Below are 56218 nucleotides of genomic sequence, written 5' to 3' on the forward strand. Positions count from 1 at the left end.
CACCTTCTTCCTATCCATTACGGTGCTGCTCAACTCCGTGCAGGTCTTCGACATCATCAACGTCATGACCCGTGGCGGCCCGCAGGGCAATGGCACGCAGACGCTGGTCTTCCAGATCTACAACGAGACCTTCGTCAACTTCCGCGCCGGCTACGGTGCGACTGCCGCCACGATCTTGTTCCTCATCCTGCTCATCATCACCCTGATCCAGGTCCGCATCATGGATAAGCGAGGTTAACCCAACATGGCTACTTCTACCCTTCACATGGTCACGGATGAATCCCCCACCGCCCGCCGCGCCAAACTCATCGGCGGCTACCTGGGCATCCTGGCGGTCTTGCTGCTCATTGGCCTGCCGCTGTTTTGGATCCTCATGACCTCGTTTAAGGCCAAGGGCGATATTTATACCAACCCGGTCAATTGGCTTCCGCCGGTATGGGAGACTGAGAATTACTCCGATGCCACCACCCGCGTGCCTTTCTGGACCTACCTGCGCAACTCGGTGCTTATTACCGCAGTGCTGTCCATCATCAAGATCGTGTTGGGAGTCATCTCCGCCTATGCGCTGGCCATTCTGCGCTTCCCGGGCCGCCACCTGGTATTCCTGCTGGTCATTTCCTCGCTCATGGTGCCCAGCGAAATCACCGTCATTTCCAACTACGCCCTGGTCAATTCCTTGGGCTGGCGCAATACCTTCGTGGGCATCATCGTGCCGCTGGCCGGCGTGGCCTTCGGTACCTTCTTGATGCGCAACCACTTTTTGTCCCTGCCCTATGAGCTGGTGGAAGCCGCCCGCATGGACGGCGCCGGCCCTATCCGCCTGCTCACCAAGGTGTTACTACCGGTCTCATGGCCCACGCTGACCGCATTTTCCGTCATCACCATGGTCAATGAATGGAATACCTACCTGTGGCCCTTCCTCATGGCGGATACGGAGGACGTTGCCCCGCTGCAGGTGGGTTTGACCATGCTGCAAAACAACGATGGCGTGACCAATTGGGGGCCGGTAATGGCCGCCACCATTCTCACCATCATTCCTATGGTCATCATCTTCCTAGCCTTGCAAAAGTACATGATTCAAGGCCTCACCACTGGCGCCGTGAAGGGTTAGAAGGCTTCTTCCCCACCCACGCTCGCCGTTTCCTCTTGCTTTACTTTCCACCCCTTAACCACCCTTTTAAGGAGAACTACATGCTACGCCGCAAATTCCTCGCCCTAGCTTCCACAGCCGCTTCTGCCACCGCACTCGCAGCTTGTGCCGGCACCTCGTCCACCAATCCACAAGGCGGCAACGACAAGGGCGGCGACGGTGAAGTCACCGAGCTGACCTGGTGGTCCAACCACCCGGGCACGTCCAAGGACATTGAGAAGGAGATCATCTCCCGCTTTGAAAAGGAGAACCCGGACATCAAGGTCAACCTCGTTGATGCCGGCAAGAACTACGAAGAAGCAGCACAGAAGTTCAACGCCGCGCTCACCGGCCAGGACCTGCCGGACATCGTGGTGCTGTCTGACGTCTGGTGGTACAACTTTGCCATCAATGGCCAGATCGCCAACGTGGATGACCTTGCTAAGGAAGCGGGCATCGACCTGTCTACCTACGTGCAGCCCCTTTATGAGGACTACAACTACGACGGCGGCCACTTTGCGCTTCCTTTCGCTCGTTCCACGCCGTTGTTCTACTACAACAAGGACGCGTGGAAGAAGGCCGGTCTGCCAGACCGCGGCCCCAAGTCCTGGGATGAGATGGATGAGTGGTCCAAGAAGCTGGCTGAGGCTGATTCCAAGATGAAGCCTTTTGGCTGGGGCGATGCCGTAGACTACCTGGGCTGGATCTTCCAGGGCCCGCTGTGGTCCAAGGGCGGCGCTTACTCCGATGAGTGGGATCTGAAGTTCACCGATGACAAGACCATCAAGGCCGTCGAATGGCTCAAGGACATCACCGATGAGAAAAACGGTTACTCCTACGTGGGCAATGACATGGCTATGGAGTTCGGCACCGGCCGCGCCGCCGCCACCGTCCTGTCCACCGGTGACCTGGCGGGTCTGACCGATACCGCCAAGTTCGAGCTCGGCACCGCCTTCTTGCCTAACCCGACTGGCGAAGGTGCCTGCCCCACCGGTGGTGCCGGCCTGGCTATCCCGGCTGGCATCAGCAAGAACCGCCAGCTGGCTGCTATCAAGCTCATTGACTTCATCACCAATGAGGAAAACACCTGCTACTGGTCCCAGAACGTGGGCTACATGCCGGTGCGCTCCACCGCGGTGGACAACGAGGACCAAAAGAAGTTCATGAAGGACAACCCGAACTTCGAAACCGCTATCAAACAGCTGCCAGAGACCCGACCGCAGGACAATGCCCGCGTCTTCCTGCCCGGCGCGGACCAGGAAATCGGCGGCGCCTTTGAAAAGATCGTCACCAACCGCGATGACGTCACCAAGGTGCTGACCGATCTACAAAAGACCCTGCAGTCTATCTATGACAACCAGGTCAAGACCGTCATCAATAAGTAGGCTCTCGCAGCCACCCCTTCCCCACTAGATTCTGAAAGGTAACCATGGCTACTGTCACCTTCGATGGCGCAAGCCGCATCTACTCTAAGGACGCGGAACGCCCCGCCGTTGACCGCCTCAACCTGGATATTGCCGATGGCGAATTCTTGGTCCTCGTTGGCCCATCCGGCTGCGGCAAGTCCACCAGCCTGCGCATGCTGGCAGGTCTCGAGCCCACCGACCGCGGCTCCATCCGCATCGGTGGTAAGGACGTCACCGGGGTCAGCCCATCGGACCGCGACGTGGCCATGGTCTTTCAGAACTATGCCCTCTACCCCAATATGTCCGTGGCGCAGAATATGTCCTTCGCGCTGGAAAACCGCAAGGTCCCGAAGAACGAGATTAAATCCCGCGTGCACGAGGCCGCGAAGATCCTGCAGATGGAAGACCTTCTTGACCGCAAGCCGGCTAACCTTTCCGGTGGCCAGCGCCAGCGCGTGGCCATGGGCCGCGCCATCGTCCGCGAACCGGCCGTATTCTGCATGGACGAGCCGCTGTCCAACCTGGATGCCAAGCTGCGCGTTTCCACCCGCGCGCAGATCTCCAACCTGCAGCGCCGCCTTGGTACCACCACCGTATATGTCACCCACGATCAAACTGAGGCAATGACCATGGGTGACCGCGTCGCCGTTCTCAACGCCGGCGTCCTACAGCAGGTGGATACCACCCGTACCATTTATGACCGCCCACAGAACGTTTTTGTCGCCGGATTCATTGGCTCCCCGGCGATGAATATCTACGACCTCACCCATAACTCCTCTGAGCTCACCATCGGCTCTACCCGCATCAATCTGGCCAACTACAACTTTGAGGGCGTGGAGACCGTCACGGTGGGCATCCGCCCGGAAGACTGGCAGCTAAGCGATACCGGCAATGGCGGGGCAAAGTTCACCGTCGCGCACGTCGAGGAGCTGGGCAACCAGACCTATGTCTATGGCGAGCTTGACGACGCCGCCGGCAACAGCTCCGCCGACGGCGTGCTCAAGTCCTCGACCCGGATGGGTGGCCAGACCGGCATTTTGGTCGATGCCCGCGGCCGCTATGCGGTGGGCGATACTTTCTACGTTTCCCCCGATCCGGACCGAGTGCATCTATTTAGCACCACTACTGGCGAACGCCTGAACTAGAAGCAGAAAATAGGCAGTTGACACCTTAGATTCTTATTTTTCCCTTTGCAGACAATAAGAAACTGATATATGCTCGCACGCATAAGAAACCCGCACAATGCCATTTACCACGGATATTGCTGGGAATATCGCACTCCGCGAACCTTAAAATCAACCGAAAGGTAACTCACTGCCTATGCCTTCTTTCAAGAAGCTTTCCGCCGCCACTCTGGCTGCAACCGCAATCCTTGGCACCGTCGCCGCACCGGCCGCAAGCGCCAAGAGCGACCCGGTTCGCTCCCTCATTGATCCAGGCACCTGCAAGACCATCACCAAGCTGGCCAACGATGGCAAGCCGGTTCCGGATCCTTCCATCCTCCACGATGAGGCCTCCGTAAAGCCGTACTTCAAAGATGGCGTTTTGGAGTACAAGGTGGTCGAAAACTTCCCGTACCGCAAGCAGCTGGATGCCGCGGTTGCCGAGTGGAACAAGGCCCTCAAGGGCAAGGCTTCCCTGAAGGAAGTCAAGCCTTCCGAGGCCGACGATGACACCATCGCCATCATCTTCAAGCCCGACCCAAATGGCTACGTCCAAGGCGCTGCCTACCCAGATCACAAGATGGTCTTCATCAAGATTCCTAATGCCCAGTACCCAGAGGCAGTCCAGGGCACCATCGCCCACGAGCTGGGCCACATGATGGGCGCGGGCCACTCCTGCGCCGGCGCGCTCATGGCCGGCGCCAATCAGAACCCCATCTCCTACCACGTGACCCCACTGGATGCGGCGGCTGTCATCCAAGGCCAGTTCGACTAAACTGCCTGCACCTCCCCTAGGTTCCTGCACCGGCGCCTAGGGGACTTTTATATGCCCAGCCCATCGGGGGTGTTGGCTGGGTCGCATTTGGAGGAAGGGGGCGTCGACAAGCGGGGCGGCTGCTAACGTTGCCGTTATTCAAAGGTTTGCATAAGAAAAGGAGCCCGCTTTATGGATACGTGGGAACCCACCCTGTCGACCGGCCCGCTGCTAGGCATTGCGGTGGCCGCCATCGCCGTGATTTTGGTGCTGGTCATCTATTTCAAGCTCCACGCTTTTCTCACCCTGCTGGTGGTCTCGGCGCTCACGGCGCTGGCTGCGGGCATTCCGCTGGAGGGCATTGTGCCCACCATGACCGAAAGCTTTAGCTCCACTCTGGGCTCGGTGGCGTTGCTGGTGGGACTGGGTGCCATGATTGGCCGGTTGGTGGAAGCCTCCGGTGGCGCTAAGTCGCTTGCCGACGCCATGGTCCGCCACTTCGGCGAATCCAAAGCACCCCTTGCGCTCGGCCTGGCTTCGCTGATCATGGGCTTTCCCATCTTCTTCGACGCCGGCCTGATTGTGATGCTGCCGGTTATCTTCGCCGTCGCTCGCCGCTTGGACGGTCCTGTCCTGGCCTTTGGTTTGCCGGCCGCCGGTGCGTTTTCTGTCATGCACGTCTACCTGCCGCCGCACCCAGGCCCTGTGGCGGCGAGCGAGTTCTACGGCGCTGACCTCGGCCTCGTCCTCCTCGTTGGTCTGCTGCTTGCGCTTCCTACCTGGTACATTTCCGGCTACCGCTTTGGCCTGCTCTCCGGCAAGAAATTCCCCCTGAAAGTCACTGATGCCATCGCCGGCCCGGTGCTTTCTGAGGAAGAACAGCCCCTCAAGCCCGCCTCTGCCCCAACGGTGATTTCCCTCCTGCTCATCCCAATGGTGCTTATCTTCTTCAACACCGGTCTCAATGCCTTGGCATCCTATGGCACCATCGATGCCGACGCCGCGTGGGTACGGTTCTTTGTCATGCTCGGCCAGACCCCGATCGCACTGCTCATCACCGTGCTCATTGCACTCGTGGTCCTGGGCCTGCGCCGCGGCGTGGACAAGACCGCGCTGGAAAAACTCATTGATTCCTCGCTTGGCCCGATCTGTTCCGTCGTGCTCATCACCGGTGCCGGCGGCATGTTCGGTGGCGTTCTGCGTACCTCCGGCATTGGCGACGCCCTGGCCGATTCCCTCTCCGGTCTCGGCATCCCCGTTATCCTTGCCTGCTACCTCATTGCCGTGGCACTGCGCCTAGCCCAAGGTTCGGCCACCGTGGCACTAACCACGGCCGCTGCCCTCATGGTTCCCGCCGTGGAAGCCGGCGGCTTCAACGAGCTACAGCTCGCGCTCATCGTGGTTGCCACCGCCGCCGGTTCCGTCTTCGGTTCTCACGTCAACGACTCCGGTTTCTGGCTCGTCGGCCGCCTAATGGGCATGGACACGGTCACCACCCTGAAGACCTGGACGGTCAACCAAATGCTGATTTCCGTCATCGGCTTTGCCCTGGTCTTGATGCTCTACGGAGTAGCGGCAGTCTTTTAGGCGCCTGCCTTTATCCAGGCAGCTGCTTCTTGGGCAATCTCTTCGACTGGCCGCGTCACATCAAAGACACGGCCAGTTTCGTCTTCTTCCAGTGGCTCCAAGGTATCGAACTGCGACTGTAATAGCGACGCCGGCATAAAATGCCCCGGCCGGTGCTGCATCCGCTCATGCAACACATCAAAGTCGCCATGCACATGAACGAACACCACGGTCGGGCAGTACTCGCGAATCAAATCCCGATACTTGCGCTTCAGCGCGCTGCAGCCCACCATCGCACCTTCTGGCCTATCCGCCAGCCACTGACCAATCTGCTTCAACCACGGCTCCCGGTCCACATCATTGAGCGGTATTCCAGCAGCCATCTTGTCGATATTTACCTGCGGATGCATATCATCGCCATCGCGGTAATCCAGACCTACCAACGGCGACAGCGCCTCCCCCACCGTGGTCTTTCCCGAGCCGGATACTCCCATCACTACGATGTGGCGGAAACTGTGCTGGTTCATGGTGGCTCCTTGGGTTGGGGTTTTCCTTTAGAGTTTAGGCCGAGCCTTCGAACTCAGGTTAGGCAACTGCATCTAGTGTTGAGGCCAACTTTCCCTCACGATACAAAGCGGCCACGTTATAGCCTCGATCTGGTGGACCAGGGGCCATAACGTGGCTGAAAGTTGGGTTCCCGCGCGGCGGACACACAGCGAAGTTGGCCTAGGCGAGGTTCTTGAGGGCGTCGGTGACAAGGCGCCAGAAGCCGGCGTGGTCAAGGGAGGTGGCGACTTGGGTGTGGCAGGAGGCGTCGGCAGGCTCTCGCAAATCGGTGACGGTCATGCCGGTGGTCAGTGCGCCGGCGAGCTCGACATGGACGGGGGCCTTGCGGGTCTGGACGATGTCCGGATCGATGAGGTAGGCGATGGTGCACGGGTCGTGGACCGGTGGGTTATCAAAGCCCTGGTTGGCCTGGTAGGCCTTGCGGAAGAAACCGAAAAGGCCCACGACGAACTCGGAGACAGGAGTATTTAGCGCCTTGATCTCGGCTTCAACCTCTGGGGTGGCAAGCGCCTGGTGGGTGAGATCGAGGCCCACCATGGTGGCGGGCCAGGGCTCTTCGAAAACGATGTGGGCGGCCTCGGGATCGATCTTGATATTGAACTCGGCAACCGGAGACCAATTGCCCTCGTGATAGCCACCGCCCATGAGGACTACTTCCTTGACGCGCTCAACGATACGCGGCTCCTTGCGCGCGGCCATCGCGATATTGGTAAGCGGGCCGGTGGGCACCAGGGTGATGGTGCCGGGCTCATGGGACATGACAGTGTCGATGATGAAGTCGATAGCGTGGGCGTCGGCAAGCGCGGTGCTTGGCTCCGGAAGTTGGACGCCCTCGACGTCCATGCCGGTGGAGCCGTGGATAGCCTCGGCGACCTCGACCGGGCGCACCAGTGGGCGATCGCAGCCGGCATAAACCGGAACCTCCGGGTGGCCGGCGATTTCCTTGACCACCAGGGCATTGTGGGAGACCTTATCCAAGGTCTGATTGCCGCCAACGGTGGTAATGCCCAACAGGTCAATGGTGGGATTGCCCAGAGCTAGAAGCAGGGCCACCGCGTCATCGTGGCCGGGGTCGCAGTCCAGAATGATTTTTCGCGTCATGCCACGAGCCTACTTTCGGGCGTTGACGGCCGCCACGGTGTCATCAATGGACTCGGGGCGAGGAATGAGGAAGGACAGGGCAAGGGCCGCAAGCAGAATAATGACGCCGGCGATCATGCCCGCGCGGTAGCCGTGCTCGAAGGAACCGGAAACTGCAAAGAGCACGGCGAAAGACAGGCCCGCGCCGAGGTTGAAGGCGCCGGCGTTCATGCCGGGCAGGTAGCCCTGGTTATCGGCCGGCGAAAGCACAATGCCCAGGCCGTTGAGCATGATATTGGCAATGCCGGCGTAGGTTACGCCCAAGAAAATGGAGACGAAGAGCAGGGTCCATGCGTTCGGGGCGCCGACCACGAAGATGGAAATAATCAGGCCGACGACGGTGCCAATGAGGCCGGTTTGCAGGACGTACTTATAGCCCAGCTTGGAGGCCATCCAACCGGCAATCGGGCCGAAGACCAGGCCGGCGAGGGCGTACGGGGTAAGGGTGACCCAGGAAATGGTGCTGGCGGAAATGCCGGCGCCGGCGTCTGGGTCCTGGCCGAGGTTCGGAATGAGGCCGTTCATTACGGCGAAGACGCCGGTCATGGTAAGCAGCGTGGTGGAAAGCAGTGCCCAGGTGCGGCGCTGCTTGAGGTAAGCCACCGGCACGAGCGGATCGGCGACCTTCTTTTCCACGGTCCAGAAAGTCCAGAAGCCGGCGGCACCGATGAGAAGAAGGACAATGACGAGGAACCAATTGGCCTCGGCAAGCTTGCCGGCCTCGTTGAATGCGGTGAGAACGCAACCCAGCGCCACGGCCAGGGGCAGCACACCCGCCCAATCCATGCGGGGGGTTTCGGTGGCCGTGGATTCCTTGGTAAATACCTGGACTGCTACTACCGCGATGGCGCATAGTACTGCCATGGTCCAAAAGACCGAGCGGTAGCCAAAGTTGCCCGCCAGCCAGCCGCCGGCCAAAGCGTCAACACCCGCGATACCACCGTTTACCGAGGTCACGATGCCCAGCAGTAGTGCGTATTGCTTCTCATTGAGTACCTGCTGGCGCAGCATGATGAGGCAGAGAGGGACGGTCGGCCCAGCCACGCCCTGGATGATGCGGCCGATAAGCAGCACTGCGACGTTTGGCGCAACGGCGGAAGCCACGCAGCCCAGCGCAGCAACCGCCATCATGCCGACGAGGACCTTCCTGCGGCCGATAAGATCGCCCCAGCGCGGTAGGAAGAGCGAGAACAATGCCGCGGCCGTAAAGAAGGCTGTCTGTGTTAGGCCAATCTGTGCGGTGGTGGCACTCAGCTCATCCTCCATCGTTGCCAAGGCAGGCGAGAGCATCGACGCATTGAGCTGGAAGGCAAACACTGCCGTAAGCAGTGCGAACATCAATGGAATATAGGAGCTGGGCTGGAGCTTTGGCGGCTCGGAGGTGGTGGAAGTCATGGCTTTAAATGTAGTTGATGAATCCTCCGCTCCATAGTGGGAAGCATGCCTCAACTTCCTTGGTGTTGCGCAGGACACCCCACTTAGCGCCACCAGCTATTTTCTCATTGTCTACTATCCATAGATTATGAAGATTCTCTCCTACATCGCCGCTGTCGCAACGGTGATACTTTCTTTAGCTTCCTGTTCCTCTCCGGAGTCACAGCCGGAAGAAACGACGACGCCTAGCACCTCAAGCACGGCCGATAGTTCTACTATCAGCTCTAGTTCCACAAGCTCTGCCCCGGAAACGACCTCTTCGGAGCCACAGCCGACATCGGAAACTGAGCCTTCGCTTGCCGACGCTCCCCTAACGAACACCGCCGAATCCACCGCAGAACCCACCCTTACCGAGTGCGTCTATGGCGGCGGTAGCTGGACCACCAATGGTTGGTACAGCGATGGAACTATCCGTTGGGCGCAAGAATGTCAGAACCTCCACGACGAGCAGATGTCAAAGTACCCCTACCGGTGCCCGCAAACGGATCACTACGTCTCCGATCCATCTCAGTGTTCCTCCCCGGCGGGCAGCGGGAACGGGGGTTCAGATTCGGATTTGCCCGCAGCGATGACACGAACCGGCGAGGTGGAAGAAGAGCACATGCGAGCACATAAATGGTGGGCGGATTGCGTGAACGCAAACTCCCCGGAGTACTGCCGAGAGAACGATCCATGGCAGCGAGGTGGTTACTGACGTTCTCTTACTATTGCCGCAGAATTAACCAGCGATTCACTGCGGCTACTTAGGCTGGAAAAGTTCCTTATAGACCTTTTAACGGAGCTTTGTATGTCTGATTCAAATAGTCGTCCTTCTTTTAATCGTCGTAATTTCCTGCAGATTGCTGGTGTTTCTGCAGCAGCAGTGGCCGCGGGAATTAATGCACCGACCAAGGCGAGTGCACAGTCGAGTCTGAGTTCATGGGGATCGTCGCAAGGTGGGGATCATCCGCAGGATTCTGATCTTTTTGGCCTAGGTGTAGCGGCGGGCACGCCGCGGCACGATTCGATGATCTTGTGGACGCGCCTGGCCCCTGAACCGCTGGCCGAGGATGGCCACGGTGGCATGACCGGCGGCGATGTTCGCGTGGGTTGGGAAGTTGCGAAGGATGAGGGTTTTGGGGACGTCGTCAAGCAAGGCGAAGCACTAGCCCAACGCGAGCTGGCGCACTCGGTGCACCCGCAGGTGACTGGGCTGGAGCCCGCCACTGAGTATTTTTACCGCTTCCGCGCGGATGGCAAGGTGAGCCCGGTAGGTCGGTTTAAGACTCTGCCCACGCCCGACGCAAAGGTGGATAATTTCACCTTCACCGTGGCTTCCTGCCAGGCGTGGTACCACGGCTATTTCACCCCGTGGAAACACATTGCGCAGGAACCGGACCTGGATATGACGATTTTCGTGGGCGACTACATCTACGAGTACGGCATTTTGGAAGGCGATAATCTCTGGCGCCAAGGCGCAAGCGTGCCCGACGTTTTCAAGGCAAAGGTGGAGACTCTGGAACAGTATCGCCTGCGCTACTCGCTCTTTAAGTCCGATGAGCACCTGCAGGCCGCTCACGCACGCGCCGCGATGGCGATTGTGTGGGATGACCACGAAGTAGAAAATAACTACGCCGGTAATTGGTCCGAGATTGGCACCAAAGCCGAGCACTTCCTTTACCAGCGCGCGGCTGCTTACCGGGCCTTCTACGAGAATCTGCCGGTTGCCCCGCCCGCGCTTCCCGATGGCCCCAATAACCGCATCTACGATTCTTTCGACGTGGGCACGCTATTGCGTTTCAATCTGGTCGATACCCGCCAATACCGCGAAGAATCTGCGAAAGATGCCAGCATCTTGGGCGCGGAGCAGGAGCAGTGGCTCAACGATAAGCTCGCCACTTCCCCAGCACAGTGGAACGTGGTGGTCAACAGCGTGGTCGTCGTACCGATTGCCGATAGCACCGATCAATGGGACGGCTTCCCCGCAGCGCGTCGCCGGCTTATCGAATCCCTTTCCAAGGTCAGTGACCCTATTGTCTTCACCGGCGATATTCATCAGCACTGTGCTGCTGAAATCCAATCCGAATCCGGCCAGCCCGTAGGCGTGGAATTGGTCGCGACCTCCATTGCTTCCGATGGCGATGGCTTCGCCGGCTCCAAGAGCACCGAGTGGCTGGAAAAGCCATATGTGAAGGCCATGGATAAGCGCCGTGGCTATATCAAGGTGCGCGCTTCCCGCGAGCACCTTGATTCCGAATTCGTCGTCGTGCCTTGGATCGAGCGCGATGATACTGCCCCGCGTGAGACTGCTTTCTCCTTCCGCACCAATGCCGGCGAGCACACGCTGCGCTCCCTCTAACCCCCGAAAGGACAATTCATCATGGGACTTTTTAGCTCGCTTTCCTCTTCTTCCTCTCGCCGCAGTTCTTCCCGCAAGAGTTCTTCTAACCAGGATTCCTCTGCCCCAGCTTCGGGTGCGGTTGCTGCTCCGCCAGCCGCAACCGGTGTTCAGGCAGAACCGCAGCTCATGGAAAATTACGTCACCTGGGAGCCTGCCTCCTGGGACGTCGTTTTGGATCACTACCGCGTCATCGGCACTGATCCCAATGGCGTAGACGTGCTGCTGGGCAAGACCATCTTCCCCTTCTTCCACCACTCCCGGCGCGATGCTGCCGGTGAAAAGTGGTCTTATTATGTCAAGGTAGTTGATGCTGCCGGTGCTGAGTCCTCTCCTTCTGGCAAAACGACGTCTACCTCCCTGCCTTCGGTCACTGCTGGCACAGCGCTAGCTACGATTGGTTCCTTTGATCGAAAGGGCACGGAGTTTCAGTATTCCCCAAAGGACTACAAGAAGATCGTCACCGCGCACCCAGACCAGACAATCACCGTTGGACCGGATGCTACGCCTGCCGACGTCCCCTATCTCCTCCCCGGCCCCGGGGATAAGTGGGCCGGCAGCAAGGCCTATACGCTGAAGTGGACGGTAAAATTGGATAAGCCCACCGAGAAGGCGGCACTGGCACTGTGGCTCATTGACACCACCAAGCTCGGCGGCATTCTCGACGTCACGATTAATGACTTTCATAAACAAATAGAGCTCCCGCAGGGCGCAACGCAAGGTTCGCGCCAAGGCGATGCCAGCGGCGAGCCAACCCCGCTGCGCCCCGCAGCAATCGAGTTTGCGCTCCCAGAGAACACCTTGCAGCAAGGAGAAAACCAGCTGGTCTTCACCCTGCGCGAAGGCGGCTGGCTAGCTTGGGATGCACTGGGGATTTTTGCTAGATAACACTTTAAAATCAGCGCTTTGCCCAGAAACGGGAAATTGTTCACCAAACCCTGCTGTACGGTAGTAACATCTGCCCCCTTCTATTACATCGTTAGCATCACACGACGCCGACGTTGAAAGGACTTAGCTCCCGATATGCCTACTGTTTCTGATCGCCTAAACCGTGCCCAGCAGAATCATAATGCGGTGATTTCCGTTATCCCGTTTGATGAGCACGCGGTGGATGAATCGCCCACGCTTAAGGGGCAGCCGGTGGCGTTCAAGGACATCGTGGATATTGCTGGGGTGTCGACTACCTGCGGCACCAAGGTGAATGTGGGCCGCACTCCGGTCAAGGATGCCCCGGTGGTACAGCGATTGACGGCAAAGGGTGCCCTGCCGGTAGCGAAAGCGAACCTGCAAGAATTTTCCTATGGCATTTTGGGCGATGCCTCGGCTTATGGTCGCGTGATTAACCCGCGTGATCCGGAGGTGTGCGGCGGCGGATCGAGCTCCGGTTCGGCGGCGCTGGTAGCTTGCGGAGCACTGCAGCTTACAGTGGGCTCCGATAGTGCCGGGTCGGTGCGCGTGCCAGCCGCATGCCAGGGCGTGCTGGGGTTCAAGCCCACCTTTGGGGTGATTCCGGTCGAAGGCGTCTTCCCCTTTGCCCCGAGTTTTGATTGCATTGGTTTCTTTGCCAGCTCAATTGACCTGATTGAGCAGGCTTTTATTGCCACTGCGAATGATGAGCCGGCCGCGGCGCAGGACGTTTCTACTGTTGATGTCACGGCGCTTAAAGCCAAGGGCGAGCGTTTCGCTGAACTACTAGCGGCGCTGGAACGATCGGCCTTTGAACTCAGCGAGGGCGTGAATGTGGAAGACACCATCGCCGCCACGGCCGAGCTCTATGAGCCGATGCGCCTGAAGGAAGTCTATGACGTCCACCGGCCGCTGCTGGACCAACGTGATAAGTACCAAGACGTGATTCTGCAGCGCGTACTGGGCGGGGAAGATATCAGCCAGGAAGTCTACGAGGCGGCCGCACGGGGCGTAGAGAAATTGCGCGAGGAAGCGCTTGCTTTGCTTGGCGACGCCTCCATTATCCTCACCCCCACCCTCGATTCCGGCCCCCTCAAGTGGTCCGATATCACCCCGGACAATACCGCGGAATCAGCCGCGAGCCTACGGCGGTGGACCGAGCCTTTCAATGTTCTCGGCTGGCCAGCCATTACCGTGCCGCTGCGCGGCGACGAGGAAGAAGGGGTGGGTGATGCGGTGCAGGTCGTCGGCAAGCCGGGCGAAGACCTGACCGTCCTACGCGTTGCCCGCGCACTGCAGGCCCTGCTCTAAGTCCCTGCTAGAAGGGTCTTTTCCTGCGTGCGCGGCCGCCAAAAGGCAGCCTCGACGGCGGTAAGTTCCTTGAAGTGCGCTGAGGTGAGCTCGTCCATCGCTTGGATATAGCCGGGGACCTCCTCGCGCGGCAGGCGCAACCCCATGGTCAGGTGCGGGGTCCAGCGCGGCCCTCGCCCGTCTGGGTTGGCGGCACTGATTTTTCTCGCAGCAATTTCTAGCTCATCAGTGGTCTCAAGGAGCCAGGCCACGGTCTGCTTGCGCTTGGTGCCAAAAATGACGTTTCCTACCCGACGAAAATCCGCTGGGATAACGGCCGGCAGCAACTGGGCCGCCAAATCCACCACTTCCGGCTGCATGTGCGGCGAAAAGGTGACTGTAATATGCGGGCGTTGCTGCTGGATTGGAAAGCCACGCTCAGCAAGACCGGCAAAGATGCCGCGCACCTGATCTTCCTGCTTTTGCGGCAGGTAGAGCAAGATATTGTCCGGCGATGCTTTACTCACGGGCGAGCGTTCTCCTTTCTGTTGCGAAGTGCCTCCAGCGTACCGGCCATCACAATGAGTGAGAACCCCCTTCCCCCTCATTAAAAAATCATTGCCATTTTACAATGAGGGTTTTATAATGACGCCATGGGTTGGGATGCAGTTAATCTCCGTGAGGCACTTGAGCAGCTGCGGCTCTTTGGCGATGACCGCACGATGCTGGAATGCAAGCGCTCCTTCCTTCGCGCACCGCATGATTTGGCTCGCACCATTTGTGCTTTTGCAAACATGCCAATGGGCGGTGACATCCTTTTGGGCGTCGATCAGAGCCTCAACTTTGCCGCCACCGGCGTCGCGCACCCTGCACAGGTAGAAAAGGCGGTGGCGGACCAAGCAAGAACGCTTATAGAACCTGCGCCCCAGCTCTCTTTTACCCACATCAGCATCGATGAAGCGGTAGTAATCGCAGTGACGGTAGCACCCCTTTCACCCATACTTAAACCGGCCCGCATCAAAGGAGAGGCCTACCTACGGCAAGCGGATGGCAATTATGTGATGGGCCCGAACGATTTGCGCATCCTCGAGGTGGCGGCGCTCCACGAATCTGAGCAAGAATTTTATGACCAGCAGCCTGTGCCTGGCAGCGGCCTGCGCGACATGGATGAAAGAATTACGGCAGAGGCGCTACGCACGGCCCGCTCACGCAGTAGGCGCCTATCCACCATTACAGACGACAAGCGCCTCCTCGAGGTACTTGGCGCAACCGTAAACGGGCAACTGACCGTAGCCGGAAATTATGCTCTCGGCTTCTTACCGCAGGGAAAAATACCTGCCCTCGGGGTAACCGCGGCGGTGCAGCTTCCGCGGGAGCACGCCGCGCGCACGCGAAATCTCACCCATTTCGACGGACCTCTACCCGCTCTCCTCGATGATGTGGTGGATTGGCTACGTGCCAATCTGCAGGCCGACCTGCGCTATGCGGAAAGCGGTCATGTGGAAGAGATCCCGGAAATTCCGCCGGCCGCCCTTCGGGAGGCTGTAGCAAACGCGTTAGTGCACCGCGATTTAGGACCACACACGCGAGGCGTGGGAAAAAGAATTGAGGTTCGCATCACCCGGCAGGCCGTGATCATTACTAGCCCTGGTGGGCTGCGAGGGGTCTCGGTCTCCCAATTGACCAGCACCACCCTATCCAAAGCTGCAGTAAATCAGCGCCTTTATGAGCTTGCCAAACTAGTTCGCACCAGCGAAGGACACCCGGTCATTGAAGGCGAGGGCGGAGGCATCCGAGAGATGATTCGTGCCTGTTTAGATGCAGGCCTAGCTGCGCCGCGCCTTATAGATACTGGCACCGAGTTTCGTGTCATCTTCCCCCGGACCAGGCCGGATAGCCCGCATCGAGTTTCTGCCCGTCCCGCGATGAGAGCAGTGGAAGCCAGCGTAGAGGACGAGCTTCGTCAGCTGGGTAAAAACGTCCCGCAAGTTTTTCACAGTATGCAGCTCGGCGCGGAGGCGGACTATGCTCCCGCCTTAAGCCTTCACGAGATCGCGGAACGCACCCAACTCAGTACCGGGCAAGCGCGCTACGCGCTCAAGGCCTTGGAGAGGAAGGGCTGGATTGTCATGCGGGGCCAGCGTGGCTCGCAACGCACGACTTACCAGATCCGTAGAGAATAGACGCACCGGCTCTTGTGCCAACGCAAACGATTACCGTTTAATGAGAGTCATGAGCACTACAGAGTCATCGCCCCTCATCCTCGCCATCACGGCGTGTCCGACGGGCATCGCGCACACCTATATGGCGGCCGAGAACCTCGAGGCCGCAGCCCAAGAGCTGGGCTACCGCATCAAAATTGAAACTCATGGTTCCATCGGCGTCGAGGGAGCCTTTAGCAAGCAAGACATCGAGGAAGCCGACGCCATTGTCATTGGTGCCGATACGGTCATTTCCAAGGACCGCTTCCACGGCAAGCGTCTCGAAGCCACCGGTGTGGACGAGGCCATCAAGCACCCAAAGGAACTGCTCAGCAGGTCCTTGAGCGCCTCGCGCTGGGAGAGCTCTTCCGAAAAGACGGAAGAAGAGGCGCCTGGTAAAAATAGCGTTGGCCAAACCTTGTACAAGGCGCTGATGAACGGTGTCTCGCACATGATCCCGTTCGTGGTGACCGGTGGTCTGCTCATTGCGGTCGCCCTCTCCATCGGCGGCACGCCCACGCCTGAGGGCATGGCGATTCCGGAAGATAGCTTCTGGAACACGGTCAATGAGCTCGGCGCCCTGGCGTTCTCGCTGATGGTCCCAGTCCTCTCCGGCTACATTGCGGTGGGCATCGCGGATCGCCCAGGCCTTGCCCCTGGCCTTATTACGGGCCTCATCGCCACCACCGGCTCGCTTTACGGTTCTGAGGCGGGCGCCGGATTCTTGGGCGGCATTGTCACCGGTATTTTGTCCGGTTATGTGGCTCTTGCCATCAAGAAGATTCCGGTGCACAAATTCATCGCACCGATTTGGCCTATCATCGTCATCCCGATTTTCACCACGCTCATCGTGGGCCTCATCTTCATTTTGCTCATTGGCGCACCGGTCTCGGCCGCGTTCGAGGCAATGACCAACTATCTCGCTGGAATGCAGGGCTCCTCCGTCATCGTGCTGGGCCTTATCCTGGGCGCCATGATCGCCTTCGATATGGGTGGTCCCTTCAATAAAACGGCCTTCCTCTTTGGCGGCGGCATGATCGCGGCCGGCAATGCGGCGCCGATGGGCATGGCGGCATGTGCGATTGCCGTACCTCCCCTCGCCGTGGGCGTAGCGACGCTGCTGCGCCGCCGCTGGTTTACCAAGGCCGAAAATGATGCGGGCATCGCCGCGTTGTTCATGGGATTCTTCGGCATTACCGAGGGCGCCATTCCGCTCGCGGCCGCACGCCCGCTACAGGTCATCCCCGCCAATGTTGCCGGTGGTGCCGTAGCCGGTGCGCTCGCCGGTCTTTTCGGTGCCCAAGACCACGTCATGCACGGCGGCCCCATCGTCGCGGTGCTCGGCGCGGTAGACAACGTCGTTGGCTTCTTTATCGCCATGCTTGCCGGCATCGTGGTTTGCGCTGGCCTTATTCTCCTGCTGGTGGGATTGACGCAGCGTAAGGATAAGCCACTTGTTGCAGTCGATACGATTAGCCTCGATAAAGATCTGGGTTCTTCTAGCGAAGAGGTCATTCGCTCCATGGTGAAGCTCACCTCCGCGCGCATGTCTGATGCCGAGGCGGTCGCTAGCGCCGCATTGAAGCGCGAATCTACCCGTTCCACTGGTGTGGGCCACGGCGTGGCCATTCCGCACGCTCGGTCTGCCGGAGTGAAGGTACCAACGCTCGCCTTCGCCCGCCTGCCGCACGGCGTCACGTGGGCAGAGGGCGAAGACCCGACCACCTTGGCCTTCCTTATTGCTGTTCCGGATAACGCTGGAAAGCAGCACCTCAAGCTGCTGTCCAAGCTGGCCCGCAACATCATGAAAGAGGACTTCCGCGCCCAGCTCCACGGTGCGAAGACGCGCAAGGAAGCCGCCGACATCATTTCCTCGGTACTCTCCCCTGTACCATCGACGGACAAGGCAACCGCGACCACCCCAGCCTAAATTGTCTTGTAACTGAAAGCGCTCAGCAATTGTCCCCGCTGGGCGCTTTTCTTGTGCCCACACAACGTAGGGATGCGGCGGAAGGGCGGTTTCGCGGGAGGAACAGCAGTAGTGAGGCGATCTCAAGCGAGACCAGGCATCGTCATGGCGCTCTCTTACGTTCCTTAGACGGGCAGAGAATCACACGGTTCCCTATAGGGTTTGCCAAGAATCGCGCCGGTTTTGCCAGCAACAACCTTAAAACAAGGGCCATATACCTTAAAACAATCTCATTTCTCTAGGAACCTGAGATATTTGTTGAAATCTACCCCCGTGGGGGTGGGGAGCCGAGCGCCATCACTAAGGGAATTTAGGGGTTTCCTAGCTCAAATCGAGAAGTAACTAAGAGGTAATTAGCTTTACGCGACATCAACTTCAAGAATCCTAATATTTGCTGGTCAGCTGGCTTTTACCCGGGCAAAATTGGTTAACTTTTAAGTGAAAGGGAACGGAGGTTAGCCGTTAACACTCCTAGATCCCCACCTTATAGATTCCTGCTAGGTCCCAGTAGAAAGGTACCGCCCATGTTTACCCCCAAAGTTCACTTCTCCGCTAAGAAGTTCGTCGCTCCGGCACTGGCAGCAGCCGTCGCCCTCGGTGTTGGCGTAGCTCCTGCAGAGGCGTCCAGCTCCTTCGGCAACTTCGGCCGCGTGAACCTTCCAGCACCATCCGTCAACCTGCCTGCCGCTCCGGCTGCCGCTGCAAAGCCGGTTGCTCCGGCCTCCAACCGCGTACAGAACATCGTCAATCACACCAACGCTTACCGCCAGGCACACGGCCTGCGCCCGGTTCGCGCCAACGCCGCACTCAATGCACTGGCTCAGGATTGGGCAAACCAGCTGGTTCGCGCCAATAAGCTCAGCCACCGCCCACAGCACTGGAACTACTACCCTTCGAATATCCCGGCCGGCGGCGAGAACGTACTGCAGGCATGGAGCGACTACTCCGATGCACAGCTGGTTAAGCTCTGGTACGAATCCCCGGGCCACCGCAAGATCATGCTCGACCCGCGCGCCAAGACCATCGGAGTCGGCGTTGCCATTAACTCTGAAGGCAAGCTCTACGCTGTCCAAAACTACGGCCGCTAAAGATTTCACAAGCTAGAACCTTCGAACCTTTGGGCTCTAGCAGGCCATGCCGCCTCCTCCCGGACCTCGCACCCGGGGCGGGGCGGTTTTCTCGTGCCTGGGTGGGGGTGCACACGCGGGTAAATGAAACGTAACCGCCTTCACAAATGACAGTGGCGAGGGTTACACTAAAGGGCATTCGAATTGTTCAACAATCTTAAGGACGGTGTTGAATGTCCTCGCTCCATATCGATCTCAATGCGGATTTGGGAGAAACCACTGCAGGCAATCCGGTCGCAGATGACGCAGCGATGCTGGAGATGGTGTCCTCCGCAAACGTGGCCACCGGCTTCCATGCGGGCGACCCGCACTCGATTGCCGGCACGCTCAAGGCGGCCGCAGAAGCAGGCGTGACCGTAGGCGCGCACGTGGGTTATAACGACGCCGCAGGTTTCGGCCGCCGCTTTATCGATTACAACCCGGACGAGCTTGCAGACGAGGTGACCTACCAAATTGGCGCGCTTGATGCTTTGGCTCGCGCCAATGGAACCACGGTCTCCTATGTAAAACCGCACGGTGCGATGTATAACGCGATTGTGAAGGATAAGGCGCAGGCAGAAGCCGTCATCAAGGGTATTAAGGCCTTTGGAGACTTGCCGGTGATGTTGCTGCCTGGGGGTGTAGCGGTGGACGTCGCCAAGCACAGCGGGCTTACCGTCATCCGTGAGGCCTTTGCGGACCGCAACTACAACCCCGATGGCACGCTGGTCTCGCGCAAGGAAGCCAATGCGATGCTCGGCAGCGCCGATGAAGTGGTACAGCGAGTACTGGAGGTAGCACAGACCGGGTCGATTACGGCCGTGGATGGCACGAAGCTTGAGGTGGATGCGCAATCCGTATGCACCCACGGTGATTCGCCTGGCGCGGTGAAGCTACTGCGCGGCGTGGTGGAGCGCCTGCGTGCAGAAGGCATCGAGATTCGGAGCTTTATCTAATGCACATTAATTTTGTGGGCACGCGCGCGTTGCTCATTGACCTGGATGGATTGAACCAGGTCATGGATTGGCACGCGGCGCTTTCTGCCAAGCCTTTGAAGAATCAGGTGGATTGCATCGCGGCCGCCACCACCTTGCTGCTGACCTTTGAAGCACCCGATTCGGCGCGCGATGCGGCGGAATTTTTGCAGGATTTCTCCCCTGCCGCCGCGACGGCTGCGGAGGCCCGCACGGTAGAAATCGATGTGCTCTATGACGGCGAGGATGTGGACGAGGCCGCGGACCTGCTGGGGCTTTCGCGCGAAGCGCTCATAAACTGGCATACCTCTACCGAGTGGACCGCGGCGTTCGGCGGCTTTGCCCCGGGCTTTACCTACTGTGCGCCGTCGGACCCCTCCCTGGCGCGTGCGGTGCCACGCCGCTCCAGTCCCCGTACCGCGGTGCCGGCCGGCGCTGTAGGTATCGCGGGCGAGTTTTCTGCGGTGTACCCGCGCGTTTCCCCGGGCGGCTGGCAGCTTTTGGGTACCACCAATACGCCGATGTGGGATTCCAATGCCAACCCGCCGGCGCTGGTACAGCCGGGAGACCGCGTGCGCTATCGCAGCGTGGATAAGCTGCCGGAGCTTGTTGATCACTCTGCCCGCTCGAAGCGCGCCCCTGCCCGCTTGCCGCGCATGGAGGTTATCGATGCCGGCCTGCTCACCCTCTACCAAGATTTGGGCCGCCCCGGTGTGGGCGATCTCGGCGTGACCCCCTCCGGTGCTGCCGACCGCGCCGCCGCCGCGACCGCCAATGTGGCCGTGGGCAACCCGCGCGGGGCAACGGTGCTGGAGAATATCGGCGGCATTAAGCTCCACGCGCTCACCGATACCGTCATTTGCGTCACCGGCGCGACCGCGCGTGTGCGCCTCGGCGAGATGCCGGTTCACCTTGCTCGCCCTGTGCTGGTCACGGCCGGGCAAACCGTCACGGTGGACCCTGCAACGGTAGGCATGCGCAATTACGTGGCCATCCGCGGCGGCATCATCGCTGAATCCGAACTCGGCTCCGCGGCCACCGACGTCCTTTCTGGCCTTGGCCCGGACCCGGTCACCACCGGCGATGTCATCGGCGTGCTGCCGCGCTCTACCGGCATGACCGACGCCCAGCTAGCCAACCCACTGCGCGTTTCTGAAAGCTCCGACGGCAAAACCCGCGCTACCCTGCGCTGCGTACTCGGACCGCGCGATGACTGGTTTGGCGATAATGTCTCCGCCTTCCTGGATACCGAGTGGACCGTCACCTCGGATTCCAACCGCGTGGGCCTGCGCCTCGATGGCGAAGAGCCGATTGAGCGAGTTAAAGACGGCGAGCTCCCCTCCGAGGGCATGGTCGCCGGCTCGATCCAAATCCCACCCAATGGCAAGCCCGTGGTCTTCCTCCGTGATCATGCCGTGACCGGCGGTTACCCGGTCATCGCCACCGTATTGGAAGAAGATATTGATATTGCTGCGCAGCTGCCACCCGGCGCGCGCGTGAACTTTGAACTCGTAGCACCCCAAGCCTTGAACACTGGAGAACAGAATGCAGATTAAAACCGTCCTCATTGCTAACCGCGGCGAGATCGCCGTGCGTATCGCCCGCGTCGCTCGTGACCTAGGCATTAAGTCCATCGCCATTTATTCCGAAGCGGATGCCGGTGCCTTGCATACCCAGGTAGCGGATGAAGCCTATGCGCTGCCGGGCAATACCGCGGCCGATACCTACATGAACGTGCCCGCGCTGCTCGATATCGCGGTGCGCGCCGGCGCCGATGCCATCCACCCGGGCTACGGCTTCTTGTCCGAAAACGCTGACTTTGCCCGCACGGTTACCGAGGCCGGCATGATCTGGATTGGCCCTTCCCCGGAGTCCATCGAGTTGCTCGGTGACAAGATCGCTGCGCGCCGCGTGGCCGAGGAGGTCGGCGCGCCGTTGGCACCGGGTACCTCCGATCCCATCGATGACTGGCAGGAGGCCCGCGCCTTCGCCGAAGAGCACGGCCTGCCCATTGCCATTAAGGCCGCATATGGCGGCGGCGGACGCGGCTTGAAGGTCGTGGACAATATGGAAGAGATCGAGGGCGCGTTCAACTCCGCCGGCCGCGAGGCCATGGAGGCTTTCGGCCGCGCCGAGTGCTACGTGGAGAAATTCCTCACCCACCCGCGCCACGTGGAGGCCCAGGTGCTGGCCGATACGCACGGCAATGTGCGCGTGCTCGGCACCCGCGATTGCTCCACCCAGCGCCGCTTCCAAAAGCTCATTGAGGAGGCTCCGGCGCCCGCGCTTTCCGACGCCCAACGCAACGGCATCATCGAAGGCGCGCGCTCCATTTGTTCCAAGGTGGGCTACACCGGCGCCGGCACCGTAGAATACATTGTCTCCGAGGACGGCACTATTTCCTTCCTCGAGGTCAATACCCGCGTCCAGGTCGAGCACCCAGTTACCGAGGTAGTCACTGGCACCGATATCATCGCCGAGCAATTCCGCATCGCGGCCGGCGAGCCGCTGTCCTTCGATGAGGATCCGCAGTCCCACGGCCATGCTTTTGAGTTCCGTATCAATGCCGAGGACATTCTCAATGGCTTCGCCCCGTGCCCTGGTACTATCGTCTCCTTCGAGCCGCCCACCGGCCCGGGCATCCGCGTAGATTCCGCGGTGCGCTCTGGCTCTATCATCCCGCCGTACTATGACTCCCTGATTGCCAAGCTCGTGGTGTGGGGCCCAACCCGCGAGATCGCCCTAGCCCGCGCCCGCTTTGCTCTGCGCGAGTTCACCGTCACCGGCGTGCGCACCGTGCTGCCGTTCCACCGCGACATGATGGATGAGCCTGCACTCATCGGCACTGCCGCACCGGCCGAGGACACCGCTGCCGCTGGTGCCTCCGAAATCGGCGTGTTTACGGACTGGGTGGATCACAACTACCGTCCGTCTGCCGCCAACCAGGTGGAAAAGGTAGAAGCCATCTATACCCAGCGCCGCAATGTGGCCGTAGAAATCGACGGCAAGCTGGTCAACGTCGGCGTCCCCGTCGACTTCCTCGCCGCGCCGGGCGCCGCCTCGGCCGGTGGTTCTGCCTCCACCGCGCCGTCTTCGGCCGGCGCACAGTCTACCGATGACAATGCGGTTACCTCCCCGTTCGAGGCCAACCTCGTGGCCTGGAACGTTGCGGACGGCGATACCGTGGCCGAGGGCGATGCCATCGCCACCGTCGAGGCCATGAAGATGGAATCGGCCATCAAGGCTCCGCGCGGCGGTACCATCAAGCTCCTGGCCGCAGAAGGTGACCGTCTGGATTCCTCCAAGGTCATCGCGACCATCGATTAGCGCTCTCGCCATCGTTATGCACCTCATTTCAATGTGAGGTGCATAACTTTTTAGTACAGTTGTGGTCATGCTTTCCCAGTCTGTCGCCTCCGAGTTGCGCGAGGCCATTTCCGCCGGCGAGTTTCAGCCGGGCGAGCAGCTCAGCGAGGTCAAAGCGGCCGAACGCTTTAACTGCTCGCGCAATACCCTCCGCGAGTCCTTCACCAGGCTTGCCGCGGAGCGCATTGTCGAGCGCATCCCCAATCGCGGCGTCTTCCTCGCCACGCCCGACGCAGACTATATCCGCGACCTCTTTGCCGCCCGCGCAGCCATCGAACCGGCGGCGGTGCGCTGGGGCGCTTTTGCCGATGCCCCCTCGCTCGTCACCCTCACCTCCTCCGCCTTCGACTACGCGGCACGCGGCAAGCACCAAGAAGTCTCCGCCATCAACCAACGCTTCCACCGTACGCTGGTGGCCGCGCTGGGCTCGCCTACGCTCAATGAGCAGATGGATAACCTGCTCGCCCGCATGCGGCTCACCTTCTTGCTAGCCATTCCGCGCTACCCGCAGCTGCATGCGGACCACATTCAAGGAAATATCACCTTGGCCACGCTCATCGCGGACGGAAAACGCCTCGAGGCCGCCACGCTTTCGCATGACAGCCTCATGAATACCTGCGAGAAGATCCTCGCCGTGCTAGACGATTAAGGAATGAGAAAATCTTGATCCCGGGCGTTGGTCACGAGCATCTGGCCAGGTGCGTGCGTAATAGCTAAGCGCGGCTTAGATTCCATCACGATGGCCTGCGGGGTCACACCACAGGCCCAAAAGACCGGCAGGCAGCCCTCCGGCACTTCGCCCGGATCACCAAAGTCCGGACGGTTTAAATCCTCAATGCCAATGGCCGCCGGGTCACCCACGTGAACCGGGGCGCCGTGCACCGATGGGTAACGGGAAGTAATCCGCACCGCATCGGAGACCTGCGCGGCCGGAATCGGGCGCATGGAGACCACCATGGGTCCAGAAAAGACACCGGCCGGGGTGGTGGGAATCGTAGTTTTAAACATCGGCACGTTGCGCTGCTGAGCAATGTGCGCGACCTCAATGCCGTTATCCTGCAGCGCAGTCTCAAAGGTAAAAGAGCAACCGATGAGGAAGCTGACCATGTCTGGGGTGTAGTACGAGGTGGCGTCGGCAAGCGTGGCAGTATGCTCACCGTTTTCAAAGACGCGGTAGGCCGGAATATCGGTGCGGATGTCCCCGCCCGGCAGAAGCTCGGAGGTGTACTGACCGGCTTCCAGCACGCCCACAATCGGGCACGGCTTGGGATTTCGCTGGGCAAAGAGCAAGAAATCAAACGCGTATTCCTGCGGCACGGCCAGCAGGTTTGCCTGCATGAAACCGCGGGCATGCCCGGCGGTGGTGGCCATGTCATGGCTGCGCGCATACTCGCGCACCTGCTCTGGGGTCTGCATTATGCCCACAGCTCGGTGATGCCGGAGAAAGCCTTGAAGCCGATGATGATGGTGAGTACCCACGCCAGGGTGCCGATAATCAGCAACCACTTGGGATACTTATAGCCCTGCAGGAGGTCGCGGCGGCGCCAGGCCACCCACATCACGAGGGCGAAACCGATAGGCAGAATCAGGCCATTGATGGCACCGGCGAAGATGAGCAACTTCTGCGGCGCGGAGTTGATGGCCACAAAGACTACCGTGCACACCGCAATGAAGACGATGGTGAGAATATTGCGGGTGCGCGTCGAGGTGTCCTGGGAGGTCACGAAGGATACCGAGGTATAGGCGGCGCCGATAACCGAGGACAAACCGGCCGCGAAGAGGACCACGCCGAAGGCACGCAGGCCAAACTCGCCGGCGGCATTGTAGAAGGCATCCGCCGCGGTGTTGTCGTCCGAGAGCGCCACGCCGGTGGCCACCACACCGAGAACCGCCAAGAAGAGGAGCATGCGCATGATGCCGGTGACCACGATGCCGCTTACCGAGGTATAGGTAATGTTCTTGACGTTTTCCACGCCAGTGTGGCCGGAATCGATGAGGCGGTGCGCGCCGGCAAAGGTGATATAGCCGCCCACGGTGCCGCCAATGATGGTGGTGATGACGAAGAAGTCGATCTCGCCCGGAGCGACGGTATTCTTTAGCGCCTCCCCCACCGGTGGCTGGCTGACCACAGCGACGTAGAGCATAAGCAAGATCATGACCGCGCCCAAGACCGCGACGAGGCGATCAAGCGCCATGCCCGCCTTCTTGGAGAGGAAGATGAAGATCGCGATGGCCGCGGCAATGACGCCGCCGATGCGCGAATCGATACCCAGCATCGCGTTAATGCCCAGGCCAGAACCGGCGATATTGCCGATATTAAAGACCGCGCCACCGATAAACACGAATACGGCAAGCACCCAGCCCAGGCCAGGGAGCACGGTATTGCCCAAGGTATTGGCGCGCATGCCGGTCACGCACAAAACGCGCCACACATTGAGCTGGATAGCGATGTCAACGAGGATGGACAGCATGATCGCAAATGCGAAGGACGCGCCCATCTGCACGGTAAAGACCGAGGTCTGGGTCAAAAATCCCGGACCGATGGCGGAGGTGGCCATAAGGAACATGGCACCAGCCATGGCGCCGAGGCCTTTGGGCGGGGTCTTGTCCCCCGCCTGCGCCGGAGCGGCGTGTGATGTCTCAGCACTCACTAGATTTCACCTTTCGTGATGCAGGTCGCATTAATTTGTGATGCGCATCATCTTAAAGGTAGCTATGCCTTTTGTTCAACAACTCTTATGTGTTACGGGGTGGCGCGGGGGTGATCTAGGCTACTTTCCTGCCGCGTTTTCCCAGGTGGCTAGCGATTATCCGCAATGCCTCGTCCGACGCTTTCACCTCGCTGGAACCATAGCGCAGCACCACGTATCCGCGGTTTTCTAGCGCTCGCTGCCTCTTTATCTGCTGCTTTACCACGTGGGAGGGCGCCTCGCCATAGGTACCGTCATACTTGGCATCGCCATCGACCTCGAGTACCAGCCAGCCATCGAGACAAAGATCCGCCCGATACTTCCCGAGAAGCGGCTTCTGCGGCTCAATTTTCGCCTGCGGGAAACGCTCAATAATGAGGGCTCGCAGATAGGACTCATAAGGCGATTCTGATCCGCCATACGCGTGCTCGATAACCTTACGCATGGCCGCTTGTCCCCTCGTGCGCTGCATTTTTGCCAGTTCTTGGCGCAGGTCGTATGTGGTGACGTCGTGTTGCCTGAGGGCAGAATCGGTAGCTACCAGGCCATCTGGGAATCCGTGTAGCCGGGCGATTTCGAGGCAGGTGCGGGCGGGATTCGTGGCGCGCACACCCGCTATCGACACCGTGGATTCCTGGAGGGACTTTACCCGGCGGTACCGATAGCCTTTCGCGGTGAGCCTTCGTGGGGGCACGCTTCCCGAAGGCACCGCTAACTCCACCTCCTCCCCTTCCCTGGAAATTACCCACATTCCCCACAGCCGCGCGGCCGATTTACCGATGAGGACGGCGCGGTGGGTGCTCCACCCGGCAGCGACTACTTTGGCGAATTGTTGTTTATGGCGCACCCATTGCCTCCAGGTGGCCGTAGGAACGGCGACCCAGGGCGCTATCTGGGTGAGCTCACCGCGCTGGAGGGCTAAATGGTGCGGACTTTCGGCTCCGGCGTAACGAAGGTTGATGAAGTGATCTGTAATCATGGTTTCATCTTCGCGGCTGGCGGGGCGGGGCACGCATCATGCGGCTCAGGAAGGTGAATTTCCGAGGGCCTTGAGTGAGAGGCGGAACGTTAGGTCCAAGGTGATCGCGCCGAGTTGAAGGCGTTGAGGCTGATTTGAGGGCGGGTTGTGCTCAGATCGGCTCGATCACCTTCGACCTAAGGGGAAGTAGTTCACAGCGGCGGTGTGGGGGATAATTCAGCAGCGCGGTTAACCGTGCTTTACTAGAGATAATGGAACCCATCGAGCTCTCAGAACTAACCGGTACGCAATCGCGCACCTACGGCACCCGCAAGATCACCTCGGACATGGTCTCAGCACCAATCCATGTTGCGGTCGCGCTCTGGGACGAGCGTTGGGATTCCGCCCCCAACGGCACCATCGAAGGCTGGGTCATCGCAGTCAATACCAAGCAGACGCGTTTTGTGCGCCGCGGCCAAACGAAGAAGGGCGATATCGTCGATATCGCCGTGCGCGAGGTCAAACGCGCGCTCAAGGGACTCGACGGACGAGTGTGGATTGTCACTGGTCGCAGGCAGAATGCGTTGCGAGCGGCACTCACGGCTGACGGTTTCACGGTGACGGGAAGCTTTGCGGGAGAAAATAGGGCTTCGAAAAGCGCGAGCTCCGTGCGCAGAAAACAAGCCGGCTTGACCGCACGCAAGGCGCGCAAGATGGGTGAGGCGCCGAAAAAGAAGCAAGCGGCACAAGTAGAGACACCGAAAGCGCACTGGTGGCCGAACTTCTCGCGCGCCTCCTCGTGGGCCGAGGGCGACGTGGTGCGCATAGCCACCGATGCTTCCTCGGATACCGTATTCAAGGGGTCGATGTGCTTCGTTGCGGGCAACGGCGACTACCGGTTACGGACTCGAGAAACCAAGGCGAGCACGGATGAGCTCGAGCTCGAAGCACTAACGCTCGCGCTGAAATACCTGCTCAAGGTGGGTGCGCGCAAGGCGGTTATTGAGTCCGATTCCGTAGCCGCTTTGGAGGCGGTCGAGCAGATTGTGCATAAGCGCGGCTCTAAAGCATCGCGGCCGGGGCGCACGTGGCGAGGGGTGTCTTCGGGTGCGCGGTCCCGATTCCAGCAAGCTTGGGGCGATATCCAAGGCCAATGCGAGGTCGACATACGCCGTGTGCTCGGGCATGCGGGGGATCCGCTGAATCGGGCGGCCGACCAGATTGCGTACATGGGGTTGCGCGCGATTGCGCATCCGATGAAGCAGTCTCGCGAGACGCTGCGCGAGGGGATTCAGAAAGCTCTCTCGGCGTTGTGATCCAAACGATTGGGGCTTAGGGCTGATCTGATCAGGCCGAATTGAGGGAGTTAAGGCCGATCTGAGGCGGCCCAGCCTTCAGATCAGCCTGATCAGTATGGACCTAACGACAAGAGGCGCGTTGGGAAGGGGCCGGAGCTTAAGCCAGGCGGCGGGCACCGTCTCCCGGGCGGGCCACCAAGAAGGTGGGCTCTGGGAAGCCGCGGGATGCTGCGGCGTCGTTAATGGCTTGGGCGGTGGACTCTACGTCGGAGCGCGGGATGAGCGCGATGACGGCGCCGCCAAAGCCGCCACCAGTCATGCGAGCGCCGATTTCGCCGGCCGCGGTGAAAGCGGAGTCAAGCTCGGGGGTCGTGACTTCGTACAGGTCGCGCAGGGAAATGTGGCTTTCGCGCATGAGGCGGCGGAATTCGTCTAAATGGGATTTGGTTAAAGCGGATTTAGCGGCCAGGGTGCGGTCGGTTTCGTCCACCACGTGGCGCACGCGGCGGCGGTAGAGTTCAGCCTCCTGGGGGTTGACGGTCGCGGCGAAGGCGACGGCATCCGGGATTTCGCGGATGGAGCGGCCGGCGGCAGCCTGGACGGCGTCGATGATGCCGCGGCGGGAGGCATATTGGCCGTCGGAAAGCGTGTGCGGCGCATTGGTGTCCGCGATAAGCAGCACCATGTCCTGGGCCTCGATATTAAACGGCACGCGCTCGACGGCGCCGGTGGAAAAGTCCAGGAATAGCGCCTTGCCGCGCTGGCCGAGGAGGCTGGCGTTTTGATCCAAGCCACCGGTAGAGGCGCCAACCACCTCGTTTTCGGCGCGGATACAAGCCTGGGCCAGCTGCGCGCGGGCGGCATCATCGGGAGCTTTGCCGTGGCAAAGCTCGTAGGCGGCCACGGCCACGGAGCACTCGAGGGCGGCGGAGCTGGACAGGCCAGAGCCGACGGGGACATCAGAGACGATGGCAATATCGAGGCCGGTGCAGTTCAGGACGCCCGCGGCAGTGGCGGCCCAGACGGTGCCGGCGACGTAGCCGGACCAGTCGGAAGGGTGGCCGGGGCGGACTTCGGAGAGTGGGAGGCTAGCTTGGGCAACGCTGCCGTCGTATTCGGAGGCTATCCGGAGAAGGCCATCGGTGCGGGGTGCGACGGCGACGGCGGTGTTTTGTTCCAGCGCAAAGGGGATGGAGGCGCCGCCGGCGTAATCGATGTGCTCGCCGATGAGATTGACGCGGCCGGGCGCGGCCCACACACCGGCGGGCTCGGGCGCGTCCGGGAAGGCAGCGGTGAAGAGGTCGCGGGCTGCGGCTGCTAGCTCCGCATCGCTGCGGGTGTCAATCCAGTTAAGCATCCCAGATCTCCTTAAAGCGGGCGGCGATGCGCTCCGGGGTGGTGTCATTGATCCACACGGCCTGCGAGGACTCGGAACCGGCGAGGTACTTCATGCGGCCGGGCGAGCGCATGAGCGAAAAGAGCTGCAGGTGCATGCGGATGCCGGGGCGCAGGTCCGGGTCCACCGGCGCTTGGGTCCAGCCGGCGATATACGGGGTCTTGTCCACGCCATCGAAGAAGCGGTCCACGGCGGAGTACAGCTTCTTGAGCAGGGGCGCGAGGTCGGCGCGTTGGGCGCCGGAAAGCGCGGCGAAATCGGGGACCTCCTCATTGGGCAGGACCATGGCTTCGAGCGGCCATTTGGCGGCGGCGGGGACGAAGACGGTGAAGTGCTCGGTTTCGGCGATGATGCGGGTGCCGGCCGCGCGCTCACGATCGAGGAGATCCTGGAAGAGATCGCCGTCATAGGCACGGGCGGATTCCACGATGGAGCGCAGGCGCGGCGAGAGGAACGGATAAGAGTAGATCTGGCCGTGCGGGTGTTGGAGGGTCACGCCGATTTCCTCGCCGCGGTTTTCAAAGGGGAATACCTGCTGCACGCCGTCGATCTGGGATAGCGCGGCGGTGCGGTGCGCCCAGGCCTCAATGACGGTGCGGATGCGCGATTCCGGCAGGTCCTTGAAGGATAGGGCCGGGTCCTCGGTAAAGCACACCACCTCGCAGCGGGCGCGGGCCGGAAGGCGCGGCACCATGCCGAGCAGGTTATCGTCCTCCGGATGCTCGATCTCCGCGGTGGTGGCAAAGGACGGGAAGCGATTTTCAAAGACCACCACGTCATAGCTGGGGCTAGGGATCTCCGTGGGCAGCTGGCCTTCGCGCGTGGGCGCCAGCGGGTTCTCGTTGGCCGGTGGCAAGAAGGTGCGGTTCATGCGGTGGGCGGCAAAGGCCACCCAATCCCCCGTTAGGGGATCCCGGCGCATTTCGGAAGCGGGGGAGACGATGGGGATGTCGCGGGCGTCGACAAGCACGCGGTCGGGGTGGGGTTGATCGTCGAAGTAGAGGATCTCGCGGCCGTCGGCAAGCGTGGCAGAGGTAATCTCAACCATTAGTTTTCTCCTGGGATGGTGATGGGCTTCAGGCGCGCCCACAGCACAAAGGCGGCGGCCACGGCCAACAAAGCAAGGCTTGCCCATAGGTTATCGCTGGCGTTCTTAGCCTGCCCGGTATCCGGGTTGATGCCTGGGTCAAGGAAGAAATAGCAGCCGAGCAAAATCAGGCCGTAGAGGCCGAGGAGTGCGGCGATGACGTTGCGCAGGTCGAATGCACCCGCGCGCTTTTTCTCAGACATGTTGGGCTCCTTAGGCGAAGATGACGTTGAGGGCTACGGCCATCACCAGGCAAATGATGCCCAGCGGGACGGTCTGCTGATACCACGGCAAGGACTTTTCGGTGTAGTCCTCAAAGTGGTCCTTGGGAGTCACGGAAGAGACGAAACCAACCAGCTCGCTATCCGGCTTGGGCTGGGTGAACAGGGTGACCACGATGGATACCAGGATATCCACCACGAAGGCCACACCGGCCGCCACAAAGGCCGTGCCTTGGCCCGGCAGGTTGATGAGGTCAGTGAAGGACGCGACGTACCAGAAAGCGATGGCGGAAGCGGTACCGGCTACGAGTCCGGACCAACCGGCGTGCGGGGTCATGCGCTTCCAGAACATGCCCAGAATGAAGGTGGCAAATAGCGGCGCATTGAAGAAGCCAAACAGGGTTTGCAGGTAGTCCATGATATTGCCAAAGTTTTGCGCGAGCAGCGCGGTAAAGATGGCAATAGCGGTGGCGATAATCGTGGCGATGCGGCCGAACTTCAGGTAGTAGTCATCCTCGCGGTCCTTGACCACGTAGGTCTGCCAGATGTCATAGGAGATGACGGTATTAAAGGCCGAGATATTCGCGGCCATGCCGGCCATGAAGGAAGCGAGCAGGCCGGCGATCGCCACGCCCAGCAGGCCATTGGGCAGAAGGTCGCGCATGAGCAGCAGGATGGCGTCATTCGGCTCCGCGCGCTCCTCCATCAAGTCGGCCACGGATACAGAGGCAACCATGCCCGGAATGACCACGAGGAAGGGCACGAACATCTTGGGGAAGGCACCGATGATCGGCGTCTTGCGGGCGGCTGAAATGGAATCGGAGGCCATGGCGCGCTGAACTTCCACGAAGTTGGTGGTCCAGTAACCAAAGGAAAGCACGAAGCCGAGGCCCAGCACGATGCCGATGACGGACCACACTGGGTTCTCAAAACCGGAGATGTCCGTGCCCGGCCACGTGTGGAAGTGCGAATCCTGGGCCACCGCGTCCTTCAGCCCATTCCAACCGCCAACGCGGTTCAAACCAATGATGGTCAGCGGGGCGAGGGCGGCGATGATGACGAAGAACTGGAGAACCTCGTTATAGATGGCGGCCGAAAGGCCACCCAGGGTGATATAGGACAGCACGATGAGGCCGGCCACGAGGAGCGAGACCCACATCTGCCAGCCCAGCAGGGCCTCCACGATCGTGGCCAGCAGGTACAGGTTCACGCCGGCAATAAGCAGCTGGGCCACGGCGAAGGAAATCGCATTAACCAGGTGCGCGGCATTGCCAAAGCGCTTGCGCATGAACTCCGGTACCGAGCGCACCTTGGAGCCGTAGTAGAACGGCATCATCACAATGCCCAAAAAGACCATTGCCGGGATGGCGCCGATCCAGAAGTAATGCATGGTTTGGAAGCCATACTCCACGCCATTGGCGGACATACCGATGATTTCCACCGCACCCAGGTTGGCCGAGACGAAAGCCAGGCCGGTCACCCAGGCGGGCAGTCCCCGGCCGGAGAGGAAGAAGTCGATGGAGCTAGACACTCGAGCTTTGGCGGCCCAGCCGATGCCCAGCACGAAGAGGAAGTAGATGGCTACCAAGAAGTAGTCCACCCAGGAGGCATCGAGCCTCAATACGGATTCAGCAGTCTCCATGGCTGACCTTTCTAGTTATTGTTCTCTGCTGCAAGGCGCAGCGTGAATCTCTGCGGTTTCTGAGCGCTCAGGCGCACGAGGTCTTCCCCGCTGCGCAGCGCATTCGGCGGCGCGCTCATCGGCTCCACGGCCAATGCCTTGCCGGGGCCGCCTGCCCGCGGGAAATCGGCCGGGGTAAACATCTGCACCCAGTTCAGGCCTTCGCCCATCTCCAGGCGCACACCCTTTCCACCGGCCGAATACACGGCCGTCAGTGGGCCTTCGCCGTGGAAGCAATCGTCCCAGTCCACCTCGGCGATGGGCTGATTAACAATGCGCACCTGCTCCGTCTTTCCCGTAGGCAGGTTGCGGGCGCCTAGCAGGTAGCGCTTGCCGACGTCCACACTGAGCACCGCTTCCTCCGCCCCAGCTCCCTGTGGGGAGAGGTAGAGGTGCAGCCCATAGGCGAAGGGAACCTCACCGGGCTCCGTGGTGCGTGCGGTCAGCTGGTGGTGCAATCCCTGCTCATCGAGGGTATAGGTGGCCTCTAGCTGAATCGCCCACGGCCAGCCCTGGCGCGGCTCAATATCAAAGGCAAGAGCCACCCGGTTGTCCGAGCGTTCCTTGATGCGCCACCAATCCACCGCGAATCCATGGATGGCGTTATTGCGCTCCGGCTCCGTGATCTCTAGCTGGTGGGCGGTCCCCTGCCATTCAAACCAGCCATCTTCGGTGCGATTCGGCCACGGCGCCAGCACCACTCCGGCCATCAGCGGCGGCTTGCCTTCGTAGCTTTCTACCAAGGGCGCGCCGCGATAGGTCAGCGCTTTGAGTGCACCGCCGAATAGACCAATCTCGGCCACATAATCGCCGTGGGCAAGTGCGACGCTGGGGTAGTCAGCGTCAGGACCAAGCGCTGCTCCACTGGTCATAACAAAGACCTTTCTGGCTATAACTTTCGTTGGAATTAGCCTAGGAGTACGGCAAAGCACAGGTCAATCGTTTGCATAACTACCCGCGAATACCTTCTATTTCTGCTGCTCACCGCGGTAGAGTTAACCGCTTGTTAACCTCTTTCGGGGCTGGAGACACCTATGGGCCGCGAGCCGCCACACCGGGGCAGGAGCGCTATCCCCGCATCCGCCGCCACACTATTCGCGCTGCGGAGTGTGGTGTGGCTAGGACTTCGCGCAGGTAATTGCGCGGCATCAACCGCCACGGGGTGCGCGCGGGATGCAGGCGCACGGCAATGCCGAGGTGCCAGGCCCACAACGCGGTGCGCAGGATATGAAAATCATTGGTCACCACGTGCAATACAGCATCCGGGGCCAAGCGGTGGGCATTCTCTAGATTTTCATTAGTGCTCGTTGCTTCCGGCTCCACCACTACCCGCTCGGCCGGCACACCGCGCTCACTGAGGTATGTAGCCATGGGCCCCGCCTCACCACGGCCCGAGACAATAATCTGCTGCCCGCTATAGAGCGCCAATGCCTTGTCTAGGCGCGAGCGCAGCATGGCGCCGGGGTAGCCGTGGGTTACGCGGGAGCCCAAAACAAGGAGCGGGTCAGACATGGATACCAGCATAGACTTGCCAGCTCTTGACAGGAAGATGGAAATAGCCGTACCTTTATCTCAAATGTGCAATCGATTGCACCCAGGAGGGCCGGAAGCCGGCTCACTAGCCTAAACCAAGGAGGACAGCATGGCCGGAACCACCCTCAAGGACGTGGCCGCTGCTGCTGGAGTATCCATTTCCACCGCGTCCCGTTCGCTCTCGGGCAACCCAGCCATCTCGGAGTCCACGCGCCAACGCGTCAAGGACACGGCCATCAAGCTCAACTATAGGCCCAATGCCCAAGCCCGAGCTTTGCGCAGCTCCCGATCTAACGCCATCGGCTTGGTCATCCCCAGCCTAGACAATGCCTACTTCGCCGCAATGGCCGCAGCCATTGAAGAAGCCGCCGATAAGCAGGGACTCGCTACGATGATTACCAGTTGTGGCGAGGATCCGCAGCGCTTAGTCAAAGCCCTCGATGCCCTGATGGAACGCCAGGTAGACGGCATTATCGCGGTACCTCTCGAAGGCGCCGAAGAAGCGCTCGAGCAGGCGCGCGCTTACCGCCCGCTCGTGCTCATTGACCGCGCCCTGGGCCAGATTCCAGCAGTCCTATCAGACCCCCACACGGGTATGAAACAAGCCGTGGAACAGCTCAAAGAGAAGGGGCACACGCACATCGGCTATCTTTCCGGGCCGCAGGAAACCTCCACCGGCCGCCAGCGCCTGCAAGCTTTCAAGACCGCCACCCGCGGCATGCCTACCCATATCCACCACGGCAGCTACCGCCACCGTGAGGGCTATAAAGGAGCCCTCGCACTCCTGCAAGAAGGCGTCACCGCGCTCATTGCCGGCGATTCCATGATGACGGCCGGCGCGCTGGAGGCCTGCCATAATGCGGGCAAGCGCATCGGAGAAGAAATCGCGCTCGTCGGCTTCGATGATTTCATCTACCTGCGCTTCCAGCCCTCCCCTATCTCGGTGGTTGACCAGGACGTGGCCAGAATGGGCGAGACCGCCACGGCCAAGCTCATCGCGGCGATCAATGATAAGCACCAACCGGAAGGCGAAGTGCTAGAAACCCGCTATATCCCACGCATGTCCACTGCCCACCAACTCGATGGAGCCACGCCATGAGTGACTGCGTTTTGCGCCTGGATAATGTCACCAAATCCTTTGGCCCGATAGAGGTCATTAAGGGGGTAGACCTCACCGTCCGCCGCGGCCAAGTGCAGGCCTTGCTGGGTGAGAACGGCGCGGGAAAATCTACCCTCATCAAGATGATTGCCGGTGTGCACGCGCCAGATTCCGGCCGCATCCTGGTAGATGGCACAGAGGTGAAAATCCCAGATACCAAGGCCTCTGAGGCGCTGGGCATCGCCACCATTCACCAAGAACTCAACCTTGTGCCCACCATGTCCGTGGCCGAGAACATCATGCTCGGGCGGACCCCACGCCGTTTTGGGTTGGTCAATCGCAAGCACCTCAGGGCACAGGCACAAGCGGCACTGCACCTTATCGGCTTGGACGTGGATCTGGACATGCCGGTGGGTGAGCTGGGCGTGGCCAAGCAGCAGCTCGTGGAAATCGCCAAGGCGCTGTCCATGAACGCGCGCATCCTCATCTTGGATGAGCCTACTGCCGCGCTCACCGGCAAGGAGGTTGATGCACTCTTTGCCGTGCTCGAAGAACTCAAGGCCAAAGGCGTGGCCATGGTCTTTATCAGCCACCACCTGGAGGAGCTGGCGCGCATTGCAGAGACCATCAGCGTGCTGCGCGATGGCTCTTTCATCGCCGAGGTCCCAGCCGATACGGACGAAGACGAGCTGGTGCGCCTCATGGTCGGCCGCGAGATTGAAAACCAGTACCCGCGCGAGGTTCCTCCCGAGCGCGGCGAGGCCCTGCTGGAGGTCTCCGAGCTGACTGCCGACGGCGCCTTTCACGACGTCACCTTCACCGTCCATGCCGGCGAAGTCGTCGGCCTCGCCGGGCTCGTGGGCGCCGGCCGCACCGAAATCATTCGCGCCATCGCAGGCGCCGACCCCTACGATTCCGGCACCATCCGTGTCGGCGGCACGCAGCTGCGCGGCGGCGATATTCGTGCCGCCATCCGCGCCGGCGTGGGCCATATCCCCGAAGACCGTAAGTCCCAAGCGCTAGTTCTCGATGCCTCCGTGGGCGATAACCTCGGATTCGCCACCCTCTACCCCACCGCTAAGGTGGGGCTGGCAGACCGCAGCGGTCAACGCCGCCGCGCCGGTGACGTAGCGGAGAAGCTGCGCATTCGCATGGCCGATCTCTCCCAGCCCATCCGGAACCTATCCGGCGGCAACCAACAAAAGGCGGTCTTTGGCCGCTGGGTACTGGCCGGTTCCAAAGTCCTCCTCCTCGATGAGCCCACCCGCGGCGTCGACGTCGGCGCCAAGGTGGAGATTTATAACATCATCAATGAGGTCACCGCTGCCGGCGGCGCTGTGCTCATGGCCTCCTCCGATCTGCCTGAGGTGCTCGGCATGTCCGACCGCATCCTCGTCATGTCCGGCGGCCAACTCGCCGGCCAGCTACCCAAGGACTCCACCCAAGACGAGGTCATGGCCTTTGCCGTATCCAATGTGACCTCTTCTACCTCTGCCTCTGCTGCCGCGCCTGCCGGCACTAACCCCAAGGATGAAGCATGACCAAGAATCGAGTAGTTAACTGGGCGATGAATAATGGCGCGCTCGTCGGCCTCATTGCCCTGTGCATCGCGCTGTTTATCGCTACGCCGTACTTCCTTACCGTGGCGAACCTGCTCAATATCGGCATCCAGGCCGCCACGGTAGCCATCTTGGCCTTCGGCATGACCTTTGTCATCGTCACCGCCGGCATCGACCTCTCGGTGGGTTCGGTCGCCGCGCTCGGCGCCATGGTCTCTGCCTACATGTTCTCCACCGCGGGACTGCCTGGCTGGCTCACCCTGCTTCTCGGCCTAATCGTAGGTGCGTTGGCCGGCGCCATCTGCGGCATGGCCACCGCGTGGGGCAAGATCCCCTCCTTCATTGCGACGCTGGCCATGATGTCCATCGCCCGCGGCCTCACCCTGGTCATTTCCCAGGGCTCGCCGATTGAAACCGCCCCGTCCGTCAATGCCTTTGGAGGCGATATCGCCGGCTTCCCCGTGCCCATCATCATGATGGTTATCGCCGGGCTCATCTGTTGGTTCATCCTGGAGCGCACGGTGCTCGGCCGTTCCATGTACGCCATCGGCGGCAACCTGGAGGCCGCCCGCCTCTCAGGCCTGCCGGTCAAGCGCATCCAGATCGCCGTCTTCGCACTCTCTGGTTTCTTCGCCGCCTGGGCCGGCATGGTCATGGCCGGCCGCCTCGAATCCGCACAGCCGCAGGCCGGCACCGGCTACGAATTGGATGCCATCGCGGCCGTCGTCATCGGTGGTGCCTCGCTCTCCGGTGGCCAAGGCAAGGCCACCGGCACCCTGGTCGGCGCGATCTTGCTAGCGGTCATCCGCAATGGCTTGAACCTGCTCAACGTCTCCTCTTTCTGGCAGCAGATCGTGATCGGCCTGGTCATCGCGCTGGCCGTCGGCTTCGACGTCATCCGCAATAAGACGGCCAACTAAGGAGCACCCGCCATGAAAAAGCTCATCGCCACCCTCCTCGTACCCGCCCTCGCGCTAGGCCTTGCCTCCTGCAATCGCTCGGAAGAAGACCGCAACCGCATCACCCTAGCGCTCTCCACGCAGACCAACCCCTTCTTCGTCGAGCTGCGCCACGGCGCACAAGATAAGGCCAAGGAACTCGGCGTTCCGCTCGACATTCAAGACGCTTCCGATGACCCCGCCCAGCAAGTCAATCAGCTGGGCAATGCCACTTCCATGGGCGCCAAGGTCGTCGTGGTCAACCCCACCGATTCCGATGCCGTCGCTCCAGCCGTGCGTGGCATCAAAAATGACGGCGTGCCCGTCATCGGCGTGGACCGCGATGTCAACGGCGTAGAGCTGGATTCCATGGTGGCCTCCGATAACGTCGCCGGCGGCGCACAGGCGGCGGATAAACTCGCTGAAGCCATCGGAGAAAAGGGCGATATCCTCATCCTGCAGGGCACCGCCGGTACTTCGGCCTCGCGCGAGCGCGGCAAGGGCTTTGAAGAGCAGATTGCGAAGTATGGGGACATTCGGGTCGTCGGCAAGCAATCGGCGAATTTCGACCGCACGGAAGGCCTCAACGTCGCCACCAACCTGCTGCAGGCCAACCCTAATATCAAGGCCATCTTTGCAGAGAACGATGAAATGGCGCTCGGCGCGGTCGAAGCTTTGGGCTCGCGCGCTGGCTCTGAGGTCAAGGTAGTGGCTTTTGATGGCACCTTCGATGGCCTCAAGGCGGTCAAAGATGGCAAGCTAGAAGCTACCATCGCCCAGCAGCCCGCAGAGCTCGGTGCCCGCGCCATCGAACAAGCCGCAGCACTCCTGCACGGTGGCGCGGCGGAGAAGAACGTCCCCGTCGAGGTCATCACCGTCACCCGCGACAATGTGGAGGATTTCCAATGAGCAAGCTAACCGTCGTCGGTTCCATCAATGCCGATCTCATCGTGCACGCCGAGCGCCACCCACAGCCCGGCGAGACCCTGCTGGGCTCTGGCGGCGACATCTTGGCCGGGGGCAAGGGCGCTAACCAGGCTGTCGCGGCCGCGCAGCTGGGCGCCACCGTGGCCTTCGTGGGCGCGGTCGGCTCCGATCCCTATGCCGAGCCTGCGATGCACTACATGCGTACCTCCGGCATCGATCTGGGAGCCGTGGAGCAGGCCGATACCAACACCGGCCTCGCCGTCATTACCGTCTCGGCCGACGGCGAGAACACCATCGTCATCTCCCCCGGTGCCAACGCGCTTGTCGACGCCCCCTTTGTCACCTCCCGCGCCTCCACCATCGCCGATGCCGATGTAGTCCTCCTCCAGGGCGAAATCCCCGCCTCCGGTTTCCAGGCCGCGGTCGAGGCGGCCCAAGGCCGAGTGGTGGTCAACCTCGCGCCCGTGGTCGAGGTCGACCGCGACTCGCTCCTGCAGGCCGATCCTTTGCTGGCCAATGAGCACGAAGCAGGGCTCATCCTGGACCAGCTCGGCCTGTCTGCGGAGGGCGCCCCGCGCGAGCTCGCCCACCGCCTGGTAGAGGCCGGTTTCCTCTCTGTCGTTCTCACCCTTGGCGCCCACGGCGCCTACGTGGCCACCCCGGAGGGCGGCACGGATATCCCCACCCCGCGCGTGACCGCCGTGGATACCACCGGTGCCGGCGATGCCTTCGCAGGCGCCTTCTGCGCCCAGCTCCTCACCGGTGCCTCGCTTGTCGATGCCGCCACTTTCGCCGCCCGCGTCGGCGCCTTCGCCGCCACCGGCAACGGCGCACAGCCTTCCTACCCCACCACCGAATCCGCCCTGCCGGAGGTCACCGATGCGTAAATCCGGCCTGCTCAATCCCGCGCTCACCAGCGCCGTCGCCCGCCTCGGGCACACCGATACCTTCGTTATCGCCGATTGCGGCCTGCCCATCCCCCACGACGTGCCCGTCATCGACCTCACGCTGACCTTCGGCATCCCCACCTTTGCCGATACCTTGGCAGCCCTCCTTGGGGAGGTCGTGGTCGAAGCCGCCACCATCGCCGATACCACCCCGCCCGAGGTGCGCTCCCTGCTTCCCGCAATACCGCTTACCGAGGTCTCCCACGATGACCTCAAGCGCGAGGTCGCCCGCGCCTCCTTCGTCGTGCGCACCGGTTCCACCACGCCGTTTGCCAATGTCATCCTGCGCTCCGGCGTGCCCTTCTAGCGCTTATAAACGCTTCCGCGTGCCCCTACGGTAAACACTTCCACCAGCACTTCTTGCTCCTCTACGGAGTACAGCACGCGGTAATTTCCCACCCTTATTCTTCGGCCACTCCTGCCAGACAAAGCGATTGATCCCGGTGGATATGGGTCTTTAGCCAGTCCACCGATCGCGCGCTTAATCCGATGATATTGCTTTCGGTTTCCCTGATGGATTTTTTGTAACTCTCGCTTAGCCTGCCGCGTAAACGCGATGTTGTATTCCATAACCTCTTAAAAAGTTGTACTCTTTGCTAACTTAGTACTAGTAGTATTTTGATGTATTAGGAGCTTTCATTGTCCTTGCCACTTTCCGAACTCCGCACCCGCTTAGGCCAGGTCATTGACCAAGCCCATTACGCAGGCACCCGCACCGTTGTCACCCGCAACGGTAAGGAAGCCGCAGTTATCATTTCGCCTCAAGAACTAGCATTCCTTGACCGCCTCGAAGCCGCCGCAGATGCTGAAGCCCTCCGCCAAGCCCGCGCCGCCGATACCGGCGAACGCTTCTCTTTTGAGCAGGTCACGGAAGAAATTGAAGGGCGCTAGCCGTAAATCGGCTCGGCTTCAAACCACTGCGAACCACTCACGACATGCCTGTAGGCAAATTTCAGAGGAAAGGTCATCTCCTTCTTGGAGTACAGCTGCACCGCAGAGCTTCCTGCAAGCATGATTCCAGGCCACCGCTTGTGCAGGATGCGAGCTACCTCCATGGGAGTCGGTTCCCGCCACGTATAAATCCCGCGGCCGATTCGGATTATCTTTCCATTCGCTACATAAGTTTGCAGCTCGCCCCTGCTTAGGTCTGAAACCAGTACTTCTTCCATGCTTCCCCCTTTGAGCATTATTCCCCTGCCCGAAAGCTTAAAGCACGCTTCCTCACGCCGCAGGCTACAACGATGCAAAGCAAGCACGTTTTACCCTTTTCCTCCGCGAGTTTTGCCCAATCGTGCTTGTTTTGCATGCTGGCAAAGGGCGACGAGAACTTCGCTAGAGATTAGGAGACGAAACAAGCACGTTTTGCCGAAAAACTACGTGGTTTTGGCTAAAACGTGCTTGTTTTGTTTGGCCTTAGACCGGAGAGCTACTCCCCCAGCAGCTTGTCGCGCAGGTTTTTGTCCTTCTGCTCGACTTCCTCGGCCATCTGCTTCTGGTAATCCACCATCTTGTCTTGGATAGCGGGGTCGCCAGCGCCGAGGATGCGGGCGGCGAGCAGGCCGGCGTTCTTCGCACCGCCGATGGAGACGGTGGCTACCGGCACGCCGCTAGGCATCTGCACGATAGACAGGAGGGAGTCGAGGCCATCGAGATCCTTCAGTGCGCGGGGGATACCGATGACCGGCAGCGGCGTGGCCGCGGCGACCATGCCGGGAAGGTGCGCGGCACCGCCGGCGCAGGCGATAATCGCCTTCAACCCGCGGGTGTGTGCTTCCTTGGCATAGGCCAGCATCTTTTCCGGGGTGCGGTGGGCGCTGACCACGCCGACCTCGAAGGGGATGCCGAAGTCCGCGAGGACCTGAGCGGCGGGTTCAACGGTGGGCCAATCGGAATCGGAGCCCATGATGATGCCTACGTGCGGTTGCATAGTGTCCTTTCTACAGGCAGAATTTTATGCCCAGTCGGCGTGCACGAGGAAGTGCGCGGCCTGGCGGGCAATGGAAAGGGTTTCCTCGGTGGAATCGCCGGTGACGTTGACGTGGCCAATCTTGCGGCCGGGGCGATGGTCCTTGCCATAAAGGTGAATCTTGGCCTGCGGGTAGCGCTCCATGACTTTGCGGACGCGCTCCGGCATAGGCATGGCGGGATCTTCGTCGGCGCCCAAAACATTGGCCATCACGGTGACAGGTGCAAGCGCGTCGACTGCGCCCAAGGGGAGGTCGAGCACGGCGCGCAGGTGCTGCTCAAATTGGGAGGTCACGCAGCCGTCCTGGGTCCAGTGGCCGGTGTTATGCGGGCGCATGGCCAGTTCGTTGACGGAGATATCCTCGCCCTCAGGGCCGTCGAAGGCAAAGAGTTCGACGGCCAGCACGCCGGTCACGCCGAGGGATTCGGCGATGGTGAGACCCAGCTCGGACGCGCGCTGGGAAAGTTCCGGTGTAAGGCCAGGAGCGGGGGCAATGGCCTCGGCGCAGATGCCGTTTTCCTGACGGGATTGGGTAATCGGCCACACCTTGGCCTCGCCGGAAGGACGGCGGGCTACCAAGATGGAAAGCTCGCGGGTAAGTTCCACCTTTTCCTCTGCCATCAGCGGGGTTCCGGCCTCAAGCAGCTCGGAGACCAGCTCAAAGCAACTATCGGCGGTGGGGAACCATACGCCCTTGCCGTCATAACCACCGCGGCGGGCCTTGAGGCACACGCGGCCATCGACGGCGTCGAAAAAGGCGCGGGCATCGGCCACCGAGTCGATGGCGGCAAAGCGCGGCACGGGAGCGCCCAGCGCGGCGAGCTTTTCGCGCATCTTGAGCTTGTCCTGCGCGTAGATGAGGGCGGTGGGCTGGGGCTGGACGTTAAATCCGGCGTCGATAAGCGCGGCGGAGTGCTCGTTGGGCACATGCTCATGCTCGAAGGTAATGGCATCCGCCCCCTCTGCCACGCCGCGCAGCTCCTCCAAGGAGGTGTAATCCCCCAGCACCACGTCCGGGGTGACCTGCGCGGCGGGGGAGTCCGGCTTGCTGGCCAGAATCCGCAGGTGAATATCGAGTTCCGCGGCGGCCGGCTGCATCATGCGAGCCAGCTGGCCGTCGCCACAAACAGTTACAATAGGCTTTAAGTCACTCACGTCCCCCAATACTAGCCTGGATACTATGTTCACTCGTCATACCATCTTCCAAAATTCCCTCATGACCGCTTTGCTCGACGGCATTTATGACGGCGAAATGACCATTTCGGAACTGCTTGGTAAGGGCAATTTTGGCCTCGGCACCTTTGATGGCCTCGACGGAGAGATGATCATTTTGGATGGCACCTGCTACCAGCTGCGCGGCGATGGCTCCGCGCAGATTGCAGACCTAGACCAACGCACCCCCTACGCGGTAGCCACGAACTTTGTCCCGCGCATTACTGCCGACGCCCCCGCGGGCCTGCGCCGCGATCAGCTCTCCGCGTTCATCGATAAGCTCGAGCCTTCCGCTAACTACATGTACGCGGTACGAATCGTGGGCACGTTCAAGGAGGTGACCACCCGCACGGTGGTCAAGCAAGAAAAGCCCTACCCGCCAATGTCTGAGGCCGTTGGTGGCGATAAGGAGCTGCACTTTAAGGACGTCGAGGGTGTCATCGGCGGCTTCCGCACCCCCGTCTATGAAAAGGGAATCTCGGTACCCGGCTGCCACGTGCACTTTATCGACGCCGCCCGCACCTCCGGCGGCCACGTGCTGGACTACGTAGTGGATAAGGCAACGGTTGAGCTCTGCCCCGCCTCCGACCTAGAGCTGCGCCTGCCGCTGACGCAAGAATTCAGCCGAGCTAACCTCTCCCCTGAGGATCTGGATAGCCAGCTTCATACCACCGAGGTTAAAACCAAGGGCGATCATTAATAATCTCGGCCACGCGCTTGGGCTTGGCCACGTTGGGAAAATACATGGCCCGGTCCCAGCCGTGAATTGCTAGGGAGACCCCGCCTCGGCGCTTGCGGGCGCCGCGGATATCCTGCAGCGGAATCGAATCGATATTGCGGCCCTCGCGCGCAATGACGCGCCTATTAGTCACGATGAAGCGCTTGCGGCGAGCCTTATAAAGGGGAATGACAAAGCGCCAGATTCCCAACAGTGCCCACACAGCGACCAGGCCATTGCGTAGCATCGGGTCTACCGCTTGGACATCGCACCAACCGATGGCGATCCACAGCAGTCCGGTGATGAGGATGAGCTCGAGGAAGGGGAAAATCAGCGCGCGAAACGGCGCGGAGACATCCGCGCGCTTGACCTCACCTTGGCCCATCTTCATTAGTCCCATAGCTAGGATGCTACCTCGTGCATCTACTGCTGCGGTCGCAAGTGCGTAACATCGCCCGCAGAGTAGTACTCGCCGGCGACCATGATGCGGCCGTCCTCGCCGATTTCATCGACGTGCCCGGTGACATCGCCGGACGGGGTTTCTAGGCGCACCTCCTGGCCGAGCGAGGAGCAGACCGCACGGTAGTCACGCAAGAGCTGCGGATCTTGGTTCTCCCACTGCACGATGCGACGGCGCAGGTTCTTCAGCACGGTAATGGCCAGCTCGGTGCGGTCCGTGTCGCGGCCTTCGAGTGCAAGCGAGGTGGCCTTTTCAATCGGAAGATCCTCACGTGTCAGGGTGACATTGATGCCCATGCCCACGACGACGCGCGCGGATGGTGCGGCGCCGCCTACGGCCTTGTTGACTTCAGCCTTATTTACTTCGGCTTTATTAACCTCTGCCTTGTTGACTTCAGCCTTGCCTACCTCCACTTTGGTGAGCTCGGTCTTTGGCGCAGCCTTAAAGGCTTGGCCAACGGGACCGGCCTCGGCAAGGATGCCGCACAGCTTATTGCCGTCGATATGCACGTCGTTTGGCCACTTCAGCACGGTGCCCTCGATCGAATCGGTCACCGCGAGGCCAGCGGCCAGCGGCAGGGTGCCCAGGTGCTCGAGGGATTCCGGCAGCAAGAGCACGGAGAAGATGACCTGGGAGCCGGCCGGCGCGGTCCAAGTGCGGCCGAGGCGGCCCTTGCCGGAAAGTTGTTCGTCGGCAAGCAGCACGGTGCCATCCGCAACGTTGGTGGCCTGCATCAAATCGGTATTGGTGGAGCCGGTCTTTTCCACGAAATCGATGGTGGTGAAATCGTCCGCCAGCGCGGTGCGAATGCGTTCCAAATCAAGTGCAGTCATAAGCTTCAAGGATACCGGCCGCCAATGGTGCTAGTGTGTTGCGCATGGCAAAGGTCACTTTTGAAAAGGTCAACATCACCTACCCCGGCGCGAGCGCGCCCACGGTAAGAGACTTGGACCTCGATATCGCGGACGGCGAATTCCTAGTCCTCGTTGGCCCATCGGGCTGCGGCAAGTCCACCACGCTACGCGCACTAGCGGGCCTGGAACCTACATCCAGCGGCCGCATCACCATCGATGGCAAGGACGTGACCAACCTGGAACCAGGCGATCGCGATATCGCCATGGTCTTCCAGAACTATGCCCTCTACCCACACCTGACGGTGGAGGAAAGCATGGGCTTTGCCCTGAAGCTGGCAAAGCTTCCCAAATCCGAGATCAAAGCCAAAGTGCACGAGGCGGCGGAAACGCTCGGCCTTACCGAGTATCTCAAGCGCAAGCCCAAGGATTTGTCCGGCGGTCAGCGCCAGCGCGTGGCTATGGGCCGGGCCATTGTCCGCGAGCCGAAGGCCTTCCTCATGGACGAGCCGCTGTCCAACCTGGATGCCAAGTTGCGCGTGCAGACCCGCGCGGAGTTGGCCAGCCTCCAGCAGCGCCTGGGCACGACGACGGTGTATGTCACCCACGACCAGGTGGAGGCTATGACCATGGGCGATCGCGTGGCGGTGCTCAAGGACGGCGAGCTGCAGCAGGTAGCCCCGCCGCGGGAGCTTTACGACGCCCCCGCGAACGAATTCGTTGCCGGATTCATCGGCTCGCCGGCGATGAATATCTTTGATTACAACGGTTCCCGCGTGGGCGTGCGCCCGGAAAAGATGTTCATAAATAAGGGCCCAGTGGGGTTCCAGGGCGTCGTAGACATCGTGGAAGAACTCGGTGCGGAGTCTTATGTCTACGTCACCGTGGGTGACAAGCGCCTAGTCGCCCGGGCCGAAAGCACCCCACCGCAGCGCGGCGAGGAGGTCGTGCTGACCTTCAATCCGCGCGAGGCGCACCGCTTCGATCCGGAAACGGGCCGCCGCATCGCGCAGGACTAGTTCTAGCGGAGGCTAATCCGTGGAGAAAGCCGGGACGCAGGTACGCGTCTCCGCCACCCACAGCCCCTTTTCTACCCCCGTTTAGAGTTAAATAGGTCAAAATTATCCACCTTTTGGTGTCCGTATTTTAGGTTTAAAGAACCGAAAGTTTTCCGAAAGGTGAATTCCATGAAGAAATTCCTGCTTCGCACCACCGTTGCGACTACCGCAGTATTGGCACTGGCCGGCTGCTCTTCTTCCTCTTCCGATTCCGCCGAGGGCGGTTCTTCTGAGGGCGGCGCGGATGCGCGCGGCCCCATCACTTTTGCCATGGGCAAAAATGACACGGACAAGGTGACCCCCATCATCGACAAGTGGAACGAGCAGCACCCAGACGAGAAGGTCACCCTCAAGGAGCTGGCCGGCGAGGCCGACGCCCAGCGCGAGACCCTAGTGCAGTCCCTGCAGGCGGGCAGCGATGACTACGATGTCATGGCGCTTGACGTGGTGTGGACCGCGGAGTTCGCCGCCAACCAGTGGCTCCAGCCGCTCAATGGTGACTTTGAAACCAAGACGGATGAGCTTCTGCCAGCCACCGTGGAGTCTGCCACCTATAACGACGTGCTCTACGCGCTGCCACAAAACACTAACGGTCAGCTACTTTTCCGCAATACCGAGCTCGCAGATAAGGCACCAGAGAAGTTTGCGGATCTTAAGTCCGCGTGTGAGGCACTGGACAAGGGCAAGGACTGCCTGACCACCCAGTTCAAGCAGTACGAGGGCCTAGCGCTCAACACCGCTGACTTTATGGAAGGCTGGGGCGGCTCCGTCCTGGATAAGGATGGCAACGTGACCGTGGATTCCCAGGAGGCCAAGGACGGCCTGCAGGCCATGGTGGATGCCTACAAGGAGGAGACCATTTCCAAGGACTCCACCGCCGCCACCGAGGAAGAAACCAATATGGCCTTTACAGAGGGCAAGACCGCCTTCGCCATGAACTGGCCGTATATGTACTCCAACGCGGTGGATGCCGGCGTCGACGTCGAGGTTCAGGCCCCGCTGGGCAAGGATGGCGTAGGTGTGTCCACGCTGGGCGGCTATAACAACGGCATCAATATCAACTCCAAAAATAAGGGCACGGCGCTCGACTTCATGAAGTTCATCATCAATGAGGACAACCAGAAGTCCTTTGCGGAGCAGTCCTTCCCGCCGGTCTTGGCTTCCATCTACGATGACCCGCAGCTGCAGCAGGAGTTCCCGTACCTGCCGGCGCTCAAGGAATCTCTGGAGAACGCGGCACCGCGCCCGGTTTCCCCGTTCTACTCGGCGATTTCCAAGGCCATCCAAGACAATGCCTACGCTGCATTGACGGATGGCAAGTCGGTGGATGATGCCACCGCCGATATGAAGGCGGCCATCGAATCGGCTTCCCAGGGCTAATCGCCCAATCCGGGTGAGGTAGGCGGACACCCCGCCGCCTCACCCTTTGTGGTTTTCACTCCCCTAATGGGGATAGAATCTAGCCAATACTTAGCATTTCTTGAACAGAAAGGCGGTCCAGCGTGGCTATAGCTTCGCCGACTGCGTCCAAGGGGGCGCCGAAGGGGGCGTCGGCAAGCGCGCCGAAGCCCCAGCGCAAGAATTATGGGCGCGTGGCCGGGCTGATTGCTCCGGCGCTCATCGTGCTCGCCGTCATTATCGGCTACCCCATCATCCGCGCCATTGTCCTGTCCTTCCAAGGCAATAGGCAGCTCAACCCGCAAACGGGGCTTTTTGAGGAAGGCGGCTTTGCCGGGCTGGAAAATTACCTGTACTGGATTAATAACCGGTGTGTTTCCGGCACTGGTCAGATTTCTACCTGCCCGCCGGGCGTTATCGCCACGGACTTTTGGCCGGCGGTTAAGATCACGCTCTTTTTCACCATCGTTACCGTGCTGCTGGAGACCATCCTGGGCATGCTGATGGCGCTCATTATGAATGGTGAGTACCGCGGCCGCGGCTTGGTGCGCGCTGCAGTGCTTATCCCCTGGGCCATTCCTACGGCCGTCACGGCCAAGCTGTGGCAGTTCATGTTCGCCCCAGATGGCATCGTTAACTCGCTGCTTGGTGCGAACATTGCCTGGACCACGGACCCGTTTTACGCTCGCCTGGCTGTCATCATCGCGGACGTATGGAAGACAGCACCATTCATGGCGCTGCTCATCCTGGCCGGCCTGCAAATGATTCCCAAGGACGTTTACGATGCCGCTCGCGTGGACGGCGCCAACCGCATCCAGACCTTCTTCCGCATCACGCTCCCGCTGGTGCGCCCGGCGCTCATGGTGGCTGTGCTCTTCCGTACCCTGGATGCGCTGCGCATGTATGACCTACCGGTCATCATGATTTCTAGCTCCTCCAACTCCCCCACCGCGACCATTTCCCAGCTGGTGGTAGAGGATATGCGCCAAGGTAACTTCAACTCCGCCTCCGCGCTCTCCACCCTTATTTTCCTTCTCATCTTCGTCGTCGCCTTTATCCTCATCCGCTTCCTTGGCGCGGATGTCTCCGGCAGGAAGGCAGCTAAATAATGCGTAAATTCGGACACTACGCCGGCATCGTCTTCATCATGTTCTGGGGTCTGGCGCCCTTTTACTGGATGCTGGTGACTGCGCTGCGGGATCAGCGTTTCACCTTCGATACGACCCCGTGGCCCACCCACGTCACGCTGGATAATTTCCGCGATGCCTTGGCTACCGATAAGGGAAATGACTTCCTAGCCGCGCTGGGAAACTCGCTGCTTATCTCCCTGGTTACTACTGCGGTGGCCGTGCTCATCGGCGTCTTTACCGCCTATGCACTCTCCCGTTATGACTTCCCGGGCAAGGGAATCGTGACCGGCATTATCCTGGCCGCCTCGATGTTCCCGGCCATTGCCTTGGTCACCCCACTCTTCCAGCTCTTTGGCAACCTGGAATGGATTGGTACTTACCGCGCGATGATCATCCCCAATATTTCCTTCGCACTTCCGCTGACGGTTTATACGCTGCTGAGCTTCTTCCGCCAGCTGCCCTGGGAACTAGAAGAAGCAGCCCGGGTGGATGGCGCCTCGCGCTCCCAGGCCTTCCGCCTAGTGCTTCTGCCTCTTGCGGCGCCGGCGCTATTTACCACCGCGATCATCGCCTTTATCACCACCTGGAATGAGTTCATGCTGGCCAAGCAGCTGTCCACCACCGATACCGAGCCGGTGACCGTAGCCATTGCACGCTTTTCCGGCCCGTCCGCCTTCGAGTACCCCTATGCCGCCACCATGGCCGCCGGCGCGTTGGTGACCATCCCATTGGTCATCATGGTGCTCATCTTCCAGCACCGCATCGTCGCCGGCCTGACCGCTGGCGGTGTCAAGGCCTAATGCGTCGGGCCATGCTGTGGGATACCGCCTTAGGCTTCCTCGGCTTCTTTAGCCTCCTCGCGGTTATCCAAGCTGTACTCAATCTCTTCCATGACTCCCCCGCCCTATGGCCCGGCCTCCTAGCCGGCGCCCTGTGTCTCCTTACCTACCTGACCTGGCGGGCAAAAAGAAAGGACCTTTCATGAGCTGGTACCACAATGCCGTCTTCTACCAAGCCCTCGTCGGTTCCTTTAAGGCCGATGGCGATAAGGAGGTAGGCACGCTGCGCGGGGTCATCGATAAGCTGGATTACCTCCAGTGGCTCGGCGTGGACTGCCTGTGGCTCTCGCCGTTTTATGCCAGCCCCTTGCGCGATGATGGCTACGATATCGCGGACTACTACTCCATCCATCCGGATTACGGCACGATGGAGGACTTTGAAGAGCTCATTGCGCAGCTGCACCGCCGCGGCATGCGCATTATGACGGATTTGGCGCTCAATCACACCAGCTCCGATCACCCGTGGTTCCAGGCCTCCCGCACGGATCCCACCGGCCCCTATGGCGATTTCTATGTTTGGGGCGATGACCCGGAGCGCTACCCCGAAATCCGTGTCATTTTCACCGACGTGGAGACCTCCAATTGGACGTGGGATGACCAGCGCGGCCAGTACTACTTCCACCGCTTCTACTCCCACCAGCCGGATTCAAATTACGATAACCCGGCCGTGCAGGAGGAAGTGTTCAAGATCTTGTCCTTCTGGATGGACAAGGGTTTGGACGGCCTGCGCCTTGATGCCATTGCTTACCTCTTTGAACGCGATGGTGTAGGCGGCGAGTCCCTGCCGGAGACCATCGAGTTTGTGGAGAAGATTCGCTCCTTCATGGACACCCACTACCCAGATGCGGTGCTCATCGCGGAGGCCAATCAGCCTCCGGCAGAGACCATGCAGTTCTATGGCAAGGGCGAGCGCTTCCACATGGTCTTCAACTTCCCGGTTATGCCACGGTTGTACCAAGCATTGGCGCTTGGCGACGCAACCCCGGTCTACTCCGTCCTCGACGAACTGCCCCAGCTTCCGGAAGGCTGCCAATGGGGTACCTTCCTGCGCAATCACGATGAGCTCACCCTGGAGATGGTGGACGATGACGTGCGCGAGCTGATGTATGAAGCTTTCCTCCCCGATGATGAAATGCGCGCCCATGTGGGCATTGCCCGCCGGCTGATGCCGCTGATGAATGGCGATCGCCGCAAGGTGGAGCTCATGTTCTCGCTGCTGATGACCCTGCCGGGCGCACCGTTTATCTACTACGGCGATGAGATTGGCATGCTCGATGACACCACGCTCCCGGACCGCTATGCGGTGCGCACCCCAATGCAGTGGGACGATTCCGAGCACTCTGGTTTCAGCACCAACGCACCTTCCCGCCTGCCGGTTGTAGGCGGAACGTCTGTGGCCGCCCAGATTGAGGACGCTACCTCGTTGCTCAATACCGTCCGCTCTATGATCGCCCAGCGCCATGCCCACCCTGATCTCGCTACTGCACCGTGTGAGCCGATCGAGACCGGCGAAGCGGCCGTCCTTGGCTACCAGCGCGGTGATCTGCTGTGCCTGCATAACTTCGGCGATCGCTCCATCGACCTCGGACCGGTGGAGCTTGGCCCTTATGGCTACGCCTGGCTGCCAGCCTAAGCCTTAGCGCGCAGCCGCAGCCCCCTCTCCTACCGGCGCACTACGCAACCCACAGAGAAAAACGCCCCGCCGGTCCTTATGGACCGAGAGGGCGCTTAATAGTTGTGGTGGCCTAGTTCCACTCAGGCGCGTCTTCGAGGCGCAGCTCGGAGTAGCGCGCTTCTGGCACAGAAGCCGAATACGGCTTGCCCTGCGCTTCCCACTGCTGGTCAGAGTTGCAGCGCACGTCCTGACCGTCTGTGTCGAGCATGGTAAAGCCCCACACCAGCTTGCCCTGCGAATTCGCAGGAAGGGTGTACGGACCAACCACCTGGTTTAGCTTCCAGTGCTGCTCGCTGACGTAGTTGAAGCCATAGGTCTTGGTCAGTACCTTGGCCAGGTCGCCGGTGCCCTCAACGGAGCCGGAGACCTCGATGGTCTGGGTGCGAGCCTGGGTAACTGTGTGCTTAACCGGCACTTCCTCAGCGTTGCGATTGGCCACGCTCGTGGCGTCGGTCTGCTTGAACCAGCGGCGCTTTGCGGTGACGTAGGTGCCGTTTTCACCCGGCGTCGAACAATGCGTGCCTGGCTTGTAATCGTCGTTCCAGCGCTGGGGCAGCTCGAAGTCCCCACCGAAATCAGCGGCGTGGGCAACAGGAGCGGCCACCAGGCTAAGCGCCGCTAGGGCGCTAGCGATGGACGTCTTGCTCACGTTTAGCCCCAATCGTTGTTATCGCGGGTGGAGACCTCGATGTGGCGCTCCTTCGGCAGGGTGGCAGTGAAGGTGCCGCCGTTGGCCTGCCACTTGTGGTCGGAGCCGCACACGGTCTTCTGGCCCTCGAAGTCAGATACAACCCAGCCGGCGCGCAGGACGGCGGTCTTGCCCGGAGCAATGTTGTATGGGCCAACCTGCTCGCCCACCTCGTAGGACTGGCTATCGGTGTAGCTGGAGGAGAAGGTGAAGTTGATGAGATCCATTAACTTGAAGTCAACGCCGGCGGAAACATTCCAGGTCTTGGTTTTGGTTTCCTTGATAGAACGGGTAACGGGCAGCGGCTCATCGTTGTAGTTGGACACGGTCCAGGAGCCAGCGGAACCATCGAAGTAGGTGCGCTTGATGTCAACGGTCTGGCCGGTATCACCCGGGTTGGAGCAACGCTCACCAATGGTAGTCGGGTTAGCCGGGCCGAGGTCGCGCTGTGGCAGGGCGTTAGCGGCCGGAGCGAAGACGAGACCGGAAGCAACGGCGAGAGCCGCGGTGGTAGAAGCAATCTTGGACTTGAACATGGAACTTTCTCCTTGTGTAGGTGTGGTGGGGTTTAGTAGATGGTCTGGGTCGGAACCGGCAGGTCGCGGAATTCGTCCGGAGTGACGTCCTCGGTGCGGGTATTGCCGGCCTTATCGGTGATCTTGGCCTCTGCCCAGAACCCACTCGGGGCGGAGGTCTGCTTGTAGTTAGAGGTGAGGTCGTAGTTTCCGCTCTTACCGCAGTGAACCTCGCGGTAGTTGATGCGGGTCATGGTGGTGCCATACTCCACGCGCACGCGCTCGCCCGGCTTGAGATCCACGTGCTTGAGCTCGGTGCCGACCGGCATGTAGGCGCGCTTTACGGCACCGACGGACTCCAGCCAGCCCTTCGGAATATCGCCGCGGTTGCCTTGCCAGTTGGTGTACGGGGCGTGCTCGGCGCCAACGACAAAGTCAGTCACTGGGGCGAATTCGTAATCGCCCTTAGACCAGTTGAGGAAGTCGGTGGAGTAGCCAGCCTTGCGGTAGGTCGGCTTTACAGCGGTGATGTCCAGCGGGTACCAGGAGGTATCGCCAGCTTCACACTTATCGCCTTCCTTTGGCCAGGATGGATCGCGCTGCAGATCCGCGGCCGGCTGCATAATCTCATCCTTCTTCGGATCGGCGATCTTCTCTAGGCTCGGGCCGGATACGGAGGTGTAGTTACCCTCGATCGGCTTGGAGTTTGCCCCCGGAGAGCGGGAAGGAATTTCCATGGCCAGATCGGATACTGAGCCATCCGCCTTGATGATATAAGCAAAGGCGTAGCGCTCGGCCGGGCCCTTACCGCGGATGACGTTGGCACCTGGGATGTTTTCTAGGCGGTCATCATTGCAGCCTACAAACATAGAGATGAAGTCCTTTTCGATGACGCCGTACTCGACGCGGAAGGACTCACCCGGCTTCAGCTTCACTGGGCCGAAAGTTTCTTTATCGCGCCAGCCGTTGGTCATCTTCAGACCGATATCGGACTTGGCGGTGGTGTCCCAACCGGAAGGCAGCTTGGCCTTGGAATTGGCTTCAATCTCGTGATTGGTACCAGTTTCTACCTCGGCGGTGTAGGGCACTTCTTGGTTGGTGGTGTTTTTGAACTGCAGGGTGCCGTCGCTCATGTAGCGGCGGCCGGTTTCGGCAAAGCGCCATTCACGCTCAGCATTATCGCCGGCAGCGCTGCAGCTCTTGTAGAGGTTGGAAATGGGATATGCCTGCGGCATCGGGGGAACATCTCCCGCGTGTGCCACTGGCGTGAAGAGAGCCGCTACGGCGAGCGGTGCGAGCAAACGCAGTCCCTTTTTAATCACCAGAAGACCGTCCTTAATAGATCGTTAAAAATTAGGGGAAACATTCATGAAGACTCAGGCAATCATAAGGGATTACCGGACGCACATCAACAGTTGAATGAAAATCTTTCTAATGCTTTTACCTACCTTGAGGTGCGATAATGGGCACTCACCTGCCCCGCGCCGTTAAATGTTTACAGTAGGCTCCACCCCCAGATTAGGGCTCCTTGCCCTGGTGCATTCAAGGAATTCCCAGGTTTTATGCACCACCCACACTGTGGTGGCATTTGCCGCACAATCGTTTTCTTCACCGCGTCCCCGCAGCGTTCCATTCCGCATTGAGCGGGGTGCGCTAGTAGTGTGGGGGCCTATGACTGACCTGAAAACCACCGCCGGCAAGATCGAGGACCTGGACGCCAAGCTCGCCGAGTCCCGCGCGCCGCTGGGAGAAGGCGAGCCGGCCGCCCGCGCCCGCGTGACGCAGCTGCTCGATGAGGGCTCCTTCGTAGAAACGGACGCGCTGGCCCGCCACCGCTCGACCGATTTCGGTCGCGAGCATGACCGCCCCTATACCGATGGCGTGGTCACCGGTTACGGCTCTATCGACGGCCGCCGCGTGTGCGTCTTTAGCCAGGACGGCGAAATCTTCGATGGCACGATGGGTGAGGTTTATGCCGAAAAGCTCACCAAGGTATACGACCTCGCCATCAAGACCGGCGTGCCCATCATCGGCATCTATGAATCCACCGGCCCGCGTGTACAAGAGGGAATCGTCACCATGGCCGGATACGCCCGCCTCATGGCGCGTGTCTCCCAGGCTTCGGGTCTCATCCCGCAGATTTCCGTTATCGCGGGCAATACCAGCGGCATTGCAGCGTTCGCACCCACGTTTGCCGATGTCCTCATAGTCACCCAAGGCACCGCTCTCCACCAGGCCGCCAGCCACGTGGCCGGTGCGGAGCCAGAGACCTTTGGCGGCGCCGCAGCCCACGCAGAGTCCGGCACCGCTCACCTGGTGGCCAGCGACGACAAGCAGGCTTTGTCCCTCGTGCGCGACGTTTTGGCTTACTTCCCCGCCAATAACCGGGCCGAGGCGCCGCGAGTGGAAGCCGGTAGCGTCGCAGACTTTGATTTGAACGCCGTCATCCCGGATACTGCCGCGCAGGCCTATGACATGAGCGATGTCATCAAGGCTGTCGTCGATGAAGGCTCCTTCTTCGAGTTATCCGCCGAGGCCGCACAAAACATCCTTACCGGCTTTGCCTACATCGACGGCCGCGCCGTCGGCATCGTTGCCAATCAGCCACTGGCACTGGCTGGCGCCCTAGATTCCGCCGCCGCAGAAAAGGCCGCACGCTTCGTGCGTACCTGCGATGCCTTCAATACCCCCATTGTGGAATTCGTGGACTCCCCAGGCTTTGTGCCTACCCCGGAAGAAGAAAAGGCCGGCCTGCTGCGCAGGGCGTCGAAGTTTGCCTATGCGCAGGCTGAAGCGAGCGTCGGCAAGCTCACTGTGATCACCCGCAAGGCCATCGGTCCGGCCTACGTATTTATGGGCGCCAAGGACCTCGGCGCGGATTTGGTCTACGCGTGGCCCACCGCGGAAATTGCCGTCACCCAGGCCTCCCAAGCTTCCCTGGCCATCTATGGCTCGGAGGACAAGGAAGAGGAGATGGACGAGCTCTTCTTACACCCATATGCCGCAGCGGAGCGCGGGCTGGCCGATAATGTCATCGAGCCAACGGCAACCCGCCACTACCTGGTAGAAGGCCTGCGCCTGCTAGAGCGCAAGGCCGTAGCCCAGGTACCGAAGAAGCACGGAACCGTTTAGGAGGGGAAATGTCTGCACCTGAAATCAAGGTAGTCAAGGGCAATCCCACCGAGGATGAGCTCGCGGCCCTGCGCACCGTATTGGCGCAGATGAGCGCCAAGCGCTCGGGCGTTGCCGGAGAACGCAATGAATGGGGCAACCCGGCCGAGCGCTTCGAGCGCTTTGGCGCGCAGCGCGTCTACAACCCCTCCGCCTTCCATACCGTGCGGTACTTCTAATGCGGCTTATCCTTGCCTCCCAATCACCCTCGCGCGCGTCTATTCTGCGCGGCGCGGGCGTGGAGCCCGTATTGGAGCCGGCCGATATTGACGAGCGCTCCCTCGAAGCCTCGCTCGCAGGCCAACCGCCGGCCGATATCGTGGCGGCCCTCGCCACCGCCAAAGCCGAAAAGGTGGCGGAACGCTACCCCACCGAGCCCGTCATCGGCGGCGATTCCATGCTGCTGCTCGACGGCGAACTCCAAGGAAAGCCCCATACCGAGGAAGCCACCATTGAACGCTGGCACCAGCAAGCCGGCCGCACAGCCGAGCTGCTTACCGGCCACTGCCTCATCTTTGGCGATGAGCGCCATGTGGAAACGTCCACCACCACGGTGCACTTTGCTCAGGCCAGCGAGTCCGATATCGCCGCCTATGCCCACTCCGGCGAGCCTCTCCACTGCGCCGGTGCCTTCACCTTGGAAGCAATGGGCGGCTGGTTCATTGACCGCATCGAAGGCGATCCTTCCTCCGTTATCGGGCTATCGCTGCCGGTGGTGCGCCGCGCGCTCTATACCTTTGAGCTGAACGTCTCCGATTTCTGGTAGCAGCGCGCCGGCGTCGCTACAGTGGGGTGGCATGGAAATGAAAGACATGCTTGCCCCGAAACCCATTGAGCTGCCAGCCGATCCCGGCG

At 60.7% G+C, this 56218-nt stretch carries 58 protein-coding genes (2 of these 58 only partly in view); 35 read left to right on the top strand and 23 right to left on the bottom strand.

The features are described from left to right. The 6 genes from LG376_RS00525 to LG376_RS00550 form a co-directional block, all read left to right on the top strand. A protein-coding gene (locus LG376_RS00525; RefSeq protein ID WP_198492640.1) for a carbohydrate ABC transporter permease crosses the window boundary here: on the top strand, positions 1-238 show its 3' portion. The gene continues 743 nt to the left of window position 1, outside the view; the window shows 238 of its 981 coding nt (coding positions 744-981); the start codon falls outside the window, past its left edge; it ends in the stop codon at positions 236-238. A gap of 27 nt (positions 239-265) precedes the next feature. Next, entirely contained in the window at positions 266-1111 is an 846-nt protein-coding gene (locus LG376_RS00530; RefSeq protein ID WP_198493231.1) for a carbohydrate ABC transporter permease, read from the top strand. An 80-nt stretch (positions 1112-1191) separates the two neighbouring features. After that, the gene (locus LG376_RS00535) at positions 1192-2514 is read left to right on the top strand and encodes an ABC transporter substrate-binding protein (RefSeq protein WP_049378733.1); all 1323 of its coding nucleotides are present in this window, start codon (positions 1192-1194) and stop codon (positions 2512-2514) included. Positions 2515-2558: 44 nt separating this feature from the next. Next, positions 2559-3680, top strand: coding sequence for an ABC transporter ATP-binding protein (locus tag LG376_RS00540; protein WP_049378731.1), 1122 nt, complete (start codon positions 2559-2561; stop codon positions 3678-3680). A 175-nt stretch (positions 3681-3855) separates the two neighbouring features. Continuing rightward, complete coding sequence (locus LG376_RS00545; RefSeq protein WP_225745839.1) at positions 3856-4473, top strand: hypothetical protein; 618 nt, start codon at positions 3856-3858, stop codon at positions 4471-4473. 171 nt (positions 4474-4644) lie between these two features. Next, positions 4645-6039: a GntP family permease gene (locus LG376_RS00550; RefSeq protein ID WP_225745840.1), complete on the top strand. Its 1395-nt coding sequence runs from the start codon at positions 4645-4647 to the stop codon at positions 6037-6039. Here the strand turns inward: LG376_RS00550 and LG376_RS00555 are convergent. The 4 genes from LG376_RS00555 to LG376_RS00570 all read right to left on the bottom strand — a co-directional run bounded on the left by LG376_RS00555 (position 6036) and on the right by LG376_RS00570 (position 9480). Further along, entirely contained in the window at positions 6036-6545 is a 510-nt protein-coding gene (locus LG376_RS00555; protein ID WP_225745841.1) for a gluconokinase, read from the bottom strand. The two genes, LG376_RS00550 and LG376_RS00555, sit on opposite strands and share 4 nt — an antisense overlap. 199 nt (positions 6546-6744) lie before the next feature. Continuing rightward, a complete protein-coding gene (locus LG376_RS00560; RefSeq protein WP_225745842.1) occupies positions 6745-7686 on the bottom strand; it encodes a nucleoside hydrolase in 942 nt (313 codons plus the stop codon). Between the two features lie 9 nt (positions 7687-7695). Continuing rightward, positions 7696-9120: an MFS transporter gene (locus LG376_RS00565; RefSeq protein WP_225745843.1), complete on the bottom strand. Its 1425-nt coding sequence runs from the start codon at positions 9118-9120 to the stop codon at positions 7696-7698. A 141-nt stretch (positions 9121-9261) separates the two neighbouring features. Then, on the bottom strand, positions 9262-9480 hold the full coding sequence (locus LG376_RS00570) for a hypothetical protein (protein ID WP_225745844.1): 219 nt from the start codon (positions 9478-9480) through the stop codon (positions 9262-9264). Between the two features lie 466 nt (positions 9481-9946). Between LG376_RS00570 and LG376_RS00575 the strand changes: the two genes are divergently transcribed. The 3 genes from LG376_RS00575 to LG376_RS00585 all read left to right on the top strand — a co-directional run bounded on the left by LG376_RS00575 (position 9947) and on the right by LG376_RS00585 (position 13753). Continuing rightward, the gene (locus LG376_RS00575) at positions 9947-11497 is read left to right on the top strand and encodes an alkaline phosphatase (RefSeq protein ID WP_225745845.1); all 1551 of its coding nucleotides are present in this window, start codon (positions 9947-9949) and stop codon (positions 11495-11497) included. 21 nt (positions 11498-11518) lie between these two features. Next, a complete protein-coding gene (locus LG376_RS00580; protein WP_225745846.1) occupies positions 11519-12424 on the top strand; it encodes a polysaccharide lyase family protein in 906 nt (301 codons plus the stop codon). A 135-nt stretch (positions 12425-12559) separates the two neighbouring features. Beyond that, positions 12560-13753, top strand: coding sequence for an amidase (locus LG376_RS00585; RefSeq protein ID WP_225745847.1), 1194 nt, complete (start codon positions 12560-12562; stop codon positions 13751-13753). On the opposite strand, the gene LG376_RS00590 is transcribed toward LG376_RS00585, so the two are convergent. Beyond that, positions 13750-14259 (bottom strand): 2'-5' RNA ligase, encoded by a 510-nt coding sequence (locus LG376_RS00590; protein WP_225745848.1) that lies wholly within the window; start codon positions 14257-14259, stop codon positions 13750-13752. The genes LG376_RS00585 and LG376_RS00590 overlap by 4 nt on opposite strands. 126 nt (positions 14260-14385) lie before the next feature. On the opposite strand from LG376_RS00590, the gene LG376_RS00595 reads away from it, so the two are divergent. The 7 genes from LG376_RS00595 to LG376_RS00625 all read left to right on the top strand — a co-directional run bounded on the left by LG376_RS00595 (position 14386) and on the right by LG376_RS00625 (position 23997). Continuing rightward, positions 14386-15915: an ATP-binding protein gene (locus LG376_RS00595; RefSeq protein ID WP_225745849.1), complete on the top strand. Its 1530-nt coding sequence runs from the start codon at positions 14386-14388 to the stop codon at positions 15913-15915. Positions 15916-15955: 40 nt separating this feature from the next. Beyond that, entirely contained in the window at positions 15956-17863 is a 1908-nt protein-coding gene (locus tag LG376_RS00600) for a fructose-specific PTS transporter subunit EIIC (RefSeq protein ID WP_370633316.1), read from the top strand. A 563-nt stretch (positions 17864-18426) separates the two neighbouring features. After that, on the top strand, positions 18427-18990 hold the full coding sequence (locus LG376_RS00605) for a CAP domain-containing protein (protein WP_225745851.1): 564 nt from the start codon (positions 18427-18429) through the stop codon (positions 18988-18990). 212 nt (positions 18991-19202) lie between these two features. Beyond that, positions 19203-19964: a LamB/YcsF family protein gene (locus tag LG376_RS00610; protein ID WP_225745852.1), complete on the top strand. Its 762-nt coding sequence runs from the start codon at positions 19203-19205 to the stop codon at positions 19962-19964. Then, positions 19964-21538 (top strand): 5-oxoprolinase/urea amidolyase family protein, encoded by a 1575-nt coding sequence (locus LG376_RS00615; RefSeq protein ID WP_225745853.1) that lies wholly within the window; start codon positions 19964-19966, stop codon positions 21536-21538. Before LG376_RS00610 ends, LG376_RS00615 begins: the two co-directional genes overlap by 1 nt. After that, on the top strand, positions 21528-23309 hold the full coding sequence (locus LG376_RS00620; RefSeq protein ID WP_225745854.1) for a biotin carboxylase N-terminal domain-containing protein: 1782 nt from the start codon (positions 21528-21530) through the stop codon (positions 23307-23309). The genes LG376_RS00615 and LG376_RS00620 overlap by 11 nt, the downstream gene beginning before the upstream one ends. Positions 23310-23376: 67 nt before the next feature. After that, positions 23377-23997, top strand: a complete 621-nt coding sequence (locus tag LG376_RS00625; RefSeq protein ID WP_225745855.1) for a GntR family transcriptional regulator — start codon at positions 23377-23379, stop codon at positions 23995-23997. Here LG376_RS00625 and LG376_RS00630 read toward each other — a convergent pair. The 3 genes from LG376_RS00630 to LG376_RS00640 all read right to left on the bottom strand — a co-directional run bounded on the left by LG376_RS00630 (position 23994) and on the right by LG376_RS00640 (position 27017). Further along, positions 23994-24764 (bottom strand): putative hydro-lyase, encoded by a 771-nt coding sequence (locus tag LG376_RS00630; RefSeq protein WP_225745856.1) that lies wholly within the window; start codon positions 24762-24764, stop codon positions 23994-23996. The genes LG376_RS00625 and LG376_RS00630 overlap by 4 nt on opposite strands. Next, the gene (locus tag LG376_RS00635) at positions 24764-25927 is read right to left on the bottom strand and encodes an NRAMP family divalent metal transporter (protein ID WP_225747344.1); all 1164 of its coding nucleotides are present in this window, start codon (positions 25925-25927) and stop codon (positions 24764-24766) included. The genes LG376_RS00630 and LG376_RS00635 overlap by 1 nt, the downstream gene beginning before the upstream one ends. 187 nt (positions 25928-26114) lie before the next feature. Further along, complete coding sequence (locus tag LG376_RS00640) at positions 26115-27017, bottom strand: DUF559 domain-containing protein (RefSeq protein ID WP_225745857.1); 903 nt, start codon at positions 27015-27017, stop codon at positions 26115-26117. A gap of 251 nt (positions 27018-27268) precedes the next feature. On the opposite strand from LG376_RS00640, the gene LG376_RS00645 reads away from it, so the two are divergent. Continuing rightward, positions 27269-28312 (top strand): RNase H family protein, encoded by a 1044-nt coding sequence (locus LG376_RS00645; RefSeq protein ID WP_225745858.1) that lies wholly within the window; start codon positions 27269-27271, stop codon positions 28310-28312. A 139-nt stretch (positions 28313-28451) separates the two neighbouring features. Here LG376_RS00645 and galK read toward each other — a convergent pair whose 3' ends face one another. The 6 genes from galK to LG376_RS00675 form a co-directional block, all read right to left on the bottom strand. Then, a complete protein-coding gene (gene galK, locus LG376_RS00650) occupies positions 28452-29651 on the bottom strand; it encodes a galactokinase (RefSeq protein ID WP_225745859.1) in 1200 nt (399 codons plus the stop codon). Further along, positions 29644-30738: a galactose-1-phosphate uridylyltransferase gene (gene galT, locus LG376_RS00655; protein WP_225745860.1), complete on the bottom strand. Its 1095-nt coding sequence runs from the start codon at positions 30736-30738 to the stop codon at positions 29644-29646. The genes galK and galT overlap by 8 nt, the downstream gene beginning before the upstream one ends. Beyond that, positions 30738-30980, bottom strand: coding sequence for a hypothetical protein (locus tag LG376_RS00660; RefSeq protein WP_005322508.1), 243 nt, complete (start codon positions 30978-30980; stop codon positions 30738-30740). Before LG376_RS00660 ends, galT begins: the two co-directional genes overlap by 1 nt. A gap of 10 nt (positions 30981-30990) precedes the next feature. After that, positions 30991-32640, bottom strand: coding sequence for a sodium:solute symporter family protein (locus tag LG376_RS00665; RefSeq protein ID WP_225745861.1), 1650 nt, complete (start codon positions 32638-32640; stop codon positions 30991-30993). 11 nt (positions 32641-32651) lie between these two features. Further along, positions 32652-33551 (bottom strand): aldose epimerase, encoded by a 900-nt coding sequence (locus LG376_RS00670; RefSeq protein ID WP_225745862.1) that lies wholly within the window; start codon positions 33549-33551, stop codon positions 32652-32654. Between the two features lie 196 nt (positions 33552-33747). Next, the gene (locus LG376_RS00675; protein ID WP_225745863.1) at positions 33748-34191 is read right to left on the bottom strand and encodes a YdcF family protein; all 444 of its coding nucleotides are present in this window, start codon (positions 34189-34191) and stop codon (positions 33748-33750) included. 130 nt (positions 34192-34321) lie between these two features. Between LG376_RS00675 and LG376_RS00680 the strand changes: the two genes are divergently transcribed. From LG376_RS00680 to rbsD, 6 genes are read left to right on the top strand one after another with little or no spacing between them, the layout of a single operon-like run. Further along, the gene (locus LG376_RS00680; RefSeq protein WP_225745864.1) at positions 34322-35311 is read left to right on the top strand and encodes a LacI family DNA-binding transcriptional regulator; all 990 of its coding nucleotides are present in this window, start codon (positions 34322-34324) and stop codon (positions 35309-35311) included. Further along, positions 35308-36852: a sugar ABC transporter ATP-binding protein gene (locus tag LG376_RS00685; protein WP_225745865.1), complete on the top strand. Its 1545-nt coding sequence runs from the start codon at positions 35308-35310 to the stop codon at positions 36850-36852. The genes LG376_RS00680 and LG376_RS00685 overlap by 4 nt, the downstream gene beginning before the upstream one ends. Next, on the top strand, positions 36849-37790 hold the full coding sequence (locus LG376_RS00690) for an ABC transporter permease (RefSeq protein WP_150851164.1): 942 nt from the start codon (positions 36849-36851) through the stop codon (positions 37788-37790). Before LG376_RS00685 ends, LG376_RS00690 begins: the two co-directional genes overlap by 4 nt. Positions 37791-37802: 12 nt before the next feature. Further along, positions 37803-38717, top strand: coding sequence for a substrate-binding domain-containing protein (locus LG376_RS00695; RefSeq protein WP_225745866.1), 915 nt, complete (start codon positions 37803-37805; stop codon positions 38715-38717). Continuing rightward, a complete protein-coding gene (locus LG376_RS00700; RefSeq protein WP_225745867.1) occupies positions 38714-39622 on the top strand; it encodes a ribokinase in 909 nt (302 codons plus the stop codon). Before LG376_RS00695 ends, LG376_RS00700 begins: the two co-directional genes overlap by 4 nt. Beyond that, a complete protein-coding gene (rbsD, locus tag LG376_RS00705; RefSeq protein WP_225745868.1) occupies positions 39615-39989 on the top strand; it encodes a D-ribose pyranase in 375 nt (124 codons plus the stop codon). Before LG376_RS00700 ends, rbsD begins: the two co-directional genes overlap by 8 nt. On the opposite strand, the gene LG376_RS00710 is transcribed toward rbsD, so the two are convergent. Next, positions 39986-40252: a type II toxin-antitoxin system RelE/ParE family toxin gene (locus LG376_RS00710; RefSeq protein WP_225745869.1), complete on the bottom strand. Its 267-nt coding sequence runs from the start codon at positions 40250-40252 to the stop codon at positions 39986-39988. The genes rbsD and LG376_RS00710 overlap by 4 nt on opposite strands. A 69-nt stretch (positions 40253-40321) precedes the next feature. On the opposite strand from LG376_RS00710, the gene LG376_RS00715 reads away from it, so the two are divergent. Next, the gene (locus tag LG376_RS00715; RefSeq protein ID WP_040424847.1) at positions 40322-40573 is read left to right on the top strand and encodes a type II toxin-antitoxin system Phd/YefM family antitoxin; all 252 of its coding nucleotides are present in this window, start codon (positions 40322-40324) and stop codon (positions 40571-40573) included. On the opposite strand, the gene LG376_RS00720 is transcribed toward LG376_RS00715, so the two are convergent. From LG376_RS00720 to LG376_RS00730, 3 genes are all read right to left on the bottom strand, one after another. After that, on the bottom strand, positions 40570-40851 hold the full coding sequence (locus LG376_RS00720; protein WP_225745870.1) for a hypothetical protein: 282 nt from the start codon (positions 40849-40851) through the stop codon (positions 40570-40572). The genes LG376_RS00715 and LG376_RS00720 overlap by 4 nt on opposite strands. A 257-nt stretch (positions 40852-41108) precedes the next feature. Beyond that, positions 41109-41609 (bottom strand): 5-(carboxyamino)imidazole ribonucleotide mutase, encoded by a 501-nt coding sequence (gene purE / locus LG376_RS00725; RefSeq protein WP_005322524.1) that lies wholly within the window; start codon positions 41607-41609, stop codon positions 41109-41111. Positions 41610-41633: 24 nt separating this feature from the next. Continuing rightward, positions 41634-42749: a 5-(carboxyamino)imidazole ribonucleotide synthase gene (locus LG376_RS00730; RefSeq protein ID WP_255632164.1), complete on the bottom strand. Its 1116-nt coding sequence runs from the start codon at positions 42747-42749 to the stop codon at positions 41634-41636. 79 nt (positions 42750-42828) lie between these two features. Between LG376_RS00730 and budA the strand changes: the two genes are divergently transcribed. Further along, positions 42829-43560 carry an acetolactate decarboxylase gene (gene budA, locus LG376_RS00735; protein ID WP_204610019.1) on the top strand — a complete coding sequence of 244 codons (732 nt, stop codon included), beginning with the start codon at positions 42829-42831 and terminating at the stop codon, positions 43558-43560. On the opposite strand, the gene LG376_RS00740 is transcribed toward budA, so the two are convergent. Both LG376_RS00740 and LG376_RS00745 read right to left on the bottom strand, forming a co-directional pair. Beyond that, positions 43538-43978 carry a hypothetical protein gene (locus LG376_RS00740; RefSeq protein ID WP_005326709.1) on the bottom strand — a complete coding sequence of 147 codons (441 nt, stop codon included), beginning with the start codon at positions 43976-43978 and terminating at the stop codon, positions 43538-43540. The genes budA and LG376_RS00740 overlap by 23 nt on opposite strands. A 23-nt stretch (positions 43979-44001) precedes the next feature. Next, positions 44002-44871 carry a biotin--[acetyl-CoA-carboxylase] ligase gene (locus LG376_RS00745; protein ID WP_225745872.1) on the bottom strand — a complete coding sequence of 290 codons (870 nt, stop codon included), beginning with the start codon at positions 44869-44871 and terminating at the stop codon, positions 44002-44004. 44 nt (positions 44872-44915) lie between these two features. On the opposite strand from LG376_RS00745, the gene LG376_RS00750 reads away from it, so the two are divergent. The 6 genes from LG376_RS00750 (at position 44916) to LG376_RS00775 (ending at position 50947) form a co-directional block, all read left to right on the top strand. Beyond that, positions 44916-45908 (top strand): ABC transporter ATP-binding protein, encoded by a 993-nt coding sequence (locus LG376_RS00750; protein WP_225745873.1) that lies wholly within the window; start codon positions 44916-44918, stop codon positions 45906-45908. Between the two features lie 168 nt (positions 45909-46076). Further along, positions 46077-47327, top strand: coding sequence for an ABC transporter substrate-binding protein (locus LG376_RS00755; protein WP_225745874.1), 1251 nt, complete (start codon positions 46077-46079; stop codon positions 47325-47327). Positions 47328-47449: 122 nt separating this feature from the next. Then, on the top strand, positions 47450-48454 hold the full coding sequence (locus tag LG376_RS00760; protein WP_370633317.1) for a carbohydrate ABC transporter permease: 1005 nt from the start codon (positions 47450-47452) through the stop codon (positions 48452-48454). Then, positions 48454-49275, top strand: a complete 822-nt coding sequence (locus tag LG376_RS00765) for a carbohydrate ABC transporter permease (RefSeq protein WP_086587903.1) — start codon at positions 48454-48456, stop codon at positions 49273-49275. The genes LG376_RS00760 and LG376_RS00765 overlap by 1 nt, the downstream gene beginning before the upstream one ends. After that, on the top strand, positions 49275-49460 hold the full coding sequence (locus LG376_RS00770) for a hypothetical protein (RefSeq protein WP_198492605.1): 186 nt from the start codon (positions 49275-49277) through the stop codon (positions 49458-49460). The genes LG376_RS00765 and LG376_RS00770 overlap by 1 nt, the downstream gene beginning before the upstream one ends. Further along, the gene (locus LG376_RS00775; protein WP_225745875.1) at positions 49457-50947 is read left to right on the top strand and encodes an alpha-amylase family protein; all 1491 of its coding nucleotides are present in this window, start codon (positions 49457-49459) and stop codon (positions 50945-50947) included. The genes LG376_RS00770 and LG376_RS00775 overlap by 4 nt, the downstream gene beginning before the upstream one ends. Positions 50948-51059: 112 nt before the next feature. Here the strand turns inward: LG376_RS00775 and LG376_RS00780 are convergent, their stop codons facing one another. From LG376_RS00780 to LG376_RS00790, 3 genes are read right to left on the bottom strand one after another with little or no spacing between them, the layout of a single operon-like run. Next, positions 51060-51638, bottom strand: a complete 579-nt coding sequence (locus LG376_RS00780; RefSeq protein WP_049377988.1) for a hypothetical protein — start codon at positions 51636-51638, stop codon at positions 51060-51062. A 2-nt stretch (positions 51639-51640) separates the two neighbouring features. Continuing rightward, positions 51641-52213, bottom strand: a complete 573-nt coding sequence (locus LG376_RS00785; RefSeq protein WP_225745876.1) for a hypothetical protein — start codon at positions 52211-52213, stop codon at positions 51641-51643. Between the two features lie 32 nt (positions 52214-52245). Further along, entirely contained in the window at positions 52246-53514 is a 1269-nt protein-coding gene (locus tag LG376_RS00790) for a hypothetical protein (protein ID WP_225745877.1), read from the bottom strand. A gap of 349 nt (positions 53515-53863) precedes the next feature. Between LG376_RS00790 and LG376_RS00795 the strand changes: the two genes are divergently transcribed. The 4 genes in view from LG376_RS00795 to LG376_RS00810 are tightly spaced (at most 31 nt apart) and all read left to right on the top strand, a layout consistent with a single transcriptional unit that may run on beyond the window. Beyond that, positions 53864-55324: an acyl-CoA carboxylase subunit beta gene (locus LG376_RS00795; RefSeq protein ID WP_225745878.1), complete on the top strand. Its 1461-nt coding sequence runs from the start codon at positions 53864-53866 to the stop codon at positions 55322-55324. Between the two features lie 8 nt (positions 55325-55332). Next, positions 55333-55542 carry an acyl-CoA carboxylase subunit epsilon gene (locus LG376_RS00800; protein ID WP_225745879.1) on the top strand — a complete coding sequence of 70 codons (210 nt, stop codon included), beginning with the start codon at positions 55333-55335 and terminating at the stop codon, positions 55540-55542. Then, positions 55542-56129, top strand: coding sequence for a nucleoside triphosphate pyrophosphatase (locus tag LG376_RS00805; protein WP_225745880.1), 588 nt, complete (start codon positions 55542-55544; stop codon positions 56127-56129). The genes LG376_RS00800 and LG376_RS00805 overlap by 1 nt, the downstream gene beginning before the upstream one ends. A 31-nt stretch (positions 56130-56160) precedes the next feature. Further along, positions 56161-56218: the 5' portion of a DUF3151 domain-containing protein gene (locus tag LG376_RS00810; RefSeq protein WP_225745881.1), read on the top strand. It continues 359 nt past the right edge of the window; 58 of the gene's 417 nt are visible here — the first part of the coding sequence; its start codon is at positions 56161-56163; the stop codon falls past the right edge of the window.

Source organism: Corynebacterium sp. Marseille-P4611 (assembly GCF_916618765.1).
GTDB classification, from domain to species: domain Bacteria; phylum Actinomycetota; class Actinomycetes; order Mycobacteriales; family Mycobacteriaceae; genus Corynebacterium; species Corynebacterium marquesiae.

Coding starts and splice junctions, on each gene's coding strand:
- LG376_RS00530 (WP_198493231.1), top strand. CDS start 266: ATGGTCACGGATGAATCCCCCACCGCCCGCCGCGCCAAACTCATCGGC.
- LG376_RS00535 (WP_049378733.1), top strand. CDS start 1,192: ATGCTACGCCGCAAATTCCTCGCCCTAGCTTCCACAGCCGCTTCTGCC.
- LG376_RS00540 (WP_049378731.1), top strand. CDS start 2,559: ATGGCTACTGTCACCTTCGATGGCGCAAGCCGCATCTACTCTAAGGAC.
- LG376_RS00545 (WP_225745839.1), top strand. CDS start 3,856: ATGCCTTCTTTCAAGAAGCTTTCCGCCGCCACTCTGGCTGCAACCGCA.
- LG376_RS00550 (WP_225745840.1), top strand. CDS start 4,645: ATGGATACGTGGGAACCCACCCTGTCGACCGGCCCGCTGCTAGGCATT.
- LG376_RS00555 (WP_225745841.1), bottom strand. CDS start 6,545: ATGAACCAGCACAGTTTCCGCCACATCGTAGTGATGGGAGTATCCGGC.
- LG376_RS00560 (WP_225745842.1), bottom strand. CDS start 7,686: ATGACGCGAAAAATCATTCTGGACTGCGACCCCGGCCACGATGACGCG.
- LG376_RS00565 (WP_225745843.1), bottom strand. CDS start 9,120: ATGACTTCCACCACCTCCGAGCCGCCAAAGCTCCAGCCCAGCTCCTAT.
- LG376_RS00575 (WP_225745845.1), top strand. CDS start 9,947: ATGTCTGATTCAAATAGTCGTCCTTCTTTTAATCGTCGTAATTTCCTG.
- LG376_RS00580 (WP_225745846.1), top strand. CDS start 11,519: ATGGGACTTTTTAGCTCGCTTTCCTCTTCTTCCTCTCGCCGCAGTTCT.
- LG376_RS00585 (WP_225745847.1), top strand. CDS start 12,560: ATGCCTACTGTTTCTGATCGCCTAAACCGTGCCCAGCAGAATCATAAT.
- LG376_RS00595 (WP_225745849.1), top strand. CDS start 14,386: ATGGGTTGGGATGCAGTTAATCTCCGTGAGGCACTTGAGCAGCTGCGG.
- LG376_RS00600 (WP_370633316.1), top strand. CDS start 15,956: ATGAGAGTCATGAGCACTACAGAGTCATCGCCCCTCATCCTCGCCATC.
- LG376_RS00605 (WP_225745851.1), top strand. CDS start 18,427: ATGTTTACCCCCAAAGTTCACTTCTCCGCTAAGAAGTTCGTCGCTCCG.
- LG376_RS00610 (WP_225745852.1), top strand. CDS start 19,203: ATGTCCTCGCTCCATATCGATCTCAATGCGGATTTGGGAGAAACCACT.
- LG376_RS00615 (WP_225745853.1), top strand. CDS start 19,964: ATGCACATTAATTTTGTGGGCACGCGCGCGTTGCTCATTGACCTGGAT.
- LG376_RS00620 (WP_225745854.1), top strand. CDS start 21,528: ATGCAGATTAAAACCGTCCTCATTGCTAACCGCGGCGAGATCGCCGTG.
- LG376_RS00625 (WP_225745855.1), top strand. CDS start 23,377: ATGCTTTCCCAGTCTGTCGCCTCCGAGTTGCGCGAGGCCATTTCCGCC.
- LG376_RS00630 (WP_225745856.1), bottom strand. CDS start 24,764: ATGCAGACCCCAGAGCAGGTGCGCGAGTATGCGCGCAGCCATGACATG.
- LG376_RS00635 (WP_225747344.1), bottom strand. CDS start 25,927: ATGGCTGGTGCCATGTTCCTTATGGCCACCTCCGCCATCGGTCCGGGA.
- LG376_RS00640 (WP_225745857.1), bottom strand. CDS start 27,017: ATGATTACAGATCACTTCATCAACCTTCGTTACGCCGGAGCCGAAAGT.
- LG376_RS00645 (WP_225745858.1), top strand. CDS start 27,269: ATGGAACCCATCGAGCTCTCAGAACTAACCGGTACGCAATCGCGCACC.
- galK (WP_225745859.1), bottom strand. CDS start 29,651: ATGCTTAACTGGATTGACACCCGCAGCGATGCGGAGCTAGCAGCCGCA.
- galT (WP_225745860.1), bottom strand. CDS start 30,738: ATGGTTGAGATTACCTCTGCCACGCTTGCCGACGGCCGCGAGATCCTC.
- LG376_RS00660 (WP_005322508.1), bottom strand. CDS start 30,980: ATGTCTGAGAAAAAGCGCGCGGGTGCATTCGACCTGCGCAACGTCATC.
- LG376_RS00665 (WP_225745861.1), bottom strand. CDS start 32,640: ATGGAGACTGCTGAATCCGTATTGAGGCTCGATGCCTCCTGGGTGGAC.
- LG376_RS00670 (WP_225745862.1), bottom strand. CDS start 33,551: ATGACCAGTGGAGCAGCGCTTGGTCCTGACGCTGACTACCCCAGCGTC.
- LG376_RS00675 (WP_225745863.1), bottom strand. CDS start 34,191: ATGTCTGACCCGCTCCTTGTTTTGGGCTCCCGCGTAACCCACGGCTAC.
- LG376_RS00680 (WP_225745864.1), top strand. CDS start 34,322: ATGGCCGGAACCACCCTCAAGGACGTGGCCGCTGCTGCTGGAGTATCC.
- LG376_RS00685 (WP_225745865.1), top strand. CDS start 35,308: ATGAGTGACTGCGTTTTGCGCCTGGATAATGTCACCAAATCCTTTGGC.
- LG376_RS00690 (WP_150851164.1), top strand. CDS start 36,849: ATGACCAAGAATCGAGTAGTTAACTGGGCGATGAATAATGGCGCGCTC.
- LG376_RS00695 (WP_225745866.1), top strand. CDS start 37,803: ATGAAAAAGCTCATCGCCACCCTCCTCGTACCCGCCCTCGCGCTAGGC.
- LG376_RS00700 (WP_225745867.1), top strand. CDS start 38,714: ATGAGCAAGCTAACCGTCGTCGGTTCCATCAATGCCGATCTCATCGTG.
- rbsD (WP_225745868.1), top strand. CDS start 39,615: ATGCGTAAATCCGGCCTGCTCAATCCCGCGCTCACCAGCGCCGTCGCC.
- LG376_RS00710 (WP_225745869.1), bottom strand. CDS start 40,252: ATGGAATACAACATCGCGTTTACGCGGCAGGCTAAGCGAGAGTTACAA.
- LG376_RS00720 (WP_225745870.1), bottom strand. CDS start 40,851: ATGGAAGAAGTACTGGTTTCAGACCTAAGCAGGGGCGAGCTGCAAACT.
- purE (WP_005322524.1), bottom strand. CDS start 41,609: ATGCAACCGCACGTAGGCATCATCATGGGCTCCGATTCCGATTGGCCC.
- LG376_RS00730 (WP_255632164.1), bottom strand. CDS start 42,749: ATGATGCAGCCGGCCGCCGCGGAACTCGATATTCACCTGCGGATTCTG.
- budA (WP_204610019.1), top strand. CDS start 42,829: ATGTTCACTCGTCATACCATCTTCCAAAATTCCCTCATGACCGCTTTG.
- LG376_RS00740 (WP_005326709.1), bottom strand. CDS start 43,978: ATGGGACTAATGAAGATGGGCCAAGGTGAGGTCAAGCGCGCGGATGTC.
- LG376_RS00745 (WP_225745872.1), bottom strand. CDS start 44,871: ATGACTGCACTTGATTTGGAACGCATTCGCACCGCGCTGGCGGACGAT.
- LG376_RS00750 (WP_225745873.1), top strand. CDS start 44,916: ATGGCAAAGGTCACTTTTGAAAAGGTCAACATCACCTACCCCGGCGCG.
- LG376_RS00755 (WP_225745874.1), top strand. CDS start 46,077: ATGAAGAAATTCCTGCTTCGCACCACCGTTGCGACTACCGCAGTATTG.
- LG376_RS00765 (WP_086587903.1), top strand. CDS start 48,454: ATGCGTAAATTCGGACACTACGCCGGCATCGTCTTCATCATGTTCTGG.
- LG376_RS00770 (WP_198492605.1), top strand. CDS start 49,275: ATGCGTCGGGCCATGCTGTGGGATACCGCCTTAGGCTTCCTCGGCTTC.
- LG376_RS00775 (WP_225745875.1), top strand. CDS start 49,457: ATGAGCTGGTACCACAATGCCGTCTTCTACCAAGCCCTCGTCGGTTCC.
- LG376_RS00785 (WP_225745876.1), bottom strand. CDS start 52,213: ATGTTCAAGTCCAAGATTGCTTCTACCACCGCGGCTCTCGCCGTTGCT.
- LG376_RS00795 (WP_225745878.1), top strand. CDS start 53,864: ATGACTGACCTGAAAACCACCGCCGGCAAGATCGAGGACCTGGACGCC.
- LG376_RS00800 (WP_225745879.1), top strand. CDS start 55,333: ATGTCTGCACCTGAAATCAAGGTAGTCAAGGGCAATCCCACCGAGGAT.
- LG376_RS00805 (WP_225745880.1), top strand. CDS start 55,542: ATGCGGCTTATCCTTGCCTCCCAATCACCCTCGCGCGCGTCTATTCTG.